Source organism: Mesorhizobium sp. WSM4806 (assembly GCF_055811635.1).
Window position 1 is genome coordinate 187,126 of the sequence record NZ_JBVVQZ010000003.1, and the last position, 57,671, is coordinate 244,796.

Genomic DNA, 57,671 nt, shown 5'->3' on the forward strand with positions numbered 1-57,671 from the left:
ACCTCTAAATCGGCCCCCTATATCCCCACCCCCCGGGCGGGGGGCCCCCCAACCCCCCCCCACTAAAAAAAAAAAAATATCTTTGGGCGCCCCCAAAAAAAACGGGCCCGGGGTTTGGCGCGGGCCCCCCTTTCGTGACCGACCGTATCCCCACACGGCCCGTCCCCCGTATTCTGATGATCCCGAGACTTCTTGACAGACTCGGCAACAAAATCAACCGCAGATTACATCACCACAACCGTCGTGCCAACATCGACCCGCTCATAGAGATCGACGACGTCCTCGTTGCGCATGCGAATGCAGCCCGACGACACGGCGCCGCCGATCGTCCATGGCTGGTTGGTGCCGTGGATGCGGTAGAGAGTCGAACCGAGATAAAGCGCGCGCGCGCCGAGCGGGTTCTCGACGCCGCCGGCGACATAGGTCGGCAGATAACGGCCATTGGCGGCCTCGCGCGAGATCATCTGCGCCGGCGGTCGCCATTCGGGCCAGACCTTCTTCTGCGAGATCTTGTGCTTGCCGGCCCATTCGAAGCCCGGCTTGCCGGTGCCGACGCCATAGCGCCGCGCCTTGCCGTTGTTCTCGACCAGATAGAGAAAATTCTCCCGCGTATCGATGACGATCGTGCCCGGCTTCTCCGGGCCGTCATAGGCGACTTCCTGCGGCAGATAGATCGGGTTGATCTGCGGGCGCGCGATAATGCGCTTCTTTGACGGCGCCTGCACCGCCGCCGTGTGCAGCTGAGCCGGTTGCGCCTGCCGCTGAGAACGGCGCTGCGGCTTTTGCACCTCTTGCCGGTTCTGGCGGACGATGCCTGGCGCGCGGCCAAGCTGCAGCACCCAGGGCGCCGAAAGGTCGGGGCTCACCATCACCGGTGGCCTGTCGGCATAGCGGTCGTTGGCGCTGGAGGATGTAGCGGCAGTGGCCAGCACAGCTGCGGCGCCGAGCAGCGGGAACAAAAATGTCTTCATCGGAACGCACCCTGATCGTCGAACATGCCGGGGCGCACAAGCGTCCCCGATGTCGCGAACATTGGGCGCGGAGCAGCAACCGAAACGTGAATCGGAATGCGTAAAATGCTGCATTGTCAGTAAAGCTTTCGGTGTGGTTACCGGCCGGTTCAGTAATCTGGTAAAGCCGCGGTAAAGGCAGCGCTGAGGCGCATTAAGCAATGGAATTCCGCCATGGATGAGAAGACAGGCCTGCTCGCTGGACCCGATGGTATCGCGCGCTGCTTCTGGCACGGCAATCTGCCGGACTATTTGCACTACCACGATCACGAATGGGGCCGGCCGGTCGACGACGACCGCAGGCTGTTCGAAAAGATCTGCCTCGAAGGCTTTCAGTCGGGCCTGTCCTGGCTGACCATATTGCGCAAGCGCGAGAATTTTCGCGAGGCGTTCGCCGGCTTCGATATCGACAGGATCGCCGCCTTCACCGAACAGGATGTCGAGCGCCTGCTCGGAAATGCCGGCATCATTCGTCACCGCGGCAAGATCGTCTCGACCATCAACAACGCCAGGCGCGCGCGTGAATTGGCCGACGAGGCCGGCTCGCTGGCGGCCTGGTTCTGGAAATTCGAACCCGGCCCGGACGAACGGCCCGAAATCGTCGATCTCGCCCATCTGCGCGCCAACCCGACCACGGTAGTCTCGGTGCGGATTTCGAAGGAGCTGAAGAAGCGCGGCTGGAGCTTTGTCGGCCCGACCACCGTCTACGCCTTCATGCAGGCCATGGGGCTGGTCAACGACCATCTCGAAGGCTGTGTCTGCCGCGAGCAGGTCGAGGTGGAGCGCAAGGCGTTCAAAAGGCCGAAGTAGCTCCCTTCTTTTCCTTCTCCCACAAGGGGAGAAGGCAACGGGCGCTCAACAACTCAAGCGCCGGCGCCCGCCAGAAAGAGCCCGGCAACGATAGCCGCTATCGTGGCAAACGCCGGATAGATCACGAGCAGGCTGGTCAGCAGCGCATCGCGCATGGTCGGCCCCGTACGCTTGTCTGCGGCAACCTCGAACGGTCCCGCCATTTGGGCTGCAGGTCCCGGTGCATGATGATCGGCCGGCCTCAGCTGGGCGGGCAGCTCGCGGGTGCGGCTGTCGATGATGTCGAATTTCTGCGCCAAGGTCATGGCCCGAACCCCTTGTTTCGGCGAGCTTTATCGGCTGCGATTGTGTCGGCACGATGCCGCGCTTATGGCGGAATTGTTTCAGCTTCTTGCCTTCTCCCGCACGGGGAGAAGGCAGGGAGCAAACCCTTGCCGCGCCAAGCCCCATCGGTTAGGACACGCCCACTCGAAACAAGTCAGCTTTACCTAGCGAAAAGACCCATGCCATGGCCGACAAATCGGAAAAGATGAAAGCGCGGCTGCCGCGCGGGCTTGTCGATCGCGGCGCCGAGGATATCCGTGCCGTCGAGAAGATGATGGCGACGATCCGCTCGGTCTATGAGCTGTACGGCTTCGAGCCGGTCGACCAGCCGCTGATCGAATACACCGATGCGCTGGGCAAATTCCTGCCCGATCAGGATCGGCCGAACGAGGGTGTGTTCTCCTTCCAGGACGACGACGACCAGTGGCTGTCGCTGCGCTACGATTTGACCGCGCCGATGGCCCGTTTTGTCGCTGAAAACTTTGAGCGTCTGCCGAAACCCTATCGCAGCTACCGCTCCGGCTGGGTGTTCCGCAACGAAAAGCCCGGCCCTGGCCGCTTCCGCCAGTTCATGCAGTTCGACGCCGACACGGTCGGCACGCCAGGTGTCGCGGCCGACGCCGAAATGGCGATGATGATGGCCGACGTGATGGAAGCGCTCGGCATCAAGCGCGGCGACTACATCATTAGGGTCAACAATCGCAAGGTGCTCGACGGCGTGCTCGAGGCGATCGGCCTTGGCGGCGACGAGAATGCTGGGCGCCGGTTGCAGGTGCTGCGCGCGATCGACAAGCTGGACAAGTTTGGACCGGAAGGCGTCAAGCTTTTGCTGGGCAAAGGTCGCTGGGACGGCGGTAAAGAGGGCGAGGGGGATTTTACAAAGGGGGCTGGGCTAGACGAAGTTCAAGCAGCGTTCATTGTCGCCGTCGTTCTTCACAACCAACACGTCGAGGCTGGGCTCAAAAACGATGTAGGAAAATGGAACAGAGTACTTGAGGCCAACCCCACGGCCGAAGCGGGATTTGCTGAACTCAAAGAGATTGAAGCGCTTGTCCTGGCTGCCGGCTATGGTCCGGACCGCATTCGCATAGACCCCTCCGTCGTCCGCGGCCTCGAATATTACACCGGCCCGGTCTACGAAGCCGAACTGCTGGCCGAAATTCCCAACGAGGAGGGAAAAATCGTCCGCTTCGGCTCGGTCGGCGGTGGCGGGCGCTATGATGGCCTCGTCTCGCGCTTTCGCGGCGAGCCGGTGCCGGCGACCGGCTTTTCCATCGGCGTCTCCAGGCTGATGACGGCGCTGAAGAACCTCGGCAAGCTCGATACATCGGACGTGATCGCGCCGGTCGTCGTGCTCACCATGGACAAGGACACGGACAGTCTCGGCCGCTACCAGAAAATGGTGGCCGAGCTGCGCGCCGCCGGCATCCGTTCCGAAATGTATCTCGGCGGTGCCGGCATGAAGGCGCAGCTCAAATATGCCGACCGCCGCGGCAGCCCGGTCGCCATCATCCAGGGCGGCGACGAGCGGGCGAAAGGCGAGGTGCAGATCAAGGACCTGATCGAGGGCGCCCGGATGTCGGCGGAGATTGTGGACAACGCCGAATGGCGCTCCGCGCGTCCGGCGCAGGTGACGGTGGCGGAAAGCGATCTGGTTGGCGAGGTAAGAAAGATACTGGCGGCACAGGCGGCCGACCGTGCGAAGGGCGGCGCGTGAACACCCCCCTCTGGCCTGCCGGCCATCTCCCCCTCAAGGGGGGAGATTGGCAGCCGTACCGCCGGCACTTACCTTTCAACCTTGAAAATAGGGCGAAGGCTGCGACGAGACTAATCTCCCCCCTTGAGGGGGAGATGGCCGGCAGGCCAGAGGGGGGTGCCTCGCACCCAACCGATCAATGACCTCCCGCTACCCCGCCATCGCATCAGACATCACAAAACTCTTCGCCGCACGCAACACGCATGCGGTCGAGGTGGCGGTGCTGCAGCCGGCCGACCCGTTCCTCGATATGGCCGGCGAGGATTTGCGCCGGCGTATTTTCCTCACCGAAAGCGAGACCGGACAGACGCTTTGCCTGCGGCCGGAGTTCACCATCCCGGTCTGCCTCGACCACATTGCCAGTCAAGCCGGCACGCCGCGCCGCTATTCCTATCTCGGCGAGGTGTTTCGCCAGCGCCGCGAGGGCGGAAACGAGTTTTTCCAGGCCGGCATCGAGGATCTCGGCGACGGCGACATCGCACAGGCCGATGCCCGATCGCTGGCCGATGCGCATGCGCTGCTTTCGCTGGTGCTACCGGGCCAGGAACCAACGATCACGCTCGGCGACCAGACTGTTTTCGAGGCGGTGCTCGCCGCACTCGGCCTGCCGCGCGGCTGGCGCATGCGGCTGGCCCGCGCCTTCGGTTCGGCGGCGATGCTGGAGGCAGCGCTGGCCGACCTCGCCAATCCGCCGCGCAACGGCCAGCTTGCCGGCGCGGTCGCAGCCCTTGTCCTCGACGGCAATCTGGAAGCGCTTTCCTCGCACATCGCCGGCGGCATGGAACAGGCGGGTCTGTCGGCGTCGGCCGGACGGTCGCCGACCGAGATTGCGCGGCGCTTGATCGAAAAGGCCGAGCTGCGCAGCGTCAGGCTGTCGAACGAGGCATTTTCGGCGCTTAAGGATTTTCTGGCGATCGATGTGACGCTCGACGGCGCGGCAAAAGCGCTCGAAACCTTCGCAGCCGGCGCCGGCGTTTCGCTGGGCGCGGCGCTGGAGAATTTTTCAGCTCGCGCCAAGGCGATCGAAGCGCTTGGCCTGTCCACGGCAAAAATCCGCTACGACGCCGCCTTTGGCCGTCCGCTCGATTACTACACGGGCCTGGTCTTCGAGATCGCGGCGGAAAACGGTGACCGGCCGCTGGCCGGCGGCGGCCGCTATGACCGGCTGCTGACGTTGCTCGGCGCGAAAACGCCGATCCCCGGCGTCGGCTTTTCCGTCTGGCTCGACCGCATCGAAGCGTTGCGGGAGAAAGCGCAATGATCACGCTGGCGATTCCATCGAAGGGCCGGCTCAAGCAGCAGGCGCTGGAGGTGCTGGCCAAGGCCGGGCTTGCCGTCAGCCTGCCCGGCGACGAGCGCAAGTATCGCGCCCGCATCGAAGGCGTGGAAGCGGTCGAGGTGGCGTTCCTGTCGGCCTCGGAAATCGCAGGCGAAATCGGCCAGGGCTCGGTCGACCTCGGCATCACCGGCGAGGATCTGTTGCGCGAAAGCCTCGCCGATTGGGCGGCGCGCGCTGAGATCGTCGCCCGCCTCGGTTTCGGCAATGCCGATGTCGTGGTGGCGGTGCCCGACATCTGGCTCGACGTTGATACGATGGCCGACCTCGACGATGTCGCCGCCGATTTCCGCCAGCGCCACGGCAGGCGGCTCAGGATAGCCACAAAATACTGGCGGCTGACGCAGCAGTTTTTTTCGCAAAAGCACGGCATCCAGGTCTATCGCATCGTCGAGAGCCTCGGCGCCACCGAAGGCGCGCCGGCGGCGGGTTTGGCCGATGTCGTCGTCGACATCACCACGTCAGGCTCGACGCTGCGCGCCAATCACCTGAAGATTTTGGCGGACGGCGTCATCCTGCGCTCGCAGGCCTGCCTGGTTGCATCGCGGAAGCCGCGTGCGGCGGCCGACGAGGCTGTCATGCGCGGCATCGCGGCGAAGATGGGTGCCTTCCCTCCCCCTTGAGGGGAGGGTGGACAGCCGCCGAAGGCGGATGGACGGGTGGGGTCGTTGCGGCAGTGCTCGACGCGAGACGACCCCACCCGCCTCGCTTCGCGAGGCACTCTGCCCTCAAGGGGGAGGCATTGCGCTCCAGTACCATCAACGGGATTTCCACCACCCCGGCAGGCTGATAGACTCGGGTCGCCTGCGGAGGAGACGGCGATGCCGATCAATCTCGACGAGTTGAAGAATGCCACCAGCCTGCGCGGCCGTCGCCCGCGCAATGGCGCCACGTTTGTCGCGCCGGTCGACGGCCGGGCGCATGTGTCGGGCGAGCGCACTGTGCCGCTGCTGCAGCAAACGATCCCGGCGCTGCTTTCGGACACCGTCAGCAAATACGGCACGCTCGATGCCGCCGTCTTCGTCGACCAGGACAAGCGCTTCACCTGGAGCGAACTTTTAGACACGGTGGACGCGCTGGCCGCAGGCTTCCTGGCGCTTGGCCTGGCAAAAGGCGACCGCGTCGGCATCTGGTCGCCCAACCGCTGGGAATGGCTGGTGACGCAGTTCGCCACCGCGCGCATCGGCCTGATCCTGGTCAACATCAACCCGGCCTACCGGCTGACCGAGCTGGATTATGCGCTGAACAAGGTCGATTGCCGAGCGCTGGTCACGGCCGTCAGATTCAAGAGCTCCGACTATCTCGGCATGATCGAGACGCTGGCGCCGGAGATCGCGACGGCGACACCGGGCGAGCTCAACGCGAAGAAATTGCCGGCGCTAAAAATCGTCATCCGCATGGGCGAGGAGAACTCGCCCGGCATGTTCAATTTCGCCGACGTGCTGGCGATGGGCGGGCGCGACGAGCATGATAGCCTCGACCGGATCTCCGAGGGGCTGAAACCCGGCGATGCCATCAACATCCAGTTCACCTCAGGCACGACAGGCGCGCCCAAGGGCGCGACGCTGACCCACAACAACATCGTCAACAACGGCAATTTCGTCACCTTGGCGATCAGGCTCACCGTCGAGGACCGGCTGTGCATCCCGGTGCCGCTCTATCACTGCTTCGGCATGTCGATGGGCACGATCGGCTGCGTCACCAAAGGCGCGACAATGGTTTTCCCGGGCGAGGGGTTTGATGCCGGCGCCACGCTGAGAGCGGTGGCGGGCGAGCGCTGCACCGGCCTTTACGGCGTGCCGACCATGTTCGTCGGCCTGCTCGACCATCCGGATTTCGACACCTTCGATCTCACCAGCCTGCGCACCGGCATCATGGCCGGCTCGCCGTGCCCGATCGAGGTGATGAAGAAGGTGGTGTCGCTGATGCACATGGCGGAGGTGACAATCGCCTATGGCATGACCGAGACCAGCCCGGTGTCGTTCCAGAGCAGCGTCGACGACCCGTTGGAAAAGCGCGTCTCGACCGTCGGCCGCGTCCATCCCCATGTCGAGGTCAAGGCAATCGATGCCGACGGCGCGACTGTTGCGGTCGGCGCGCCGGGCGAACTGTGCACACGCGGCTATTCGGTGATGAAGGGCTATTGGGACGACGAGGAAAAAACCCGCGAGGCGATCGATCCCGACGGGTGGATGCACACCGGCGACCTCGCCACCATCGACGCCGAGGGTTATTGCAACATCGTCGGCCGGGTCAAGGATATGGTCATCCGCGGCGGCGAGAACGTTTATCCGCGCGAGGTCGAGGAGTTCCTCTATCGCCATCCCAAGGTCAAGGAAGTGCAGGTGTTCGGCGTTCCCGACCCGAAATATGGCGAGGAGCTTTGCGCCTGGATTGTGCTCAAGCCGGGCCAGATCGCCACCGAGCAGGAGATCAAGGCCTTCTGCGCCGGGCAGATCGCCCATTACAAGATCCCGCGCCACATCCGCTTTCGCACCGAATTGCCAATGACGGTGACCGGCAAGCCGCAGAAGTTTTTGATGCGCGAGGCGATGGTTGACGAACTGGGGCTGGTGACGCCGAAGACCGCCTGAGCGGGCAACGGGCTCCCGTTCGTACTTACGCGTTTGAAGAACAGAGGCGTTGTCTCAATGTCGGGCGACAATGACCCGGTCGAACGCGGCCTCCCCGCTGAGATCTGCGACGACGGACCCGAGCCAGCACCAGTGACAGACCGCGATAAGATCGTACTGCTACCCGGGAAGTGTAGGTGTGTACTCACGCCTCGTCTTTCGCGCGGCGCGCCATTCCTCGAACCGTTGCAGGATGACGAAGAAGGACGGTACGAAGAGAACGGCGAGACAGGTCGAGGCGATCATGCCGGAAAAGACCGTGATGCCGATCGACTTGCGCGCGCTGGCCCCGGCGCCTGTCGCCAACACCAGCGGCGCGACACCAAGGATAAACGCGAAGGACGTCATCAGGATGGGCCGGAAGCGCGCTCGTGCCGCCTCGATCGCCGCTTCGACTATCGGTCTGCCGGCGGCGCGCAATTCGCGCGCGACCTCGACGATCAGGATGGCGTTCTTGGCGGATAGCGCGATCAGCAGGATCAGGCCAATCTGCACGTAGAGATTGTTGTCGATGCCGAGGCCGTTGAGAACCAGGACCGGACCCACCAGCGACAGCGGCGCGGCGAGCAAGATCGAGATCGGGGCCAGCCAGCTCTCATATTGGCCTGCCAGCACCAGATAGACCAAGAGCAGCGCCATGCCGAACACCAAATAGATCTGGCTGCCGACAAGCTTTTCCTGGAAGGACAGCGCCGTCCAGTCGAAGCCGGTGCCGGGCGGCAATGTGTCGGCCGCAACCCCTTCCATCAGTTTGATCGCGTCGCCCGACGAGAAGCCATGTGCCTGCACACCGATGATCGATGCCGAGGGATAGAGGTTATAGAGGCTGATCAGTGATGGGCCGACGCTTGGCGTGACTGTCAGCAATGTCCCGAGCGGGATCATGTCGCCGCTCTGGTTGCGCACGCTCAGGCGGGCGATATTCTCGGGCGTCAGGCGAAATTGCGCATCGCCCTGCACATAGATCTGGAACACCCGCCCGAACTTGTTGAACTGACTGACATAAGTCGAGCCCAGATAACCGGCGAGCGTCTGGAAGACCTGGTCCGTGGTCAGCCCCAGGGTTTGCACCTTCTCGCGGTCGATTTCGACCGTGTATTGCGGGACGTTGGCCCGGAACGGCGCCGATACGCGCTGGATACCTGACTGCGTCTGAGCGGTCCTGGTTATTGCCTCGACTGCTCCTTGCAGCTTGGCGAGGTCGAAACTGCCGTCACGCAGCTCGACCTGCATGGTGAAGCCGGCGGCGTTGCCGATGCCCTGGATCGGCGGTGGAGGCAGCACCAGTACAGTTCCGTCACCCATGTCGGACAGATTCTTGTTGAGCGTTGCGTAGAGCGAGGCAAGATCCTCGCCCTTGCCGCGCAAGCTCCAGTCCTTGAGGATGATGTAGGCAACGCCGGCGTTTGCCAGCGTCGAGTTATTGTCGAGTGCCGAGATGCCCGCGATGGTCACGACCTGATCGACGCCCGGCGTGGCCTTGGCGAGCTTCGAAACCTGTTGTAGCGTCTCCTGTGTACGGCCAAGTGCGGCGCCGTCGGGCAGTTGAACCGAAGCAAGCAGGTAGCCCTGGTCCTCGATCGGGATGAAGCCGGTGGCCACGCGCGATATGCCATAGCCTGCCGCCCCGATGATCAGCAGCGCGATGATGCCCATCACCGTGCTGTGACGCACCATGGCACCGATCAGGCCGGCATAACGGTTCTCCAGGCGCTGGTAGACCGCGTTGAAGCCGCGAAAGAAGACATTGCGCTGGTCCGGCGGCACCGGCCGCCTTAGCCATGTCGCACACTGCGTCGGTTTGAGCGTTGCCGCGTTGATGGCGCTGATTATGGCAGTTGCCGCAATCACCAGTGCGAATTGCGCATACATTTGCCCCGTGAGGCCGGGCAGGAACGCAGCCGGGAGGAACACCGCCATCAGCACCAAGGTGATGCCGATGATCGGCCCGAAGAGGGCGTTCATGGCGGCAATGGCCGCGTCGTGGCCCGACATGCCGCGCTCCATATTGTGAGTGGCGCCCTCGACCACGACGATGGCGTCGTCGACGACGATGCCGATGGCAAGCACGATGGCGAACAGGGTCGACAGGTTGACCGAAAAGCCGAGCGCGGCCATCGCCGCGAACGCCCCGATGATCGTCACCGGAACGGTCGTTGCCGGCACCAGCATCGCCCGCCAGTCCTGCAGGAAAAGCAGGATGACGATGAGCACCAGGACGGCGGCTTCGATCAGCGTCTTGTAGACCTCGTGGATCGCCTGGCTGACGAAAATCGTGGTGTTGAAGGGGATCGAGTATGCCAGGCCTTGCGGAAACTCGCGTGACAGGTCCTTCATCCTGGCCTCGACCTTGCCGGCCACATCGAGCGCATTGGCGCCCGGCGACAGGAAAACGGCCATGCCCGCAGCCGGCTGGCCGTCGAGATTGAAGAACTGCCCATAGGTCTGGGCGCCGAGCTCGACTCGGCCGACGTCGCGCACGCGCGTCATGTCGCCATTGGCGCCGGTCTTGACGATCACGGTGCCGAACTGGCCGGGATCGTCAAGGCGGCTGGACACTTCGATCGTGTACTGGAAGGACTGGCCGTCGGGCGCCGGCGGCGCGCCGACCTGGCCTGCGGTGACCTGCTCGCTCTGCTGCCCCAGCGCCTGGACGACGTCCTGCGTGGTAAGGCCGCGCGCCTGCATCTTCTCGGGATCAAGCCAGACACGCATGGAATACTGGCCGGCGCCGAACACATTGACATTGCCGACCCCCGGTATTCGGGAGAGCTCATCCTTGAGCCGGATGGTCGCGTAGTTGGCGAGATAAAGGCTGTCATATTCCCCGTTCGGTGAAGTCAGCGTGACGATCTCGAGGATCGAGGTCGACTTCTGCTGAACGGTGACGCCTTGCACCTGCACCGCTTGCGGCAGCGTCGCCAGGGCTGAGGACACACGGTTCTGCACACGCACTTGCGCCTGGTCGAGATCGGTGCCGATCGCGAACGTGACGGTGAGATTGTAGGTGCCATCCGATGCAGCATAGGACTGCATGTAGATCATGCCCTCGACGCCGTTAACCTGCTGCTCGATCGGCAACGCCACCGTGTCGATCACCGCACGCGCGCTCGCTCCCGGATAGCGCGTCGTCACCGAAACGGTAGGCGGCACCACGTCGGGATACTGCGCCACCGGCAGGGCAAAGAGCGAGATGACGCCTATGACGACCATGAGGATGGCGATTACGTTCGCCAGGACCGGCCGCTCGATGAAGAATTTGGAGATCATTGCGCTGCGCCGTCCGTGGCGACTGCTTCCAGTTTCTTTTCTTGCGGTTCGATCTTCTGGCCAGGGACTGCCGTCAACAGGCCGGAGACCAGGACGCGGTCGTCCGCCCCGATACCCTTGGTGATCACACGCAACGCGCCGACCAGTTGGCCGATCTCAACCGGACGCTGTTCGACCACGTCGTCCTTTCCGGCGACGAGCACGTAGCGACCCTTCTGGTCGCTACCGATCGCCCGGTCGGGAACGAGCAGCATGTCCGGCTCTACGCCCAACGGCACGCGCACACGCACGAAATAGCCAGGCAGCAGTTCCCGGCCTTCATTGGGGAGCACTGCGCGGACCGCTAGCGTGCCGGTGGCAGCGGTAACCTCTGGCGCGGCGTAGTCCAGCGTTCCCGCATGGGGATAACCCGTCTCGCTCTGCAAGCCGACCTCGACCGGTATTTTCTTGAGATCCTGCGCGGTCATTCCACGCTTCGCCATGGCGGTGCGAATGCGCAGCACATCCTGCTCCGAGATATTGAAATTGACGTAGATGGGTGCGGTCTGAACGATGGTCGCCAGGGTGGTGGCGCTGCCGGCGCCGACAAGCTGCCCCATCGATACCTGGCGGGAGGTGACGGTGCCCGCGAACGGCGCCTTGACCTCGGTGTAGCTCAGATTGAGTTGAGCCTGCTTGACGTCGACCGCGCTCTGCTTCTGCTTGGCGATGTCGACGTCTGCTGCCGCGGCGGCCTGGTCGGCGGTCGATTGCGAGATGATTTTCTGGGACAGCAGCTCCTGCTGCCGCTTTAGGTCAGCACCGGACTGCTTGGCGGCGGCATCGGATGAACCCTGCCCGGCCTCGGATTGCTCGAGCGCCAGCTGGTAGGAATCGGGCTCGATCAGGAACAGCCGGGCGCCGGCCTTGACCTCGTCGCCGTCCTTGTAATCGATTTCCTGGATGAAGCCCGAGACGCGCGCAACCAGGGGCGTCGTGTTCACCGCCGCGGCACTGCCGGTAGCCTCGAGATATGGGGTCACGCTCTGCTTCAATGGAAGCGCCACGTCGACCTTGGGCGGAGGGGGCGGTACGTATGTGTTTTCCTCGCTACAAGCGGACAATACTAGTGTCGCGGCGAACAAGCCTGCCGCCTGCGCAATTCTACCCGATAGTAAAAGCATTTCCCCCCTCTATATACTTCCCGGTGTATATCGCATTATATAAAAGTGAGCTAATCTACATGTTTGAGGGGAGTTTGTCATGCGGATTGCGTTGAGCGTGCTTTTCTTGGCAACTCAGATGGCAACCACCGTGGCGCTGGCGCAGACGGCGGCCGAGCGTGAGGCCTGCCAGGCAGATTACCAGAAGATCTGCGAGGGCGTGTTGCCGGGCGGCGGCCACATCATCAAATGCCTGGCCGATCACATGAGTGAGCTGACGCCCGAATGCCAAAAGGTCGTCAAGGCGAACACGCCTGGATAGCACCACTGTGCCTTTCCGAGCCGCAGGTGAACATGACGTGTCGGACTGGAGCGCCGGTGGGCGAGGTCTGCGGGTGCCGGATCGTGGCCCAGTCGTCTGGTCGGAAAGTTGGTCTGCTTTGTGGATTTTCCAGACATTCGCGACGCATTTCAGGGGCGGGCCTTCGCTTATCGTCCGGAACCCGTGCCAAAGCGACAGCGACATTAGGGTAAGCTGCTCTTTGCGTTCGCGCGGGCGAGACGGACACTTCCGGGGTGGAGAAAAGCGGTTGGCTACCTATTTCGGAAGAGAGCGGATGGGGAAACAAGGCCGAAATCTTGGCCTAAAGCGAAAGGAACCCGCAAATGGCAAAGAATACGATTTGCCTCTGGTACGATAAGGACGCCGAGGCTGCCGCCCGCTTCTACTCCGAGATCTTTCCCGACAGCGTGGTGAGTGCCGTGCACCGTGCACCCAGTGACTACCCGGCCGGCAAAGAGGGCGACGTGTTGACGGTCGAATTCACAGTCGCGGGCCTTCCTTGTATCGGCCTCAACGGAGGTCCCGAGTTCAAGCACAACGAAGCCTTCTCGTTCCAGATCGCCACCGACGATCAGGAGGAGACCGACCGCTATTGGAATGCCATCGTCGGCAATGGCGGCCAGGAGAGCGTGTGCGGCTGGTGCAAAGACAAATGGGGGATTTCCTGGCAAATCACGCCGCGCGTGCTGACTGACGCGATGGCGGCTGGCGGCGACGAGGCAAAGCGCGCGTTTGATGCCATGATGACTATGAAGAAAATCGACGTCGCCGCGATCGAGGCGGCGCGACGCGGTTGATGCTCAATCGCGTCTTGCTGCCAAATTGCTGCCAGAGTGTGTCAGCTCGCCACCCAGTGCGGCCGTCCAGCCGCCAGCTTTGCGTTGCGGCGACCATCAGTCACTTACCACTAAAAACGGTCTGATTTCCCGGTTCGAGTCTCAAGCGGGACCACTATCCTGCTACAGTGCGTCGCGTATGCTGCATCTTCGGTATCCCTTCGATGATTTGGCGAGCGCGAACCGTGCCACTCAAAACCCGACTGACCGAACGTTTTGCGATCAGGCATCCCATCCTCCTCGCTCCTATGGGCGTGATGGCAGGCGGACGGCTTGCAGCAGCGGTGTCGCATGCCGGCGGGCTCGGTTTGATCGGCGGCGGCTACGGCGACGAAGCCTGGCTGGACAAGGAGTTTGCCGCCGCAGTCAACGCCCGTGTCGGATGTGGGTTTATTACATGGTCGCTGGCAACCAGGCCGTATCTGCTCGACCGCGTGCTGGAGCGGCAACCCGCGGCGCTGATGCTTTCATTCGGCTCGCCAGCACCCTTCGCCGCGCATATCAGAGAAGCGCGAGTGCCTTTCATCTGCCAAGCCCAGTCGATGTTGCACGCCCGCGAGGCGCTCGACGTCGGCGCAGATGCAATTGTGGCGCAGGGCAATGAAGCCGGCGGCCCACAGCGGTCCCCGCTCGACCTTCACACTCGTTCCCGAGATTGCCGATCTTCTCGCGAAACAGGCGCCTCAGACGCTTCTCGTGGCGGCGGGTGGCGTTGGCGACGGTCGAGCGCTTGCCGCGGCATTGATGCTCGGCGCCGACGGCGTCCTGGTCGGCACGCGGTTCATGGCGACTGCAGAGTCCGCTGCGCCGCGCGGATTCCAGGAGGCTATCATCGCCGCCGATGGCGATGCGCCGATCAAGACCACAACTGTCGACATCGCCCGCAACTATCGTTGGCCGACAGACGAATTCGTCGCGCGCGTGCTGAGGACTCGATTTGTCGCCGCCTGGCATGGCCGCGAAGGTCAGCTGACTGAAGCGCCGACGCTGGCCATCCAGAGCAGCGACTATTGGGACGCCTTTTACGCTGGCGATGCCGAGAACACCGGCGTTTTGATGGGGGAAGTGGCCGGAGTGATCCGAAGCGTGGAGTCGGCTGGACGCGTGATCGACGACATGATCGGACAAGCCGAGCGTCTGCTCACGGACGGCCCGCGACGTATCGTCGATTGACTGCTCAGTTTCTCTTCTACTCTACCTGATTAATTGCACACCACCTCAGCCATTGCGCGGATGATCTTGCCACTTCGACGCATTCGTCGTGCCGCATCTTCTTGCGCCGCCAGACGAGGCAGATGGCGCTGCGGCATCGGTTCCTGGAGTGGGCACGATCTCCAGATCGCGCAATGGCGCTGGCTGGTCCTGCCGCTATTTCCGGGATGAGCGTGACGCCCGAGCCCATGCGCCACCATCTGCAGCAGCGTCGGGTCGCGGGCGATCAAAGCGACCTTCGCACACTCGTGCGAAGCGCACGCCCGATGCCAAGAAGCGCCGGTGATCACCGCTGTCTTTCCGCTTCAATCCGACTGTGCCAGGTCGGTGCTGGCAAGGCTAAACCGCCGGTCCTTCGAGCCCGCTTCTCTGGTGCGACTTCCACAGGTACCAGCCGAGGACGGTACCGAAGAAGAATGTGTGGGCAATGAACTGCACGACCGGGCTTGCTTGCAGGAACCAGGGGAATGCGATCGGCGCGATCACATAGAAATTGACGAGCCACAAGGCGAGTCCAAAGATGCTGCCGAGACCGATGAAGGCTGCTCGCCCTCGCAGCATTGCGGCAATCTCCCCGAACACGATCCCATAGGCGATGGCCAGGATCAAATGCACGACCACGCCGGCGATGCTGGCCGTCAAGAGCGGGTAGCCGGGATCGAGGGCTTCCGGTCCAAGCGCGATGGCGCCGATCATGCGCAGGGGCATGAAGAACGCTTCCGCCCCCATCATGAACGCACTCGCCGCCATTTCGAACGCCGCAAAGACGATGCCTGCGACAATACCCGCGACGGCCCCCTGCTGGAGTCCCCATCGGATGTCACGTGGCGTCACCGGCGTATGGATATAATCACGGTAAGCCATAACACTGCTCCCTGTTCTGGACGCAGATTCCTCCGCAAAATCAATGCCGGGAACGCGTCTGCGGTTCCGGGCGTCCGGTACAATTCACGAGGATTTGATTGAATTGATGTTTCTCAGGCCGAGCGGACGGTTCGGCTCATTGCCCGCATCGAAGCTGCAGCCTTGCAGCTTTCCCGCGACCGCCCAAAGCCCGGCTGTTACCTCGCGCGAGACCTCAACTGGCTCCATAGATCGTAGCCCGCAAGGAGGACGCCAATGCCGACCGCAACGCCTAGATCGGGATGCGGGACGAACCGGATTACGACGCCAAAAAACGCCAGAAAGACAACAAACGCCAAGACGGCCAGGAAGCGGCTCAAATTCATCTATTGTCCTCCACTCGCCGCGGCATCGCGCCTCAGCCCCCGTAGATCAGGTTGGGCAGCCCGTACACGATCTGCGGGAAGACGTAGATGATGACCATGCACAGGATAACGATCAGCATATAGGGCATCATTCCGCGGAAAATATCCGAAAGCTGAACATGCGGCGGCGAAATGCCCTTGAGGTAGTAGGCCGACATCGCCATGGGCGGCGACAAAAAGGCCGTCTGAAGGTTGACTGCGACGAGCACGCCGAAAAACAGCGGATCGATCTCGAAATGCGCCAATAGCGGCAGGAAGATCGGAACGAAGATCACGATAATCTCCGTCCATTCCAGCGGCCAGCCCAGGATGAAGATGATGATCTGGGCGACGATCAAAAACATCAGCGGCGACATGTCGAGGCCGGTGACGAAATCGCTGATCAGTTGCTGGCCTCCCAGATAGGCAAAGACCGAGGCGAAGGTCGCGGAGCCGACGAACAGCCAGCACACCATCGCGGTCGTTCGCGCCGTCAAATAGACGGACTCCTTCAGGCGTTGCCACGTCAGCGCCCGGTAGGCGGCGGCCAGCACGACGCCGCCGAGCGCGCCGATGGCGGCAGCCTCCGAAGGCGTGGCAAGGCCGAACAGGATAGCGCCGAGCACCGCAAGGATCAGGACCGCCAGAGGGACGAAGGAGGTCAGCAGCATCCAGCTGATTTGCAGGACCGAATAGTGGCCTACCTCGTCTCGGGTCGGCTTCGGCGCCAGCTGCGGCTGCAGCACCGCCTTCGCCACCACATAGATCAGATAAAGGCCGGCAAGCAGCAGTCCCGGAAGCAGGGCTGCCGCATACATGCGGACCACCGACACACCCGCCGTCGCGCCATAGACGATGAGCAGAATCGACGGCGGAATGAGGATGCCGAGGGTTCCGCCGGCGCAGATCACTCCCGAGGCATAGCTGACGTCGTAACGCGCCTTCAGCATGGCGGGAAACGCCAGCAGACCCATCAGTGTCACGACCGCGCCGACAATGCCTGTGGCCGTTGCGAAAAGGGTGCAGGTGATGAGGGCGGCGACCGCCATGGAGCCGGGAACGCGCCGGGTGGCGATATAGAGGGTGCCGAAAAGACGCTCGATGATATTGGACCGCTCGACGATGTAGCCCATGAACAGGAAAAGCGGGATGGCGGTCAGCACGTCGTTCGAGATCACAGAATAGGTCTGATTCACGAACAGATCGAAAATGCGGTTGTTGAAGAAGCCGCCGATCCAATGCTCCGTAAGCGTCCAGCCGTCGGCGCCATCCTCAACCGCCCGTTCGTAGGCGCGCCACATCCGTCCCGGATTTAAATAAGCGTAGTAGCCAAAGGCGACCCCGAGCGCCATCAAAGTGAACGCAACCGGGAAGCCAAGGAAGATCGCCAGAAGCAGAATGAGCAGCATCGCGACGGCGACCTGAGGATCGCTCATCTGTCTTCTCCGTCGCGGTCGGGTTGATTGTCGGGATGGAGGAACGGGAGGTCGACTGCCTCCGAACCGTGATGCAGAACATCGAGCGTCTTGGCTTCCATCAGCACCTTCTCGGTCTCTTCCACGTCTTCAGCCGCGCGCGGCCATGTTCCGGTTCGCAGACAGACGACGCAGCGGAACACCTGAGCAATCCCCTGCACGAAGAGCAGGATGCCTGCCGCCACGATGACGGCCTTGAACTGAAAGATCGGAATCCCGGCCGGGCTGTTCGAGCTTACTTCGAGATAGCGAAAGCTGCGTGCGGCATACTTCCAGCCGGCCAGAATCAGCGCCGTGACGCCTGGGAAGAAGAAAATGAAGTAGAGGACAAGTTCGACCGCCGCTTGCACGCGCGGCCGCCACAGCCGGTAGATGAAATCGCCGCGCACATGCCCGTCTCGCGACAAGGTGTAAGCGCCGGCCATCATGAACATGGTGCCGTAGAGCATGTAGCTGAGGTCGAATGCCCACGCAGTCGGCGCGCTGAACAGGTATCGCACGACGACCTCATAGCTCACGCCGAGCGTCATAACGACGACGCTCCAGGCGAACACCTTTCCAAACCATGCCGAAAGTTCATCGGCGAACGCAATGTAACGGAGCATTTACTGGGTTCCGTCAGATACAATCCGGCGGTCCGCAAAACCGCCGGATTTGCCGAAGCGGAGACGCGAATTAGAGCTTCAGCTTGCCGGGGAAGTAATGTTCGTATGCCAGTGTCAGGTCGGCTGAATTCATAAGCTCGTAGTAGACGACGCGTTCGACCCATTGGCGCTGGCTATCGAGCACCCGCTTCATGAACGCATCCGCCTCCAGCGTCGGGATGATCTTGTCCCAGGCCTGGAGTTGTGCGTCGAGAATCTCCTTGGAGGTGCGGTGCACGGTGACACCGTGCTCGGTCTGCAGTTTCTGCAGGTCGGCCGAATAGTTGTCGAGGGCGACTGCAGTGGTCGCGGTGCTGGCCGCCTCGACGCCATATTCGAGAATGGCCTTCAAATCGTCGTCGAGGTCGTCGAATACGTCCTTGTTGAACAGGAATTCGAATGACTCGCTAGCCTGATGATAGGACGACAAGATATAGTTCTTGGCGACGTCCTGCGAACCGAAGCGAAGGTCGGATGACGGATTGTTGAATTCGAAGGCGTCGATAACCCCGCGCTCCATGGCCGGCACGATTTCACCGCCGGGCAACTGCGCCACGCTGAGGCCGAGGTTCTGCATGAGATCTGCGGCAAGACCCACCGTCCGATACTTGAATCCCTGCAGTTCGGCGGGGGTCGTGACAGGATTCTTGAACCAGCCGAACGGCTGCGCCGGCATCGGGAAGCCATAGAAGCCGACCACGTTGAGGCCCATGATGTCCTGCGTCAGCTCGCGGTAGAGATCCTTGCCGCCGCCCTGGTGGAACCAGGCAAGCATGGTGGTGGCGCTGCCGCCGAACACAGGGCCAGTTCCGAAAAGCGACGCGGCCTTGTGCTTGCCGTACCAATAGACGGGGACGGTGTGCGCAGCGTCGATGACGCCGTCATTGACGCCATCCAGCACCTGGAACGCGCCGACGACCGCACCCGCGGGCAGGAGCTCGAACTTCAGCCGGCCGCCCGACATCTTTTCGACGCGCTCTATGTATAGCCGCGCGAAATCCATCCAGATGTCGGAAGCAGGCCAGGAGGTCTGCATCTTGATGGTCACCGGCGCCTGCGCCAGTACGGCCGGGGCCGAGAGCGTCGTCGCTGCAGCCGCACCGGCGGTGATGGCGGTGGACTTTTCCAGGAACCCGCGACGCGAGATTTTATTGTCGGACATTTACTCCTCCCATTGTTGTAAACGCTTCTGCCACAACCAGAATATGCGAACTCGCCCCTTGCGCAACCAGTTTCGCTGCCGGTGACATCGGGGCATCGGGCGCTCGGTCGGGCACAAGCGCCAATATGTTTCCGCATTCGACGATTTTTTAGTCGGCGCTTATCCTTGTTCTGGCCTCCATAACGAATGTAGGACTGCTGCGCGGCATGCCAAGGCGGTCGGACCCTCTGGCCAACGTCCCCACCCTCACGCAGCCAGCACCTCCTCGTCCAGCCCGCGGATGATCTTGGCCAGTTCGACGCATTCGTCATGCCGGACCTTGTTGCGCCGCCAGGCGAGGCAGATCGTGCGCTGCGGCATCGGCTCCTGGAACGGCACGATCTTCAAATCGCGCATGGCGCTGGCCGGCCCTGCCGCCATTTCCGGGATAAGCGTGACGCCGAGCCCGTGCGCCACCATCTGCAGCAGCGTCGTCAGGCTCGTCGCGCCATAGCTCGCCATTGCCACCGGCCGCACGCTGCCGCAGACGGCAAGCGCCTGTTCGCGCAGGCAGTGGCCTTCCTCCAGCAGCATCAGCCTTTCCAACGCCGGGCTTTCCGGCGGCACTGGCGGCGAGGCGAATGCGGGATCGCCGGCCGGCACGGCAAGGAAGAACCGGTCGGAGAAAAGCGGCTCGGTGATCAGTCCGGGCTGATCGAGGGGAAGGGCCGCAATGAAGGCGTCGAGCTTTCCCAGGGCGGTGTCCTCGACCAGCGAGGCGGTCACCGCTTCACGCAATTCGAGCTGCAAGGCCGGGAAATGCCGTTTTAGTTCCGGCAGCACATGCGGCAGCAGATAGGGCGCCACCGTCGGGATGATGCCGAGCCGGAAGCGCCCTTCCATGGCGGGGCGGCCACGCCGGGCCGTGGTCTCGATTTCGCGGATGTCGGCAAGAATGCGCTCGATACGTGGCAGCATGGCCAGTGCCTCGTCGGTCATCCGAACCGATTTGCCGCCGCGCTCGAACAGCCGGCAATTCAGCCGCAGCTCCATCTCCGCGATCTGCGACGACAGCGCCGGCTGGCTGACGCCGGCCAGTTTCGCGGCGCGGCCGAAATGCAGCGTCTGTGCCAGTGCTTCGAAATATTGCATCTGCCGGACGGTGAGACCAATCATAAGGAAAATCTATCGCAACAAACTGGAAAGGCAATTTGTTTTTATCGGCAATGCGGCCTAGTCTGGAACCGTTCCAGAGTGGCGTGGCTCAGGGCCCGTCCGGAAAATCATCAAATCCCCGGAAGATCGACAATCCCGGAAAACGACAAATCCCGGAAAATTCAGAAATTGGAGAGAACGATGGACGCAAAGACCGATGACACCAGCGCCGGAAAATGCCCGGTCGTGCACACAACTATCGCCAGGGCCAACCGTGACTGGTGGCCGAACCAGCTGAATGTGCAGGTACTTCACCAGCAGTCCGCACTGTCCGATCCGATGGGCGAGGCATTCGATTACGCCAAGGAGTTCAAAAGTCTCGACCTGAACGCCGTGATCAAGGACTTGCATGCCTTGATGACGGACTCGCAGGAGTGGTGGCCGGCCGACTTTGGCCATTACGGGCCGCTGTTCATCCGCATGGCCTGGCACAGCGCCGGCACCTACCGCATCGGCGACGGCCGTGGCGGCGCCGGAGCCGGCCAGCAGCGCTTCGCGCCGCTCAACAGCTGGCCGGACAACGTCAATCTCGACAAGGCTCGCCGGCTGCTGTGGCCGATCAAGCAGAAATACGGCCGCAAGATCTCCTGGGCCGACCTGATGATTCTCACCGGCAACGTCGCCCTGGAATCGATGGGCTTCAAGACCTTCGGTTTTGCCGGCGGGCGCGCCGATGTCTGGGAGCCCGAACAGGACATCTACTGGGGCCCTGAAGGCAAGTGGCTGGCCGACGAGCGCTACAGCGGCGAACGCGATCTCCAGAACCCTCTTGCCGCCGTGCAGATGGGTCTGATCTACGTCAACCCGGAAGGGCCGAACGGCAATCCGGACCCGTTGGCCGCGGCGCGCGATATCCGCGAGACCTTTGCGCGCATGGCCATGAACGATGAGGAGACCGTCGCGCTCATCGCCGGCGGCCACACCTTCGGCAAGACCCACGGCGCCGGCGATGCGACGCTGGTTGGCCCCGAGCCGGAAGCAGCCGGCATCGAAGAGCAGGGCCTCGGCTGGGCGAGCACGTTTGGCACCGGCAAAGGCGGTGACGCGATCGGCAGCGGCCTGGAAGTGACGTGGACGACGACGCCGACGAAATGGGGCAACAACTTCTTCGACAATTTGTTCGGCTTCGAATGGGAGTTGATCAAGAGCCCGGCCGGCGCGCACCAGTGGACGCCGAAGGGCGGCGCCGGCGCCGGCACTGTGCCCGATGCCCACAACCCGGCAAAGCGTCACGCGCCTTCGATGCTGACCACCGACCTCGCTCTGCGGTTCGATCCTGCCTACGAAAAGATCTCGCGGCGCTTCCATCAGAATCCGGACCAGTTCGCCGATGCCTTCGCCCGCGCATGGTACAAGCTGACCCACCGCGACATGGGCCCGCTCGTGCGCTATCTCGGCCCGCTCGTGCCCAAGGAAGAGCTGCCGTGGCAGGATCCTATCCCTGCCGTCGATCATGTGCTGGTCGATGAGCTGGACGTGGCCGCCCTGAAGTCAAAAATCCTCGCCTCCGGCCTTTCGGTGCCGCAGCTGGTCTCGACGGCCTGGGCGTCCGCCTCGACCTTCCGTGGTTCCGACAAGCGCGGTGGCGCCAACGGCGCGCGCATTCGCCTGGCGCCGCAGAAGGACTGGGACGTCAACCAGCCGGCTCAGCTGGCGAAGGTGCTGGAGAAGCTCGAAGCGATCCGCAAGGAGTTCAATGCTTCGCAGTCCGGCGACAAGAAAGTCTCGCTTGCCGACCTGATCGTCATTGGCGGCGGCGCCGCAATCGAAAAGGCCGCGAAGGACGCCGGCAACGAGGTGAAGGTTCCGTTCACGCCGGCTCGCATGGATGCCTCCCAGGAGCAGACCGACGTCGACTCCTTCGCCCCGCTCGAACCGACCGCCGACGGTTTCCGCAACTATCTCAGCGGCCCGCAGCGTTTGTCGCCCGAGGAGGCGCTGGTCGACCGGGCGCAATTGCTGACGCTGACGGCGCCGGAGATGGCAGTCCTCGTCGGCGGCCTGCGCGTGCTCGGCGCAAATGCCGAGCAGTCAACGCACGGCGTCTTCACCAAGCGGCCTGAGACGCTGACCAACGACTTCTTCGTCAACCTGCTCGACATGGGAACGGTGTGGAAGTCGACATCGGAGGCCAAGGAATTGTTCGAAGGACGCGATCGGACGACAGGCGAGCTCAAGTGGAGCGGCACCCGCGTTGACCTCATCTTCGGTTCGCATGCCCAGCTGCGCGCGTTGGCGGAAGTCTATGCGACCGCGGACGCGGAGGAGAAATTTGCCAACGACTTCGTGGCGGCGTGGAACAAGGTGATGAACGCCGATCGCTTCGAACTTGCCTGATCGGCCAAGGCCCGGAGCGGGTAGCGTCCCGCCTGGATAAGTTTTTCGAACCTCAAACAAAAAGGCGCGGGCCGGGTCCCGCGCCTTTTTGTCAGACCAAAGCCTGTCAGTCCTTCTCGAAGATACGGGTCTTGGCGACCACGCCGGCGATGGCGCCGCCGATCAGCGGTGCGACGATGAACAGCCAGAGCTGGCCGATCGCCGCACCTCCCGAAAACAGCGCCGGGCCGATCGAGCGGGCCGGATTGAGCGATGTGCCGGTCACCGGAATGATGGCGAAGTGCAGTCCTGCCAGCGTCAGGCCGATGACGAGGCCGGCAAAGGCCGTCGCGTGGCTGCCGCTGGTGACGCCGAGGATGACCGTGACAAAGGTGAAGGTTCCGATCAGTTCCCACAGGAACGCCGAGCTGAGACCCCACTTCGTCGCATCCCAGCCATTGGCGCCGAAGCCGCCGGTATGGCCGCCGACCTGCCCGGAGACGATGATCCACAGCGCCAGCGACGCAATGATGGCGCCGATGACCTGCGCGATCCAGTAGGGGATGACGTTCTTGGCCTCCATTCGGCCGGCGAGGAACACGCCGAGCGTCACCGCCGGGTTGAGATGTGCACCCGAGATCGGGCCGATCGCATAAGCCGCCGCGATCAGGCCGATGCCGAATGCCAGACCGATGCCTTCCTGGCCGAGCGGCAGCGCGCCGCCGAAGCCGCCCGTCACCACCGAAGCCGTGCCGATGAACACCAGTAGAAATGTGCCTAGAACTTCCGCCAGGTAAGTCTTCATTGCCCTCTCCACGTAATTTCCCGCCGATCCGCTTGGAGTTCTTGGCGAATCACGCAGCGGAAGACTATCGCAACTTCAAAAGTTTAAAAGCATAGCAATGCGAGGGTCGCTGATATCAAGAGAGCTGGGTTTGATCTGGTGTTCTCACGGGGAGAGGGTAAGGGTGAGGGGCAGCGCAAACTTGAAGCGACTGCCCTCTGCCTCCAGGACTCTCCCCCGCTTGTGCGCGCCGGTCGCGCGCTTTAGAGCAGGACCCCGGAATTGATTTGCTGAGTAACGGAATCACAAGATGCGACTGGGCGGACGGCTGGCAGCAGCCATCGAAGTGCTGGAGGATATCGGCCGGCGGCACCGGCCGGTCGCCGATGCACTGAAGGATTGGGGGCTGTCGCACCGCTTCGCCGGCGGCGGCGATCGCGCCGCGATCGGCAACATCGTCTACGACGCGCTGCGGCGAAAGCGCTCGGCCGGCTGGCTGTTGGGCGAAGATACGCCGCGCGCCATCGGTTTTGGCGCGCTGCTGCTCGAATGGAACCAGACGGCGCAGTCGTTGAACGAAGCGCTCGACGGTGACAAGTTTGCGCCGCCGCTGTTGAACGACGATGAACTGAAGGCCATCGCTGACCGCCGGCTCGACGATGCGCCGCCGGCGGTGCGCGCCGATATTCCGGATTGGTGCGAACCGCTTTTCGAGCAGGCCTTCGGCGCCTGCTGGGTCGATGAAGGTGCGGCGCTGGCGACCCGCCCGCCGCTCGACCTCAGGGTCAACACGCTGAAGGCCGATCGCAACAAGGTGCTCGCCGAACTGGCCGAGACCAGCGCCAAGGCTGCACGAATTGCGCCGCACGGCATCCGCATTCCGCCGATCGCGAGCGACGGCAGGCACCCGAACGTGCAGGCCGAACCGGCCTTCCAGAAAGGCTGGTTCGAGGTCCAGGACGAAGGCTCGCAGATTGCCGCCACGCTGGCTGGCGCCGAGGCCGGGATGCAGGTTCTCGACTTCTGTGCCGGAGCCGGCGGCAAGACGCTGGCCCTGTCGGCGGCGATGGACAATCGCGGCCAGGTTTTTGCCCATGATTCCGAAAAAGCGCGGCTGGCGCCGATTTTCGACCGTATCCGCCGCTCGGAAAACCGCAACGTGCAAATCGTCACCAAGCCGACGGAACTAAGCCCCCTCGCGGGCCACATGGACATCGTCGTGGTCGACGCGCCCTGCACCGGGAGCGGCACCTGGCGGCGCCGGCCCGATGCCAAATGGCGGCTGACGCAGAAGCAGCTCGATGCGCGCAAGGGCGAGCAATCGGCGATCCTCGATGTCGCCAAAACCTTCGTCAAACCGGGCGGGCTGCTGGTCTACATCACCTGCTCGGTGTTCGACGAGGAGAATGGCGAGCAGGTCGCTGCCTTCAGGGATCGTAACAGCGGCTTTGTCCCGGTCGATCACCGCCAGCTCTGGGACAGCCGTTTTCCGGGCCACGAGGCGGCAGCGCGTATCGGAGCAGGCGGCATTTCGCTGTCGCCGGCGTTGAGCGGTACCGATGGGTTTTATGTCTGCGCACTGCGCAAGGATGGCTGAACCTTGCCGGCGGGCTGATTGCTGCAGTGCAGCAATAGCGATTGCCTGCCGCTCATACCTCTGCAATAAGCTTTTCTGACAGGAGCGTGACAAGCTATGGCAGCAGAGATCGTGCCCGCCCCCAATTATGAGGATCGTGTCAGGACGTCCTTCGCGCGCCAGAACGCCATGATGACGATCGGCGCCGAGCTGACGTTGGTGACGCCGGGCATCATCGAGATCGAGATGCCCTATTCGGCGGCGCTGACTCAGCAGCATGGCTTCCTCCATGCCGGCGTCATTTCGACGGCCCTGGACTCGGCCTGCGGCTATGCCGCGTTCTCGCTGATGCCGGAAAGCTCCAGTGTGCTGACCATCGAGTTCAAGGTCAATCTGCTGGCGCCGGGCCGGGGCGAGCGTTTTCTGTTCCGCGGCTCGGTGACCAAGCCCGGCCGCACCATCATCGTTGCCGACGGCCAGGCCTATGCCTTCGCCGTCGACGGCGAGGCCAAGCTGATCGCCACCATGACTGGAACGATGATGACGGTGGTCGGTCGCGATGGCATCGAAGGCTGATCCGATGCGCAAGGCCGTCAGAATTGCCGGCAGGGGCGTCCTCTTCGTGATGGCGGCGCAGGCCGAATACGGGCCGCATCTGCAGCGGCTGTTCACGCCTGTCATGACAGGGGTGGGGCCGGTCGAAGCGGGTGTCAGGCTGGGCGCGGAACTGTCATGGCTCAAATCTGAAAAGGCGCTGCCGGATCTCGTCGTGTCGCTCGGCTCGGCCGGCAGCCGGACACTGGAACAGACGGAGATCTACCAGGCCGTTTCGGTCGCCTACCGCGACATCGACGCCTCGCCTTTGGGCTTCGAGAAGGGCGCGACGCCGTTTCTCGACCTGCCGGTGTCGGTGCCGCTGCCGTTCAGGATTCCAGGCATAAGTGAGGCGACGCTGTCGACCGGCGCGGCGATCATTTCCGGCAGCGCCTATGATGCGATTGGCGAGGACATGGTCGATATGGAGACCTTCGCCTGCCTGCGAGCCTGCCAACTGTTCGGCGTGCCGCTCGTCGGCCTGCGCGGCATTTCCGACGGGGCTGCCGATCTCAGGCATGTCGGCGACTGGAAGGAGTATCTCCATGTCATCGACGAGAAGCTGGCGGACGCGGTGACGCGGCTGGAACAGGCGATCGGCTCCGATGCGCTGCAGTTTGGACCATCGCATGACGCGGAAACGGAGTGAGGGAGACGCCTTCGCAACCCATTGCGCCGACTCGTTTCTTTCTCTAAACGCTCGCCATGAAGATAGCCAATCGTCCCGACACCGTCCTGCCCGACACCGTCCTGCCCGACACCGTCCTGATTGTCGATTTCGGCAGCCAGTTCACGCAGCTCATCGCCAGGCGCATCCGAGAGGCCGGCGTCTTTTCCGAGATCGTGCCGTTCCAGTCGGCCGAAGCGGCGTTCAGGCGCATCAATCCGAAGGCGGTGATCCTCTCCGGCGGCCCGGCCTCGACCGGCGACATCGGCAGCCCGCGCGCGCCGCAGATTGTCTTCGACGCGGGCGTGCCGGTGCTCGGCATCTGCTATGGCCAGATGGCCATGTGCGTGCAGATGGGCGGCGTCGCCGAAAGCTCCGACCATCGCGAATTCGGCCGTGCCTTCGTCGAGATCCAGAAGGACAGCCCGCTGTTCGAGGGCCTGTGGGCGCCCGGCCAGCGCCACCAGGTGTGGATGAGCCATGGCGACCGCGTCATCTCGCTGCCCAAGGGATTCGAGGTGTTCGGCAAATCGGAAGGCTCGCCCTTCGCCATCTTCGGCAATGTCGAGCGCAAGATGTACGGCATCATGTTCCACCCCGAAGTGGTGCACACGCCGGACGGCGCCCGGCTGCTGCAAAACTTCGTCCACAAGATCGCCGGCATCGAAGGCGACTGGACGATGCGCGCCTACCGCGAGCACGCGGTCGAGACGATCCGCAAGCAAGTCGGCAAGGGCAAGGTCATCTGCGCGCTTTCGGGCGGCGTCGATTCCTCGGTCGCAGCACTGCTGATCCACGAGGCGGTCGGCGACCAGCTCACCTGCATCCTTGTCGACCACGGGCTGATGCGCAAGGACGAGGCATCAGGCGTGGTCGAGATGTTTCGCCAGCACTACAATCTGCCGCTCATCCTGGTCGACGCCTCGGACCGCTTTATCGGCGCGCTCGAGGGCGAGTCGGATCCGGAAAAGAAGCGCAAGACCATTGGCCGGCTGTTCATCGAGGTGTTCGAGGAAGAGGCCGAGAAACTCGGCGGCGCCGATTTCCTGGCGCAGGGCACGCTCTATCCCGACGTCATCGAAAGCGTCTCCTTCACCGGCGGCCCGTCGGTGACGATCAAGTCGCACCACAATGTCGGCGGCCTGCCCGAGCGCATGAACATGCAACTGGTCGAGCCGCTGCGCGAACTGTTCAAGGACGAGGTTAGGGTGCTCGGCAAGGAGCTCGGCCTGCCCGACAGCTTCGTCGGCCGGCACCCGTTTCCCGGACCCGGTCTTGCCATCCGCTGCCCGGGCGGCATCACCCGCGAAAAGCTGGAGATCCTGCGCGAGGCCGATGCCATCTATCTCGACGAAATCCGCAAGGCCGGCCTCTATGACGCCATCTGGCAGGCCTTCGCCGTGCTGCTGCCGGTGCAGACCGTCGGCGTCATGGGCGACGGCCGCACCTATGAATTCGTCTGCGCGCTGCGCGCCGTCACCTCGGTCGACGGCATGACGGCGGATTTCTACCACTACGATATGGCGTTCCTCGGCGCCGCCGCCACCCGCATCATCAACGAGGTGCGCGGCATCAACCGCGTCGTCTACGACGTGACGAGCAAGCCGCCGGGCACAATCGAGTGGGAATAAAGCTCGGTCGTTCGCCAGCATTCGGTGGCTATCGGCGGCATACAGTTGACTCATTGAATTTAAATAGCTTTCCTCTCTTTGCCTATCGCTGACTATCGCCCACAAGCGGAATCATTTGGCGGTAAGCCTGACGGCATCCCTTCTCCCATCATCCTCCCTTGAAGCTAGTACCGTCACGACCTCGCTTCCTAGTACGTTAGCTAATCTCTAGGTAAGCCATTGAATTTTTGACGATATGGTTGGGACTTGACGGTAAAATCGATGACGGTAAAATCTGGCGCTGGATATGTGGAAACGCGCTTAGATTGTCCTCGCCATGCTCACTGACATTGCACTTAAGAAGCTGAAACCAAAAGACAAAATATACAAGGTCGCTGATCGTGACGGTATGTACGCCACGGTGTCCCCCGCAGGGCAGATCTCGTTCCGATACGACTACCGAATGAATGGTCGGCGAGAGACAGTCACGCTGGGCCGCTATGGTGAGGGTGGCATCTCGCTAGCAGAGGCGCGCGACCGCTGCATTGCCGCTCGAAAAATGGTGGCAGCCGGACAATCGCCGGCGCATGAAAAGCAGCGTGAAAAGCGGCGCCTGTCTGCAATGGCCACCTTCGGCGATGCCGGCGGGGGCTGGTTTAAGGAGGCCAAGATGGCGGATAGCACGCGCTCAATGCGCAAAGCCATCTTCGATCGAGACATCTTGCCGATTTGGGACAAAAGACTCCTCACGGAAATAACAGCTGACGACTTGCGGGCGCTCTGCGCTAAGGTGCGCGACCGCGGCGCGCCGGCAACAGCCATTCATGTCCGGGATATTGTTAAGCAGATCTATGGTCATGCCATTCTGCACGGCGCGAAGATTCCCAATCCAGCGGACGAGGTAGGACCGGCCTCGATTGCCACGTTTGAGGCAAAAGACCGAGCATTGTCCCCCGCAGAAATCCGAATCATGCTGAACGAGTTGGAAAATGTGCCAACGTTGCCGACGATACGGCTCGGCCTAAAGCTGATCCTGCTCACGATGGTTCGGAAGGGTGAACTGCTGGACGCGACGTGGGACGAGGTCGATTTTGAGAATGCTGTTTGGAGCATTCCCAAAGAGCGAATGAAACGGAAAAAGCCGCATAACGTCTACCTGTCCCGCCAATCCCTCGATATCCTGATTGCGCTCAAGACATGCGCAGCGAACTCGCGATACGTGCTGCCATCTCGCTATGACGCCGACGAACCCATGTCGCGCGCCACCTTCAATCGGGTCACCATGGCCATTGTCGACCGCGCAAATAAACAAGAATTGCCGCTTGCGCCCTTTACAGTGCACGACCTACGGCGGACCGGCTCGACACTCCTGAACGAGATCGGATTCAATCGCGACTGGATCGAAAAATGCCTTGCCCACGAAGACAGCCGTACCTCTCGCGGTGTTTATAACAAGGCTGAATATGAGCCGCATCGTCGTCATATGCTGCAGGAATGGGCGGACATGGTTGAGGCATGGGCGGTGGGCAAGAAGCACACGCCCGTACTCCAGCCGGCTGCCGGGGCGGCGATCATCCTCGATCCGATTTGACAGGTCTCGTCTTCCGCGACCGCACGTCTGGACCTGGGGCAATTTCAATCGCGCCGGCAGACGATGCGTTTCGCCTTGCCTGAACCCAGGCTTCGACCTCCGCCAGATCCCAAACAACACAGCGGGGGGTCAGATTGAAGCGTCGTGGGAACTCACCACGCTGTTCCATCTCATAAATGGTCGTGTCCGATAAGGGGACGATTTCTCGCAATTGTGACCGGCGGACAGTTCGCACGACTTGTCGCGCCTGAATGTGCGGCAAGACGGGGAGGGACCGGTCTTCCGGTATGCTTCGGCAGCTTTCGGGTTGAAAAGGCTTCTGCCATTTGACCATGTGTATGACCGGGAAGACTCCTTGGGAGCGAATGATCGCGTGTCTGCCCCAATTCCGATATAGCTCTCAATTACGACCACATCGTCGTCTTTGACCAGCAGGCGGACCTCATGGGGTTGTTCGGATGCGAAACATCCGCCAAGGACCGCGTCCGACCAAAAAAGAGTCGCGGGAACGGATGGCCGTATTGCGCCCAATTTTTCGCCGTGCGCAGGTCCGTCTGCATCTCCCAGAAACTGTCGGTCCGCTCTTCAGCCCGCTACATCCAGACTGCGGTGGAAAGCGGTCGTCCCGGTGACCATTGGCTAGCGGCAGCTAGGCGCCCCCTTGGTTCCATTACCTCACTGTCCGGAAGCAGGCGTTTAACAGCTGTCCCTTGACGGCCATTTCTGCCCCCGCGTGACCGCAGGCTATGAGCGCGGCGGCCCCCCGTCGACTGAGCCTATCACTACCGCCGCGTAAGTGATCGACGCCGCGCGCTGACAGGTCCCCTTCGGCCCGGCCAACCTAGTTCGTGAATGTCTTGGTGTCAGTCAGCGCGGAGCGCTGATCATTCGTATGCGCGGACTGGGCAGATGGTGGGAACCGTCGGATATAGGCCAATCTGAAAGCCAGAAGCGAAAGTCACTCAAGCGGATAATGCACATCGACTTGCTAGGCACATTCGTCGCCAAGTTGTACCGTGGCAAAACGCGGGGTAGCTTGGGGACATCGTTATCTATGGCCGGACTAGCATTTGAGATTCTAGTTGACGACACGCTTGCCGAGGTCACCTCGGTCTCCCAACTCACCGGCCTGGTTAATAAACGTGTGCTGAGTTTGATAAACGACTTTGAAGATGCGGAATGGCGCTACCCCAAGTTTCAAAGTTATTTGTGGGATAACATCGCCCAGACCGCTCTGTCGGAGAAAGAGCGATCAGCTCTTGTCGACCAAAGTCATAGCAGCCTCATCGCCGCCGCCCAGAATCTCAGACTCACGGACGATGATGAGATCGGACTGGGCAGCGAGATCGCCGAGGTTTTCCTATACGGTTTGATGCGGCATCGCTTCGGCGCGCTGCCGGTCGTCCCGAAGATCTTCTACAAGCAGAATGTTCAAGACAACGCCAAGGGCGCGGACAGCGTTCATATAGTCGTCGACGGCGACGATTTTACGCTGTGGTTCGGAGAGGCAAAATTCTACAATTCGATTGCCGACGCCCGTCTCGATTCAGTCGTGACGTCAGTTATGAATTCACTATCAACAGACAAACTGAAAAAAGAAAACGCCATTATAACCAGTGTATCTGACCTCGACGGCCTCCCCATCGCGGCGGATCTTCGCACGAGGATCAAGGCCGCCTTGGACAATAGGGAATCTATCGATAACCTGAAATCCAAGATCCATATCCCAATTCTTCTACTGCATGAGTGCACGACCACGTCAGGCGCGAAAGACCTGACCGACACCTATAAGGCCGAGATTGTCGCCTTTCACAAGCATCGCGCAGATGCCTATTTCCTCAGGCAAATCGTAAAATCTGGATCAGTTCACAAGTATGAAGATCTAAACTTCCACATCATCCTCTTCCCGGTCCCCAACAAAAAGAAGATCGTCGACGCTTTTGTCCAAGCCGTTGCCTTTTACAAGGGGCAGAAGTGATGGACGTTTTTGAGATTTGCCACGAGATCAACAGACTTCTGACGCTGAAGAACGAGGTCGCCGCCAGAAATCTCCTGATACGCCTACTGGCGGAACTCGACCGCTCCAAGACGCCTTACCCGCAAGTCGTGAACCACATGATCCGCGCGACCGGACTGTTCCCCTACCTGCAACTCGCGAACGCTTCATGGGACCAGAAATACGTGCACCACGCGTTCGAGGTCGATGTCGGCCGCCGGGTGGCGACCCTGCACCGTGAGCAGTCGAGCGTTCTCGCCAAACTCCTGGACGGCAAAAACATCGCAGTCAGCGCCCCGACCAGCTTCGGGAAGAGCTTTATCATCGACGCCTTCATCGCGGCCAAGCAGCCGGATAACGTAGTGATCATCGTTCCAACCATCGCCCTAATGGATGAAACGCGCCGTCGTTTGTTCAAGAAGTTCTCTGAACGCTACACAATCATAACGGCGCCAGATACGCGACTTGGACCCAAGAATATCCTCATATTCCCGCAGGAACGGGCCTTTGGCTATCTATCCGCGCTAGAGAGCATCGATCTGCTGGTCGTCGATGAATTTTACAAGGCGAGCCAGAAGCACGACCCCGACCGCGCGCCCTCGCTCATCAAGGCGATCCTGAAGCTATCTAAGAAGGCGAAGCAGAGGTATTACCTCGCACCCAATATCAAGAAACTCAGCGATAATGCCTTCACGCGCGATATGGAGTTCATGGAGCTCCTAGACTTCAACACGGTCTACCTCGACATCAAGGAGCCCTACAAAGAATTTGGGGACGATGCGACCAAGAAGGGGGAAAAATTAATCGAACTGATTTCCCCAGGCGCTCAGAAGTCCCTAATCTACGCAGGCACCTACTCCGAAATCAAAAAAATCGCTGATCTCGTCATCGCGCGAATTCAGCCCGTGGATCGGATCTACACCAGCCATTTTTCCAAATGGCTGCGGCAAAATTACCAGTCCGACTGGCTGCTGGCTGATTTGGTCGATCGGGCGATTGGCGTTCACAATGGCAGCATGCACAGATGTCTTAGCCAGCTACAGATACGACTTTTCGAGTATGAAGACGGCTTCGACAGTATCGTCTCCACATCTTCAATAATCGAAGGCGTAAACACGTCCGCGCAGAACGTGATCGTGTGGCGAAGCAAGTTAGGGAATACTAATCTCAAGGACTTCACTTACAAAAACATCATCGGCCGAGGAGGTCGTATGTTTAAGTATTTCATTGGCAATATATACCTGTTGGACGCTCCGCCGAAGTCCGAGGACACCCAGCTGGAGATTGAATTCCCGGAAGAAATACTTGGTACGTTGGATGAAGATCACGATGCAGATCAACTCACTGAGCGACAAGTTGAGCGCATCATCGAATATCGAATGCAGATGTCGTCGATTCTCGGAGACGAGAATTTTGCGCGCATAAAGCGAGAGAACCTTCTGCAGGACAGTGACGCAGAATTCTTGCTTCGACTGGCAACAGACATGAAGAATAATCCTGACGAGTGGCGCGGTTTTGGGTACCTAAATTCTAGCAATCCGGACCATTGGGATACCATGCTCTACAGGATTCTCAGACTTAAACCTGGCAACTGGGACGCCCAATTTAGCAAACTCGTGACCGCCACCAAGGCAATCGCGTACAATTGGGATCGCGATTTATCCCAGCTGATCTCATCCCTCAAAAATGATGGAATCGATATCGATGACTTTTTCAAACTCGAACGGACCATCACATTTAAGTTGTCGGCCCTCCTCAGCGACACGAACGAACTTCACAAGTTAATCATCAACCCTTCAGTCGATATTTCGGCCTTTATCGGAAGAATGAGCCGAGCTTTCTTGCCCAGCGCGGTTTACCATCTCGAAGAATATGGACTACCGCGCATGATCTCGAAAAAGATTCATGCGTCGGGTTTAATTGATTTCCGAAATCCGAACATGGACCTTTTGCTAGCGCTTGAACGCTTCAAGTACCTTGGAAGGGATGCTGTGTTGGCGATTAAATCGCTCGGCCCTTTTGATCGCTATGTGGTCCGGTTTTTCTTCGACGGAATCACGCTTGACGAGGTCGTAGAGGCGAAAAGTGCGGACTAACCACTACCCTTACCCACACCAGAACCCATGGATCTCGTCGCGGGTGGTCTCCCGTGTGAAGACGGCCCTGCTCGTCTATACGAAGCTTGGGAGTGGGCGGGCGCGCCGGGCGCGTCCAACCATCGGCCGCGGCGACTACGGGCATGTTCGACAGCTTTCGGGCGAACCAGGAAAGACGTATCGTCTCCTAAAGGCGGCGGACGATGATCTCAGAGTTGCGGGTGGCCAAGGCGGCCACTTTTCATCAGGCGAATCGACCCCCCAGTAATGCAGCCGTCGTCGGGCTGTTTCGGAGTATCCGCAGCGGCCATCCATCTGCGGCCACTTTTCTCTTGCAATCGTCATCGCCCTGACAACACATTTTGCTATGGTCGGTGGGTGTCGATGAGGCGCCTGTTCACGCAAACTAGCGTTCAGCAGGGTCGGGAGGATCGAATGAACCGTGAGGCTTTCAGCAGCCCACTTTTCGTGCGACGTGCAGCGTACATCGTGCAAGAGATTACCAGTCTCGCGGACGCTATCGATTTCCTCAACGAATGGCCAGAAGATCGCAGAGACCTGATCCACGAAGCCGCCCTCAGGGCGTGCTTGGATGCGTTCGATGGGCGAAAACCTGTAAGTGCAGCGCGCAACGCTTTTTCCGGCTTTGCGAAACGGGCCGCCATATTGGAAGATGGAACCTCCGCCATGCAGTGGCTCGCTGCCTGCAAGTCGGGCAGTGGAAAAATGCGAGCCTAGGCGTCGGCGAGGCTGGCGCTGGGCCCGTCAAGAGGGCATTGTGTCGAACATTTCACAGTTCGCGGCGGAAGTGGCTCGGCTCGGCAAAGGAGACGAACTGGGCCTATTGACGCATGATCGCCTTGGGGGCGGAGAGATGACCGGCTTGAGGAGATTCGAGAGGCCGGTCGTTGTTCGGGTTGGCCGCCACAGCTCAGAGCGTATCGTGTTCGATGTCAACGAGGCAGCCGCTATCCTGCTGCGGGATCTTCATCGTCAAACCGAGAAACGGAAGGTAGCGATGGACGCCTGTCTGCAGGTGTTACGGGGTGAGGCTCATCCACCAGCTGCTCGACGAGCTTTCGTGGCAGCCGCGCTCGAAGCAAGGATCCTGCGCGGCGATTAAATGCTGTTAGCACGTCATAGGCTTTGATGCTTGGGGTATGCCTGACAACTTACGTGGCATATCGCAATGAAGAAGGTCATCGCCGCAGGGCGGCCGCCAGACAACGAACTCGAGACGTCCCGGCCTGTGATCTGGACGAGCGATGAGCTCCGGTCCAAGCCATTGTCGTGGAACCTTTCAACACATGGGGCGGCGAACTGTGCCAACTCCATGAAGATAAGCCAGGCCTTGAACGAACAGCTGTGCTGGGACGAAATCCGGTTGATGAGTTCACGCCAATGCTGATCTTCAGAATCCTCGTCAGCGCATCTCGCCGAATTATTGCGCATCGAACCGATACTCACGCGAATTCTTTCACGATAACGTTTGCAGTAAGCGAGAACGTTTCGCCATGCCGCGAGGAAAAATCGATCCTGTCCATTCCAGTAGAAGTATCTCCGCGCAAAGGCTGTGAAGCGACTTGAAAAGAACAGCCGCGGGCGGCGGATCGCCCAGTCGCTGCGCGCAATAATATTCTCCCTGGCCGCAAACATTCGGATTTGTTTGACTTTCAAATCCGTGGCTTCGGCGGCATTGCTGACAGCGCAGACTTCCACTCGTTCCAAGGCTTAGCATGGGGTTTCGCCTTTTTGTCCCAATCCTCGCCGGCGCGACGCTGCGCGAGCGGCTGCTCGCCTGCATCGGCGCCACGATCGGCATTGCGCTGACCGGCGTGATCAGCGGGCTCGCAATGGGCGGCGGGCCACATGTGGCGCTGCTGGTGGCGCCGACGGGTGCCTCCGCCGTGCTGCTCTTTGCCGTGCCGTCGAGCCCGCTGGCCCAGCCCTGGTCGATTATCGGCGGCAATTCGATCTCTGCACTGGTCGGCGTGACGGTCGCGCTTTTCGTGCACGACCCGGTGATCGCGTCGGGCCTCGCTGTGGCGCTGGCGATCGCCGCCATGTCATTCACGCGTAGCCTGCATCCGCCGGGCGGTGCCGCGGCGCTGACGGCCGTGCTTGGCGGACCGGCCGTGCTCAGCTTCGGCTTCCTGTTCCCGTTGGTGCCGGTGGCGCTGAACTCGACAATTTTGGTGGCGCTGGGCTTGCTCTTCCACCGGCTGTCACGGCGCAACTATCCGCATGTCCATGCACCCGCCGCCAACAGCCACGGCACCGCCGATGCGCCGCCCACGAGACGCGTCGGCTTCCGGCCCGAGGATGTCGATGCGGCACTCGCCGCTTTGGACGAAACCTTCGACATTGGCCGCGACGACCTCGAAAGGCTGCTCTGCCAGGTCGAGCTGCAGGCGATGGTGCGCTCGCACCGCACGCTGCTGTGCCGGGACATCATGTCCCGCGACGTGATCTCGGTGCCGGAAAACGCTACCTTCGACGAAGCGCGAAAGCAGCTTCTCGACCACAACATCCGCACCTTGCCAGTGGTCGATTCGGACGGCCGGCTGGCCGGCGCCGTGGGCTTGCGTGAGCTGACTAAGGAGGCCGATGCGGTGAAGGGCGTTATGTCGAAGACTGCTACCGCCTCTCCCGACACGCCGGCGATGCGTTTGCTTCCCGTGCTCACCGACGGCCGCAGCCATGCCGTAGTCATCGTCGATGCCGAGCGGCACATCCTTGGCCTGATCACTCAGACCGACCTGTTGGCGGCGGCAGCGCGCATGCAGACCGCAGGCACAGAGCTGTCAGCGGCATAGAGAAGTAATCCGGATTTGCTCAGTCAGGGAGCCTTTGCAGACAGACACATCCACCGTCTGCTCGGAGTCGCGATGAGAAGCTGGCCATGCAAGTCGTCGCAGTTTTCGCGGCCGATGCGGTTGCTGCCGAAATGGCGCTCGTACACCGGGCTCGGGCCCGCGACGCTGGTGCCGGGCCTTGTGCCAAACGCTTTGGGGGCGACGCCTCAACCGGGCGCAGGGAAGGCACGGCGCTCTGCACTGCCACGTCGCCCGCAGTAACCCGGTCTGCCAGGACGTTTTGACCGGCGATGAGGTACTCGTCGTGGTCCGCGCGGCCGACGCCTATATCTCGCCGAAATGTATCCGAGCAAGCAAGCGAAATGTGGACGACCAAGGCGACCGGCGCATAGGGAGGCAATGCTTTCGGCCGCCGCCTGGAAGTCCGAACAGGGCTGAGGGTGCCCATCGCATCGTAACGAATGCCAGTGAACCTTGCCCCTTTGCCGTACGGCTCGCCTTGAGCAGATACCTCGCGAGAGGGCCTTAGCCGGAAGTAGCGGGCGGAACCCGCAAGATAGGGTTGGGCGCTCATAGGGCGACGGGCATTAAGAACCACAAGCCGAGCGCGACACGAACCGCCGTATACGGAACCGTACGCACGGTGATGTGGGGGGAGGGACGCCGCAAGGCTCCCTCCTACCCGATCGGCATTAGTTGGAGCCGGTTTGTACTGGGTCAGTCTGGATTCGCGTGGTCACTAGTTGACGCGTCTTGACCCAGGAATTTGCGCGAAGAACAACCTGAGGTCATTCCTCTTCTTGGTCATCAGGTTCGCCAGACCAGACGAGATCATACGAGGGAAATGGTTTGGCGAACCGACCGCTAACATATTGATTCTCTGTATACAACACTGACCCTCCGGGCCCACCATTGATCAACCCACACAACGATGTGCAGGCCCGTTTCCGCTCCCGCGATGGTGATCGACGAACCAAGATTGCCGGCCAGGGCCTGAAGCAACACTGCCCTGCGCTCGGCGTTCTTCCTGCGGATGCTGCGTACATGGCGCTCATATGCGCCGCTGGCAAGAAGCTCGGCCAAGGCTTCCTATTCCGGCAACGGAGTATGTCGGTCAGTTAGGCGCTTCGCCTCGCTGAAGGCTCGACACAGGCTGGCCCGGACAACCAGATAGCCCAGCCTCAGGGTTGGCGACAGCGTCTTGGTACCGACATAGATGACGGATTCAGAATCGAGCGTCAGCAGCGGCGGAATGGGGGCGACGTCGTGAGGTCGGGACGGTCGTCATAGGACGATGGTTCCCATCGCTTTAGTGCACCGTGCGTCCTGAAAGTGGCGTTGTTTCGGCGATACACTAGTGCATCAAGCCTGCCGATCGCAGGGCCTCCTCTATGACTTTTCGTATCCCCGCGGCGGAGTCGGGCTTCTGAGAAGGCGGGAAGTTTGCACGTTTCTCAGAGTGAGGGATATTGGGGACCCCAACCTTGGGCAACGAGAAACCGCGTGCGAAGCCGGGCGCGAGCGCCTCGTTATTGGCTTTTGCCGGCTTGATCTTCGCATGTCGATTTACGCACTGCTTCGCTATTCCCCAGAACCGCGCAATATGCCGGGTAGAGGAGATACCGGCGTCCAGCATGAACGGTCCCCCCACGCCAAGCGCGGCGTCGCCGGCCGTGTCAAGGGGCGTACCGTGGCCCATTCCGGCGATGCGATATTCCTCGATCAGCTCCTGCCCTTGGGCATTGCACCAGACGCGCCGTGAATGACCATCCACAATTTCTGATCGGGTAGAACGTGCATCGAGTCCGTGAATGGCCCGCCATTGCTCGACGATCGCATCAGAGTTGGAAGATGCTACGGTTTGATCGGCCGAGCCGTGCCAGACGGATATAGAAGGCCAAGGACCTTGGTGCGGCGAGGCATCGCGTAGGGCTTTCTGCAATTGCCGTTCCGAGGGCGCGCCATGACCGCGCATGCGGTCGAAGGCCTCCGGGACTGTCTTTGCGCTCCCATAAGGCAGGCCCGCGATGATCGCGCCGCCTGCAAAAACCTCCGGGTAGCAAGCCAGCATCACCGATGTCATGGCGCCTCCGGCGGAGAGGCCGGTGATGAAGATACGCTTACGGTCGAGGCCATATTCGACGACAACCGCCTCAATCATCTGGCGGATGGAAAGGGCCTCTCCGCCGTTCCGCTTTGTATCGCTGGGCACGAACCAGTTGAAGCACAGGTTGGGATTGTTGGCGCGTTGCTGCTCGGGAAACAGCAGGGCGAAACCTTCCTGATCGGCCAGTTGCGACCAGCCGGAACCATCGTCGTAGCCGGCTGCGGTCTGCGTGCAGCCATGCAGCACCACGACAAGAGGCGCCGTGTCAGGCAAATCGTCCGGAACATAGGCCCTCGCCCGCAAGGCGCCAGGATTGGAGCCGAAATCGCCCAGATCCGATAGCCGATCGCGGCCTTGTCCATTGCTTTGAAAACCCTGCCCGGCGCGGAATGCCGCAAGACGGGTGATCGTGTCGGAGATTTTTCGCAAATCAGTATCCCTTGTTTCAGCCGCCAAAATCGCGGCAGCGCTGCGCACAACGCACGTGCAGCAATATCGTTGCCGCACTGCACAATAACAAGTTTTCATTTGAACTGTTGCGGAGCGCCCGCAGGTCACCTCCCGCTCCAAACAGAGCTGGCGTAGGGTTAGCGGCATTGCGACCGACGTCCGGAGCCCTTCAATTTCGGAACCTGTCCCTGTTCAAACCTGGTCCAACTTCTCATTGTTCAAAAATAGTTCTCAAAAGAAGGCGGCGGCGCCGGCAATTTGCGCCTTGCTTGGGAGGAACAAGTGGGACCCGCCGTTTCGACGCCTAAACGCCACGGGTTTCGGGTCGCGCCTCGTCGAAGCAAGCTCTCGCACGGGAGTTCTACGAAAAGGTGCAGACCGTCTACGACCCCCTCGGCCTTCGGTGCGAGCTACCACCTCCATGAATAAACGTCCGCATAGACGCCGTAGGTCCGGTCGAGCCAGTTGCTCCATCGGAAATAGCGGGCTCTCTCGTGGGCAAGTTTGGCGTTTGAGGGCGGACCGAATACCGATTGAGAATACCGGCGCGGCGACCTACGATGGTCCCGGAGACGTCAGGGTCACGACGAAGCACTTGCTGGTCGAGTTGGAGGCCCAAGATCCGAACGTCGACCATTTTTCTCCAAAACCATATCGGATATCTTACCGGGGCCAACTTGATCAGTTCGTTGGCGAGGGCACATGACACGTCATAAACTAGCTTTCGCTGACTATCGGTGGATTGGCACAACGGTTTGAGACGGCTGCGACAATCGAACGGTGGCGTACACTTCGGTCTCCAAGGACATAGGTCCAAATTTGGCCGAGGAGGCCCCGCAGCTCCGTTCGCCCCCGCCATTGGCGATTTTCTCGCTTTTATTCGTCCTGAAAGGAGACCGTCCGCTGTCGGCCCCCTCGTTATCCTTCTGGCCAATTCTGACAGTATGCGCCTAATCCTGGTCATTGAGCAAAGCTTGGTCGCACGTGTGAGCACAGATCCAGAGCTGCAGCCCCGGCCAAAGTGGCGCATCCTTTGACGGTCGACGATGCGGCAGACTTGCGGCTATTCTCTTGGTAGTGGTAGTCACGCTTCATCCTGTTGAAGATGCTGCGCGAACCTGAAGCAAGGGCGTCAACCTAGATCGGTGACGCCCCTGCTAAAAAGTCGGCGCGCCACCTACCGGCCTTTTCTTCAATCAACAGATGGAATTTGGCACGCGGAGCTGGTGCCTTGAGGACGACACCGAGGGGATCCAAATACCTTTTTTTATCCGCTCATTCGAGAGGCTCAAAAATGATGCATTTTCAAACGACGGGCCTCGCACAAGGTTGGCAGATCCGCTGAAGACCTCGGACGTCTCTCCGAGGCCGATATAGACTTTTGCGTGAAAGTCCTGCTTTTTTGCGTCAGCGGCGACGATCCTGTTTTCGAGCCCGAAATTGGCGAGTATCTTATGGTCAAGGCCCGTCTCTAAGAGTGCGGCCTTGTAATCATTGTAACTTGTTGCGCGGGTGATGAAGGTTGTGCGGCTCGGGTCCAAAATACCAAGCAACCACTCCCAAATCTCGAGCTTCTGCGGCTTGGCCATATACTGGTGGGCGATAAACGGGCTAGCGATTACGACCTGATCAAACTTGAGCCGCCAGCGGGCGACTAACTTCTCGAGTGCGTCCATCAGGAAGGACTTAGAAAAAATCCCGGTTAAATTCTCCTCGAGGGAGGTCCCTTCCACATCGGCGAGAAGCATTTCCTCTGCCTGTGGCAAAAAGTCGAGCCGGAAGGGGCAGTAAAAGACCGCATGGTGCGTGGCCCCGCACGCGCACGGCACCCCTAGCCGAACTGCCACATGTGTGACATCGGGTGTTCTGCTAGCCAATGCAAAGTTCTGAGCTTTGGCAAGTTCGGCATGCACGTGAGGCAGCATACTCCGCAGCTGCGCCAAGGCGGCACTTTCCATGTCGTCGCCATTATCAGAACAATGATAGATAGCGCTCTGTCCGTAATTGAATTTCAGGATGTCAGGGTTCATGTTGAGTGAGTACTTGGCAATCACCTCCGCCGGGGGAGCCGTGCCCAAGTATTCACCGTCATCGTTGTCCCAGCGATCCGCGACTAAAAATCCTTCAGCGATCGATTCTGCTGGATTCCTGAGAGTGACGGTAAAATGCTTCTTGCACCTCTTACACTCAATCACCCATCCGCCGCGGTCGTTGATCATCGGGAAGGTGATCTCAACGTACTGGTGCGGTTCTCCGCAGTGTGGATGAGGACATTTGGCTACGAAGGACCGCTCGCGTTGTCCAAACATGTGCAAGAATTCTCCGCTCTACTCGTCTGTCTCTCGCAACTAGAGGTTCCCGCTGCGGCGTGCATTGAAACTGTACCAACCCGTGGGTTGCTCTGTCTGGCAAAAGGCTAACAGACCGACGACGACTGGGTTCCGGATCAGCTCGCCGGCCGTACGACGACCGTGATCGGGTCCCGAACTTTAACTTTCCCCAAGACTACCCGGAAAGCTGCCAGTCTGCTTGCGGTCTAATTTACTGGAGGCACCTATCTCCCAAGTGATATCAGACTGCGGCTTCCAGCTAGTTGACATTCTGCTTAACACTCGCCGGAGGATCGCGGCTAGGACGTTCGGTGCCTCGCGAAGCAACTGGCCATGAACGATGGCGGGGTTTCGTGGTGAGCAGCAGAGTCGTATCGGCTGGCGCGATCGCGCAAGAGCTCCGAATTGCGCGAGTTGACGAGTGATCGAGCCGATGATCATCTGTCGCCATGGCGAAAGCAAAGACGAGCCTCCAGTATCCTGTCAGGGCCAAGCAACACATTTCGGAAACGAGTTCAGCCGAACTGCTGCGTCGGCATTTGCCAGACGGCTGGGTCATCCGCGATCTAACCGAGCGCGACTATGGCATCGATGTCCTGATCGAGATCGTCGACGAGAATGATAGGATGACCGGCAATGTTATCGTCGCACAGGTGAGGTCGTTGAGGCACTTCTCGGTCAAGAAGACTGAGAATGCCTATCGCGGCCTAAAATGGTCTACGTACAACTATCTGCTCGGCAATCCCGCACCCGCCTATCTCTTCCTCTGTTCGCTGGAAGACGAAGTCGTTTACTGGCGGTCCATGCGAGAAGTAAACCGAGCGCGCTCCGACAAGGCTTCCGAGAAGCCAGTCATTCCCATCCTTAAGGGCTATGACCTCTCAGACATTGGTTGCCTTGTACTAAAGCTGTCGGTCATGTTGGAGCGTCGTTGGCCTGACGTCGAGCGCGCAGCCATCTCGAGCCTCATGTTTTTTCAAGCGCTCGGGCCTTTGTATCTCGCATGCCGGCGCGAGCCAAAATCGCGTCCGCTCCCATCGAGCGTTCAACTCCTCATAAATGAGCACTATGAATACAACCAGCTTCTTCACCGGTACCTGCTGAGAAGTGAAAAGCGCTTCCCATACCTGCCTGAAATTTACACCAAGGCCCTAGGCAAGGGGGATGTCAGCGACAAGATGACCTTCAGTGCAGGATTCGCAACCGAGTTTATTAGTTCGTTCATTGGGGACTATCTTGAGGCGATCGAAGCGTGCGACCGGATAATTCGACGCGACCAGCGAACCTACTGGTTTGCTAAATACCCATATGTGGTTTCGCAGATCGATGCCTTCCCACCCTATTTCGTCGACGAGGACTGGTATAGTCGTTACCATGCAGACGAGTATGAGAATGAAACGCGCCACATCAAGCTCGACCTGTTCTTCGATATCGACGTAGGCACCCGCCATGACTTTCGCCATTTCATGACACAAGCCGATGATGCCAGTCGGACAAAGCGCATAAAGAAGTCGGTGCGCGTGCTGTAAGGCGAAGTCGATTGTCCGCGATTGTGGCAATCACTGTGCGGCCGACGTGGATACCCCGCTGACGGTCATGTCACTGCGATGCATATGAATCAAGTGTCCGCCTCGAGGATCCAATGACCGAAGCTACCGGTCCGCTAACGGCCCACTGCCGCCGTTTTGCAAGCGTCCGTTCCCGATCTAGGCTCGCTGTTTGGACCACTCTCTTGGAGATCTGGCTAACCCGCCTTCCAAGATGAGGAGTAGGCCGCAGCGTAGAGCATTCAAACAATCGGCATCCTGTGCACGAGATCAATCAGCGCAATCTTTGACATGCCAAGTTGGGCAATGGGGCAGCGTCAAAGTCGTTTGCCTCTGGGATCACCAACCGCATACAGGCGGGCGCCATCTGAAGCGAGCGCGTGCTCTAGAGCGGCCCGGTGCACCTTCCAATCCGCATGCTGCTTTTGACTGGTGTCGAAGCCGAAGACCAGGAGGTTGACCTGCGGTACATCCCCCAGTGTGACTTTCCGCGCGCCGGTAGCGACCTCGCCGACCAACGGATGAATATCCTGACCGGCCGCGGCACGGATCCTGCGCAGGTTGCTGCACAACTTTGTATAACTTTTCTCTAGGTCGTGCCGATAAGCCTCGAGGATGGCCCGATAGGCCGCGATCTGCGCCAGAACCGGCGCCGGAAGTCTGGAACGGATGCTACCAATTTCCGGATTCTTGAAGTCTTTGGCCTCCCAGAATACAAGCCGTGCCTCGGCCGTACCCTGCGGCTCCAATGCGAGCAGGTCGATACGAGGTGAATTGATCTCGTCACCCGGTTCGTTCCGCTCGACCGTTCCAGGCAACGCGATCTCTACGTCAATAACCTGAGGATTTGCGACAGCGATCGAATGGCAGCCGCTTTTTTCCCTGCCAGCATAAATGCCCGCGGCACGCTTCATAAGGGCAATCGATGCCGGCCCTTCGTAGCTTTTGAGAAAGGCCTTGCTCCCGAGCGCGGCGACATCAAACTTTTCGCCATTGAAGGCGATCTGACCGCTGAGCTTCGGGTCAAGCAGGAATTTCTCGTGAGTGCTTGCCCTGAGTGCGAGCGGCCCTGCCTCGACCTTGAAGATTGACTGACCTTTCCAGTAGACATTCAGGGATTTGCCGCGAAGCGCGATCACAAGATCGCGGTCTTCTAGGACATCACGCCACCAACCCTTCTCTGCTGCTTCTTCCAGCTGCACTACGAAGTGGTTGCGCAATGACCTGTCGAAATTCTTGATCGTGATTTCGGGCATGTCCCCTCGCTGGAAAATCGCCAGTACTTCTCAAAGGTCTAACTGCTCTGCAACACCTCTACCTATCTCATCAACGACCGATCGCACCAGGCAAGTCTTTGCACGTCGGGCTAACCTGGTGGGCCCTTCGTCCTTGCGCCTCTGGAAATTCGACATTTTCTGCTCGTTCCCGATCGCCCAGCAGACGAGACGAAAAGTGCCGGCAACCAGAATATTGTGGGGCCAAGTTCTGACGGTCCTCCTGATCGTGCTCGTCACCACCTGGTGTGGAACGCAATGGACGGCGTGGCGTCTGGACTTCCAGGCGGAGCTGGGTTCGCCCTGGTTCGAACTCGCCGGCCATCCGGTCTATCAGCCACCAGCCCTGTTCTGGTGGTGGTTCTTTTACGATGCCTATGCACCAGAGGTCTTTCTCGAGGGTTCGCTGATTGCGGCACGCGGCAGCTTCGTGGCGATTGCAGTTGCAATCGGCATGTCGGTATGGCGGGCACGTGAGGCGAAGAACGAGGCCACCTATGGTTCGGCACGCTGGGCAACGCGTGACGAAATTGCGGCCGGAGGCCTGATCGGCCCTGATGGCGTGGTGCTCGGCAGGCTCGAACCGGAATACCTGCGCCATGATGGTCCGGAACATGTGCTGTGTTTCGCACCCACCCGGAGCGGCAAGGGCGTTGGCCTTGTCATTCCGTCGCTGCTTACCTGGCCAGGTTCGGCGATTGTCCACGACATCAAGGGTGAAAACTGGGAACTGACGGCCGGATGGCGGGCGCGCTTTGGCCGCATCCTGCTCTTCGATCCAACCAATGCGTCATCTGCCGCCTACAATCCTTTGTTGGAAGTAAGACGTGGCGAATGGGAGGTCCGCGACGTGCAGAACGTCGCCGACGTGCTGGTTGATCCCGAGGGCTCACTGGAACGCAGGAACCATTGGGAGAAGACCAGCCATCCGCTTCTGGTCGGCGCCATCCTTCATGTCCTCTATTCTGAACCGGACAAGACGCTTGCCGGAGTTGCGAACTTCCTTTCCGATCGGCAAAGGCCGATCGAGACGACGCTGCGCACCATGATGCTGACGCGGCATCTGGGCGACGGCGGACCGCATCCGGTCGTGGCGTCGGCAGCAAGGGAACTGCTCAACAAGTCGGAGAACGAGCGGTCAGGTGTGCTTTCGACGGCAATGAGTTTTCTGGGCCTCTACCGTGATCCGGTGGTGGCGAAAGTGACGTCCCGCTGCGACTGGCGGATCGCCGATCTGGTCGAGGACGAGCGGCCAGCGACACTCTATCTGGATCTGGTCGTGCCGCCGTCCGACATCAGCCGTACCAAGCCGCTGATCCGGCTTGTCCTCAACCAGATCGGCCGCAGGCTGACGGAAGACCTTCATGCGAAGGATCGACGATATCGTCTGCTTATGATGCTCGACGAGTTTCCGGCTCTCGGCCGGCTCGATTTCTTCGAGTCTGCGCTCGCTTTCATGGCGGGCTACGGCATCAAGTCTTTCCTGATGGCCCAGTCGCTCAACCAGATCGAAAAGGCCTACGGGCCGAACAACTCCATCCTCGACAACTGCCATGTACGGGTGAGCTTTGCCACCAACGACGAGCGCACAGCCAGGCGCGTCTCCGACTCGCTGGGAACGGGAACCGAGATGCGGGCCATGAAAAACTACGCCGGCCACAGACTGTCGCCCTGGCTCGGGCATCTGATGGTCTCGCGGCAGGAAACCGCGCGTGCGCTGATGACACCCGGCGAGATCATGCAGCTACCGCCGACCGATGCCATCGTCATGGTCTCGGGCCTGTTTCCGATCCGGGCCAAGAAGGTACGCTATTTTGCCGATCCACGCCTTGCCGGGCGTGTCCTGTCGCCACCGGACCCTGAAACGATCTCAGGGACATCGCGCCCCGATGACTGGACCGGCGCAACAGTCCCTGCGGTGCCGGAAGGCAATTCTCTGCAATCCAGGCTATCTGAGGATGCGCAGAACGAGGATCCGGCAAATGGCGGCATCCGCCGCCAGCCCGAACTCCCGGAACACGAGGATGTCGCGCCGGAACGGGTGGTACAGCGCAACGACGAGTTCGATCTGGACCGGGACGAATCCGATGATGATGGGGTGCGTCGGCGCGCGGTCGATCAGGTCATGCGGCGCGCTGCACGGCAGGCCACCCTAGATCCCGATGACGGCATCGAGCTTTGACCCATGAAGAACGCAAAAAAGAGGCGGCTTTCGGCCTATCTCGATCCTGACGTCATGAACGCGCTTGCCGATTATTCGGCACGGCGCGATGTCTCGCTGTCGCTGATAGCCGAGGCCGCGATTGCTTCGTTCCTGTCGCCGGACGCCGAGGAGCGGAAGGAGGCGGCGATTACAAGGCGCCTCGACCAGATCGACCGGCGCGTGCAGCGCGTCGAGCGTGATGTCGGTATCGCCATCGAAACACTGGCACTGTTCGTCCGCTTCTGGCTCAACTCGACCCCGGCATTGCCGGAATCCGCGCAGGCCGAAGCCCGCGCAAAAGGTCTGCAGCGGTATGACGCGTTCGTTGACGCGCTCGGCCGCAGGCTGAGCAAAGGACCAAAGCTCAGACAGGAAATCGCTGATGACGTCCCGCCGGCATCGCCGGCCGACGCGAATGATTCCCCGGCGCGATAGATGGCAGCGGCAAACCGGCGAGATCGCCGCACCGCATTCGGCAAGTCTCTGCACGCCGCGTCGCGATCGCCCATTTTTGCCTGTTGCAAGGCCGGTATTCATGCCTCTCCTAATCATCCCCGACCGCGGCACGAACGGGCTCGCCGCAGTGAACGGGGATCATCGTGGCAGGCAGTCATCATTCTGGCAGGGAAGCGGTGTCGCGCGGCGCGCGCATGCTGCGCACGGCGCTTGGGCCGGCCATAGCCCGCTTCCTCGAAGATCCGGCTGTTGTCGAGGTGATGCTGAACCCGGACGGACGCCTCTGGGTCGACCGGCTTAGGGAAGGGCTCTGCGCCACCGATGAACTGCTGGCCCCGGCCGACGGCGAGCGCATCATCCGCCTGGTCGCCCACCACGTCGGTGTGGAAGTGCATGCGGACGCGCCGCGCGTGTCGGCCGAACTGCCCGGGACAGCCGAACGGTTCGAGGGCCTTTTGCCGCCTGTCGTCGTGGCACCAGCCTTCGCCATCAGGAAGCCGGCAGCCGCAGTATTTACCCTCGAGGATTACGTCACCGCCGGCATCATCACCGCGAGCCAGGCTGACGTACTGCGGCTTGCCGTCGAAAGAAGGAAGAACGTTCTGGTCGCCGCCGGTACGTCGACCGGCAAGACGACGCTGGTCAATGCGCTTCTGGCCGAGGTCGCCAGAACCGCAGACCGCGTCGTGCTGATCGAGGACACGCGCGAGCTGCAATGCCCGGCACCTAACCTCGTGGCGCTGCGCACCAGGGACGGCGTCGCCTCGCTGTCCGATCTGGTGAAGTCTTCGCTGCGGCTTCGCCCCGACCGCATCCCGATCGGCGAGGTGCGCGGCGCGGCTGCGCATCTCCCTGACGCTCAACGTCGACGAAGCCGACACTTCCGCCATGGTCGAGGCGCTCGTCGAGGTGTTGGCGACGGCATGAGCAGGCGCATCGTCATCACCGGAACAGACACCGGAATTGGCAAGACCGTGTTCTCGGCGGGCCTCGCCGGCCTGCTCGATGGCTTCTACTGGAAGCCGGTGCAATCGGGCCTCGACGGCGAAACCGACAGTGAGGTGGTCGCACGGCTTGCCGGCCTGCCGTCTGGGCGCGTGCTGCCAGAAGGCTACCGTTTGAGGAGCCCGCTTTCGCCGCACCGTTCGGCCGAAATCGACGGCGTCTCGATCGAGGCGGGTTTCTTGTCGGTTCCCGCCCTGCCGGGGCCGCTCATCATCGAGGGCGCAGGCGGGCTGATTGTGCCGCTCAATCGACAGACAAGGTTCATCGACATATTCGTGCAGTGGCGGCTGCCGGTCATTCTGTGCGCCCGCACCGCGCTCGGCACGATCAACCACACCCTGCTGTCGATCGAGGCCCTGCGGGCCCGCTCAATCCCGATCATCGGCCTCGCTTTTATCGGTGACGAGGTGGCCGATACGCAAAGGACAATCGTGGAATTCAGCGGCGTGCCACAGCTCGGCAGGCTGCCGCACCTTGATCTGCTGACGGGCAAGACCCTGAGAGACGCGATGATTACCGGCTTCGACCTCGCTTTTAATTGCCGGAGGCGAATGATGGCGCAGTCCCGTGTGTGGCATCCCTTCACCCAGCACGCGCTTGAGCCCGCGATCCCTGAAATCGCCCTCACGGAGGGCGCCTATCTCTACAAGGCCGACGGGACGCGCATCCTGGACGCGATTTCCTCCTGGTGGGTCGTCACCCATGGCCACCGCCATCCCCGCATCATGATGGCCATCGAGACGACCGCATCGCGCCTCGACCAGATCATCTTCGCCGGCTTTGACCTGCCACGGGTAATTTCCTCCAGTCTGGATTAGAGTCCGGCCTCGTTTGAAGGACGGACGGATGAAGCGAAAGCGATTTACGGAAGAACAAATCATCGCGGTTTTGCGCGAGCAGGAAGCCGGTGCGAAGGTGGCGGATGTCTGCCGCAAGCACGGCATTTCCGATGCGACCTTTTACAATTGGAAAGCCAAATATGGCAGCATGGACGTCTCCGATGCCAAACGGCTGAAGGCGCTGGAGGAGGAGAACGCTAAGCTGAAGAAGCTGCTGGCCGAGCAGATGCTGGATGCGGCGGCACTGCGCGAGCTTCTGTCAAAAAAATGGTAGGGCCCGCTGCAAAACGCGACGCCGTCGCGCATCTGAGGTCCGCCATGGACCTGTCGGAGCGGCGGGCCTGCACGATCATCGGCGCCGATCGAAAGATGATCCGCTACCGTTCCTGCCGGCCGCCGGAGACGGAGCTGCGCGGCAGATTGCGCGAGCTCGCCAACGAGCGCCGACGCTTCGGCTATCGGCGGCTGTTCATCCTGCTCCGGCGCGAGGGCGAGTCGTCAGGGATCAACCGCATCTATCGGCTCTACCGCGAGGAAGGGCTGGCGGTGCGCAAGCGCCGGTCGCGCCGGCGCGCCGTCGGCACGCGGGCCCCAATCCTGGTCGAGGCGCGACCGAACGCGCGCTGGTCGCTGGATTTCGTGCATGACCAGTTCGCCTGCGGCCGTCGTTTCCGCGTGCTCAACATCGTCGATGACGTGACACGCGAATGTCTGGCAGCGATCCCAGACACCTCGATCTCCGGCCGACGTGTCGCGCGCGAATTGACCGATCTGATCGGCCGCCGCGGCAAGCCGGGTATGATCGTCTCCGACCATGGCACCGAGTTCACCTCGAACGCGATCCTCGCCTGGTCGAAGGACCACAAGGTGGAATGGCACTACATCGCGCCAGGCAAGCCGATGCAGAACGGCTATGTCGAGAGCTTCAACGGGCGAATGCGCGACGAGTTGTTGAACGAAAGCCTGTTCTTCGGCCTCGCTCACGCGCGCAACGCCATCTCGGAATGGAGGGAAGACTTCAACACAGCGAGGCCGCACTCCTCGCTCAGCTATCGGACCCCGGCAGCCTACGCCGAGATCCTCGCCGCAACCGGCTCCAGCGCTGTGTAAGTTGAAGGCTCCGCGCCTCCGCCGGTTGCTCAACCCGCGCCTCACGGCGTAACAGAAACGGTCGGAACTCTAATCGCGGCTGGATGAAAGTTCAGGGGCAGGTCAGCTTTACCCACGAGCCGGCCGAAGGCCTGGCCGAGGCGCTTGTCGGCCTCGCTCCCTCCGGCCTCGACCGGGTGTTCTATTCCGACAGCGGCTCGACCTGCGTCGAGGTCGCACTGAAGATGGCGCTCGGCTATTTTTGCAACATCGGCGCGCCGCGTTCGCGCATCGTCGTCATGGAGCACAGCTACCATGGCGACACCATCGGCACGATGAGCGTTGGCGCCCGTGGCGTGTTCAACGCCGCCTACGAGCCCTTGCTGTTCGAGGTCGACACCATCCCCTTCCCGGCCGCGGGGCGCGAGCAGGAAACGCTGGATCGTTTCGAAGCAGTCTCCCGCGACCGGCGCGCTGCCGCGCTGATCGTCGAACCGCTGGTGCTCGGCGCCGGTGGCATGCTGATGTATCCGGCCTGGGTACTGTCGGAGTTGAAAAAGATCGCCGAAACCTCCGGCACGCTGCTGATCGCCGACGAGGTGATGACCGGCTGGGGGCGCACCGGAACCATGTTCGCCTGCGAGCAGGCGTCCATCTCACCGGACATATTGTGCACCTCGAAAGGCCTGACCGGCGGCGTGATCCCGCTGGCGGCCACGCTTGCCACCGACGCCATCTTCCAGGCCCACTATTCCGAGGACCGGAAGAAGACCTTCTTTCATTCGAGCTCCTACACAGCCAATCCAATTGCCTGCGCGGCCGCACTCGCCAATGTCGAGATCTGGCGCAGCGAGCCGGTGGCTGAGCGCATTGCGACCTTGAGCGCGAGGCAGGCCGCCGGGCTTCAACGCTTTCGCGAAAATCCATATTTTAACGATAGCCGTGCGACGGGAACGATCGCAGCGCTCGATCTGCGAACGGATTCCGCAGGTTATCTCGCTGAGATTGGTCCGAAGCTGCGCGCGTTCTTCCTCGAGCGCGGCCTGCTTGTGCGCCCGCTCGGCAATGTTCTCTACCTTCTGCCGCCCTATTGCATCACCGGTGGCGAGTTGGACGGTCTCTATGACGCCATCGAGGAAGCTGGCGAACGCTTCGGTTCGAGGCCATGAGCAGATCGTCGCGTATTCTCGGGTTTGGCCACCATGCGCCCGGGCGAAAGGTCGAGAACCCGGAAATCGAAAACCGTCTCGGGCTCGAACCTGGCTGGATCGAGCGGCGCACCGGAATTCGCTCGCGATTCTGGGCAACGGACGAAGACACGCTGTCGGGCCTTGCAGCGCATGCCGGCGACATGGCGCTGGCAAATGCCGGCATCGACCGCGGCGACACCGGCCTGCTGTTGCTTGCCACCTCGACACCCGACCACCTTCTGCCGCCCAGTGCGCCGCTGGTCGCACATCGGCTGGGGCTCGGCCGCGCCGGCGCGGTCGATCTGACCGGCGCCTGCGCCGGCTTCATCTACGCGCTGATGTTCGCCGACGGGTTCACCCGTCTGCATGGCAGAGCGAGCCTTGTCATTGCCGCCAACATCCTCAGCCGCCGCATCAATCCCGCCGAGCGCGCCAGCGCCGTCCTGTTTGCCGATGCCGCCGGCGTACCATGGTTCGATAACGCTGGACCCTGACCACTGCGAGGCAGCAGGGATCCTGCCCATGGAATTCGTGGAGATATGGAACAAGAACTCCGGTGCGCGGATTTCGACCTATGTCATTCTCGGCGAGCGTGGCTCACGGTGCTGCATCCTCAATGGCGCTGCCGCCCGCACCTGCCAGCCCGGCGACCAGGTCATTGTCTGCAACTCCATCTAACTGGACGAGCGCAGATCACCTCGCTGAAGCCGCGGATCGTCACTTTCGACCAGGACAACCACATACGCGACCGCCTGAGCTACTCGGTCAGCCTTGACGGGCACGGGCGATACAGTTTCTCCATCCTTGACGAGGCGAATGCCGCTTTGGCCATTCCTGCCCTGGTCTCCGGCGCGTGATCCGACGTATGCGCGCGCTTTTCGCCATTTCGGTTGGCCGCCGATCACCGCCGCGGGCCGAATCCGCTTGAAAAAATGGCAATCGGCCGGGCAACTCGACGCATTTCCAAGAGGAACTTCCGACAGCGATTACAAATCACCTCCACTTCACGGGAAAATCCGAGCGGCCTGACCCGAAGTGCAATTGCACGAGCCGCAGGAGCCAAAGCGGGTTCATTTCGACAATGTGCCGAAACGCCTGTAGCCGTGCCCCATTCGACGGTTCCGGAGAGGAGTGCATTGGCGACCGGGCTCAGAATGCGCCCACCTTGTCCCAAGTCTCGCGGCCAACCGGGCGCTCTCCCTCGCAGAGTTCCGGCATCACGCGTAACAAAGATGCAGCCGCGTTGAAGGCAGCATTCGCTGATAGCCAATCACCTTGCCGCCTTCGATGTGCGGCATGTGACGGCATGCTCATCGTCGAATCGGTCTCGTTCTCGACTGCCTTCGCGCTGGAGGCCCAGCCAACCCCTCTCTTCGATGAAAATCCCGTGCCTCAGCCTGAAGACTTCATCCAGCTCTTGACGGCAAAAGTCGGCGTTTCGGTGGGTAACCAGATACAACATTGTGTGGATTGGAGGTCAAGGCAACGGCTCTTTGGAGCACTGGGTATTTCTGGTGGTGAAATCGCGTGAAGGGAGACCGACCGAATTGCACCAACGCGCAGCGCTGCGATTCCGCCTCGTCATTCCTTCATGAGAATCTCGCCAAGATCGGCGAGGCGCTCGATCACGTGGTCTGGCCTGAATGGAAACCGCTCCATGTCAGTCCGCGTGCTCACCCCGGTAAGTACAAGTGCTGTCTTCAGGCCCGATTCCAACGCCGCGACCACGTCCGTGTCCATCCTGTCCCCGACCATGATCGTATCGGCTGCACTAACTCCGAGGCGCTCCAGCGCGCTTCGCATCATGAATGGGTTTGGTTTGCCAACGAAATAGGGGTGACGGCCGGTGGCCCTTGCTATCAGTGCTGCGACCGCGCCACAGGCCGGGTGGAAGCCACGCTCGGTCGGGCCAGTGGCATCCGGGTTGGTGGCGAGAAACCAGGCGCCCTTCGCCACAAGCTCGGCGCCAGAGGCGATCTGCTCGTAGTGGTACGATTTTGTGTCGCCAAGAACCACGAAATCGGGAGCAAACTCCGTGATCCGGCAGCCTGCACACCGCAAAGCCTCGCGCAGGCCATGGTCGCCGATGGGATAGGCGGATGCTCCGGGCTTTTGCAACGCCATGAACCGGGCAGTCGCGAGCGCCGACGTATAGATGTGCTCGGGTTGTACGGGGAAGCCGACCGCCCTCAAACTCTCGGCATGATCTTCCGGCGTGAAGCGGGAGTTGTTGGTGAAAATCTGAAACGGCTTGCAGGTGGCCACCAGCGCGGCAACATAATCGACCGAGCCTGCAATCGGCTGGCCGCCACGGACCAGAACCCCATCCATGTCGAGCAGGTGTGCTACAGTCATCAGACTGCAACCCCTGATATCATTGGATCGGCGCATTGCATAAGAGCGTTCTGATTCACGTGCGTTGTTTCCTTTCAAGGTGATCGCGCGGGCCAATGTACGCACCGACAGCAATGTGGGAACGGCGTCCGGGCGCTGGTTCGGCAATTAGGACACTGCAACGTGCAAAAGGGTCAATTGAAGATCGCGCGAAAGATGACGCGGTAACCGGTGGCGGCCCGTAACACGGCGGATGGGATGCATCTGCAGGTGACATTGGTATGGTTGAACATGGTAGCTATAGCGGTACCACCTTCCCCACATTCATTGATGTTAACTGGAGCCTTGGGGTCGCAATGCATTGGTCGCCGAAGGCAGAGGAACGTCGCCAATAAGCGGTCGACTGTCGAGAACCTGAACCGGATGCGATTCGTGCGGCGGCTTCCATCCTGACGCAACATGCGGACCGCCGCGGACGGGGACAGTCGGTCCCGCGTCCCGTCCTGCGGCCGGCGCTATGCTGACGCTCCTACGGCGGTCCCGTTCACCGCCCGCGGCGGGGGCGAATTTCCTCCGTCCCACGCGCGACAATCGTTCGCTGTTGCAGACGCGCGCAGGACTACGGCTTATACGCCGTTTCCTTGAGCGTCGACGGCCGCGGGCGCCCTGAGATCGGATGGCCTGCGCATCCGGGTTGCCGGCAAGCCTTCACACCAGTGCCGTTCGGCGTGTGGTTGCGGCAAGCCTCGCAACGCCTCCAGCAAGCATCGTCGGGCAATATTTTGCTCGAGATACTCGTCGTTCAGCTGGAGCGGATGAGATGGTTCGGCTCATGAGGCTGGGTTGATGATGGCAGTGCCAGAGCTCTACCGCCTTTCCCCACATCAGAGGATCTGCGTTGTCTTCTCCGTTGCAGCGGGGGCGTGAGGCTAGCCGAGTATTGTCGGCGATCATCGCGGTACGAACGCTTTGTCTGGATCGGTTTCAACTTTTGCAGCGCGTTTATACCGCTCGAATAGCCTGACCACCCCATCAAACCGGTAGGTTCGGATGTATCGCCAAAGGGCGCGGCGGCGCTCGTCGTCAAAGTGAGTGAGCGTGTCTCCTTTCAGAGGAATTTCGCCCGTTAGCTGTAACCAATAATGGAAGAGCCTTTCGAAATCATCGGCATCAATCACTCCTTTCGCGATCAGATTATCGATCCTCTCCAACCAACCAAGATAACCGTCGATCAACTCCCTTATCTTGCGCTCATCTATGGTGAAAAGCTCTGATTTCTCCACATTCTGGTTGGAAGTCAGGCTCATCATGCTGTCGGCATGATTGCGGAGAGCGCTGGCAAATAGCACCGGATTCACGAAAGGCGGAGATGCGCCGGACGTCAGGGTGTCAGGCATCTCGCAATAATCAATCATGCTCATCGCTGATTGCACAGCGATATCGTGATTGAACATCTCCATCTCGTTGGCTGCGGCGACGGCGTTGGTTCGCGCGCGTTCGGCGCGTTGATCTAGGCTGTTCTGCCAATATTGAAGCAAGGCCCACCCAGCACCGGCGAGGGTTGCCACAAGCCCGACAGCGGCCCCAACTTCGTCGAGCGCGGTCGACCAGTCTATGTCAGCCAAGATGCCCAACCGCGCCGCCCTTTCCTCTCGAGCATGCCACCTTTGGATCGAGAAACCGTAATCAATCCCTGCTGACCAATCGGAACGGCTTTGTAGTGCTCGCCTGCGCGAGTCGTAGGCTTCCCTGAAGGGTACGTTCTTGCATCCACGATATTACACTACCGCATTCTTTCCTCAAAGGATATTGCTCAAGATAATATCCGCCGCTCCTACCAGGTCTTACGAGATGCAAAAGGATCTATACAGAAGGTTTATCGAATAAACACAGTTGCTATTACTGGTGCCATGCCGAGGATGTACGTTTGAATGGCGTTTCTGATTACTATCCAAGATGTAACAACCTCCGGGAAGGTCGTCGGAAAAGTGCGCTCCACTCTGGCATTCGGCAAAGTTGTTGACAACTTCCTGCTCGCGCGACCGCCTAAAGTCGAACTACACTCACAGGATCAGGTGATATGACGAATTCCGGGAATGAGCCCTCAGACCTCAAATATGAGTACAAAGTCGCTGGATCCCGAATGCGGTTTTGGGGGGCAACCCAGTAATTTATTTGGACGAGTCCTCGCTGGCAACGTAAAGTTCAATCCAAACCGAAGAAATTGTGCGCCGGATCCCGCCGCCGGCAAACATGTAGTTCTCTCTCCTCCTTCACAACACCGTCATCCCATTGATGAAGTTAGTTTCGTGGCGCCGAGGTTTTAATCACGAAGGCATAGACTCCATGGGACAAGACGCGTTAGAAATATCTTGTCGGAAAATTGATCGACACATCTAGTCGGCAAGTCGTTTTATTCGTCTTGAAATTGGAAAACACGTTGACGTGGGGGTCAAGATGGCGAAGAAATCGGGTTTATTGATCCTGCTGTTGCCGTTAACCGTTGCGCTATTCCAAGCGACAGATGCATTGGCGCAATGCCAATCCAGCGTAACGGTCGGCCCCCGGGGCGTCGATCGAAATTGGCAGAGCTGAGGGGAAGAAATTTATTCTCGACACGACTCTCGCCTACGGAACTTTGGAAGTTGTTACTTCCGGCACGACGGACATCCTGAAATACACAGCGAAACCCTTGCAGTCCAACGTCAGCGAAAAAGTGGACTGCGAGATAGAGGGCGAGGGTAAGAAAACGGTTGAGGTCGCAGTCAGGCCGATCCCGACCCCTGCTCCAGAGTCCGTGTATGGCTCGGCGGCCAAAACGCTGGTGTTGCTGTTCGCGCTGGCAGTCTTGCTCGAATCCGCACTGGCAGGTCTGTTTCGGTGGCGACCATTCGTTGAGCTTTTCAACCCTCGCGCCGTTCGTCCTGTGGTCGCTTTTCTTCTCGCCTGGTGGTTCGTCTACTATTTCGATCTGGACATGGTGACGGCTCTGGTTAACGCCAGCAGCCCGGAGGCTCAAAAGCCGCTCAACTGGGGTGGACAAATTCTAACGGCCCTCGTGCTGGCAGGTGGAAGTAGCGGCGTCAATTCGATTCTCGTTGCCCTTGGATTTCGACAGGTAAGCACGCCTGAGACACAGCCGAAACCTCGGCCAGATAAAGCCTGGATCGCTGTCAGGGCGGTGCGCAAAAAGCAGATGGAAGGCAGCATCGATGTTCTCATTGGCCCTATGGCCACGCTAAAGGACGCAAAAACAGAAGAGCCGCCCTTTGTTGGCACAATCAGAGGCAAGAGCGGGCTTGGCATCTTTGGTTTCTTTGCGCGAGATCGGGGACGCTATCCCAGCTATGGTGGTTTCGAGGTGGATCCCGGCCAAGAGGTTTGCGTTGTCCTGAGGAGCGGCCAAGCAGAGATCGCAAAATGGGGACCGCACAAGCCAGCGCCTGGTGCTGTTATTGACCTCGATCTCGAGGTTTGAGGGCAGCGTTCCAGGAGTACTAGGATCGCGAGCGATCAACAAAGGGGGACGCAAATGGCCAAGGTGCAGAAAGGGCGGACACTCCGTCAATCATCGGCAGCCTCTGAGAAAATCATAGAGCATGAAGTTAGGCCCGATGGGCTAGCAGTCGTCACACAAGCCTTGCAGGCATTGGAGGTTCTTTCCAGACTCGAGATTGCAGGCGGAGGCCCAGCGAACAGTGTTGCGCTGCGGCGAAGGCTTGAGGGCGTATGCAGCGCCTTTGTCGACGGACGCATAGGGGTCCTTGCCAAGACGCCAAGTGGCGCGAACTGGGTCAGCCAGTTCCCCGGAAGCACATCAACATCGGATCTGACTTCTTCGTTCCGGCCCGGAACCGAGAAGTTCTGGGACGGGACGGATACGATGACCGGCGAGACGGTTGAGATTGGCAAGGGTAATTTTGTTAGAACGGGCAGGGACATCGAGATATTTGACGGTGGTGCTGGCGAACTTCGAGACGTAACCGTTGAAAGCATTCGGCGGTACGGATCAACAGTTGAAGTCGAGGTCTACGACAACGAAAGCGGCGAGTACCGGACTCTTGAAATGGAAGACGACTGACTCGCTATTCAATTGCACTCGCGCAGTGGGCCGCGCTCGTGAAGCGACACCATCACACGGCCTACGCCATGGTAAAGGCCCGAGCAAGCCTGGACTCTGGCCCGCAATGGAAGCATTCTCTATTCCGGGAGAAGGGGCGTGGGCAAAGGCTACCGATATCAGGGTGCCGATCAGGGTAACCGGTGGCGAAGACGCGCCGGCCGTAGAATGCCGTCACGGCGGCTGCCGCGACCGCTCTTAGCGCTGATCTTCCTCGGCGTCGGCACGCTTGCCGCCGCAGTCACCCAATTCGCGATCCAGAGCACCGCCGGCCAACAGAGCACCGA

Annotated in this window: 46 protein-coding genes and 4 pseudogenes (1 of these 50 running past the window's edge); 33 read left to right on the forward strand and 17 right to left on the reverse strand. The window is 60.7% G+C overall.

The window, feature by feature from the left end; genetic code table 11:
• Positions 1 to 224: 224 nt before the first annotated feature.
• On the reverse strand, positions 225 to 971 hold the full coding sequence (locus AC0L2M_RS06360) for a L,D-transpeptidase (RefSeq protein WP_128166175.1): 747 nt from the start codon (positions 969 to 971) through the stop codon (positions 225 to 227).
• A gap of 213 nt (positions 972 to 1,184) precedes the next feature.
• On the opposite strand from AC0L2M_RS06360, the gene AC0L2M_RS06365 reads away from it, so the two are divergent.
• On the forward strand, positions 1,185 to 1,820 hold the full coding sequence (locus AC0L2M_RS06365) for a DNA-3-methyladenine glycosylase I (RefSeq protein WP_128175214.1): 636 nt from the start codon (positions 1,185 to 1,187) through the stop codon (positions 1,818 to 1,820).
• A 53-nt stretch (positions 1,821 to 1,873) separates the two neighbouring features.
• On the opposite strand, the gene AC0L2M_RS06370 is transcribed toward AC0L2M_RS06365, so the two are convergent.
• Entirely contained in the window at positions 1,874 to 2,125 is a 252-nt protein-coding gene (locus AC0L2M_RS06370) for a hypothetical protein (protein ID WP_128175212.1), read from the reverse strand.
• Between the two features lie 203 nt (positions 2,126 to 2,328).
• Between AC0L2M_RS06370 and hisS the strand changes: the two genes are divergently transcribed.
• The 4 genes from hisS to AC0L2M_RS06390 all read left to right on the forward strand — a co-directional run bounded on the left by hisS (position 2,329) and on the right by AC0L2M_RS06390 (position 7,830).
• Entirely contained in the window at positions 2,329 to 3,861 is a 1,533-nt protein-coding gene (gene hisS, locus AC0L2M_RS06375; RefSeq protein ID WP_473534353.1) for a histidine--tRNA ligase, read from the forward strand.
• A 178-nt stretch (positions 3,862 to 4,039) separates the two neighbouring features.
• Positions 4,040 to 5,161: an ATP phosphoribosyltransferase regulatory subunit gene (locus AC0L2M_RS06380; RefSeq protein WP_023800356.1), complete on the forward strand. Its 1,122-nt coding sequence runs from the start codon at positions 4,040 to 4,042 to the stop codon at positions 5,159 to 5,161.
• Positions 5,158 to 5,859 carry an ATP phosphoribosyltransferase gene (gene hisG, locus AC0L2M_RS06385; protein WP_023800357.1) on the forward strand — a complete coding sequence of 234 codons (702 nt, stop codon included), beginning with the start codon at positions 5,158 to 5,160 and terminating at the stop codon, positions 5,857 to 5,859. Before AC0L2M_RS06380 ends, hisG begins: the two co-directional genes overlap by 4 nt.
• 198 nt (positions 5,860 to 6,057) lie before the next feature.
• Positions 6,058 to 7,830 (forward strand): AMP-binding protein, encoded by a 1,773-nt coding sequence (locus AC0L2M_RS06390; RefSeq protein WP_473534354.1) that lies wholly within the window; start codon positions 6,058 to 6,060, stop codon positions 7,828 to 7,830.
• Positions 7,831 to 7,989: 159 nt separating this feature from the next.
• Here the strand turns inward: AC0L2M_RS06390 and AC0L2M_RS06395 are convergent, their stop codons facing one another.
• Both AC0L2M_RS06395 and AC0L2M_RS06400 read right to left on the reverse strand, forming a co-directional pair.
• On the reverse strand, positions 7,990 to 11,139 hold the full coding sequence (locus AC0L2M_RS06395; RefSeq protein WP_023800359.1) for an efflux RND transporter permease subunit: 3,150 nt from the start codon (positions 11,137 to 11,139) through the stop codon (positions 7,990 to 7,992).
• A complete protein-coding gene (locus tag AC0L2M_RS06400; protein WP_128166187.1) occupies positions 11,136 to 12,302 on the reverse strand; it encodes an efflux RND transporter periplasmic adaptor subunit in 1,167 nt (388 codons plus the stop codon). The genes AC0L2M_RS06395 and AC0L2M_RS06400 overlap by 4 nt, the downstream gene beginning before the upstream one ends.
• Positions 12,303 to 12,381: 79 nt before the next feature.
• Here AC0L2M_RS06400 and AC0L2M_RS06405 point away from each other — a divergent pair, with 79 nt between their 5' ends.
• The 3 genes from AC0L2M_RS06405 to AC0L2M_RS06415 all read left to right on the forward strand — a co-directional run bounded on the left by AC0L2M_RS06405 (position 12,382) and on the right by AC0L2M_RS06415 (position 14,633).
• Complete coding sequence (locus AC0L2M_RS06405) at positions 12,382 to 12,603, forward strand: hypothetical protein (protein ID WP_023800361.1); 222 nt, start codon at positions 12,382 to 12,384, stop codon at positions 12,601 to 12,603.
• A gap of 344 nt (positions 12,604 to 12,947) precedes the next feature.
• Positions 12,948 to 13,421 (forward strand): VOC family protein, encoded by a 474-nt coding sequence (locus AC0L2M_RS06410; RefSeq protein WP_023800362.1) that lies wholly within the window; start codon positions 12,948 to 12,950, stop codon positions 13,419 to 13,421.
• A 639-nt stretch (positions 13,422 to 14,060) separates the two neighbouring features.
• Entirely contained in the window at positions 14,061 to 14,633 is a 573-nt protein-coding gene (locus AC0L2M_RS06415) for an NAD(P)H-dependent flavin oxidoreductase (protein ID WP_287258597.1), read from the forward strand.
• A 378-nt stretch (positions 14,634 to 15,011) separates the two neighbouring features.
• Here AC0L2M_RS06415 and AC0L2M_RS06420 read toward each other — a convergent pair whose 3' ends face one another.
• The 5 genes from AC0L2M_RS06420 to AC0L2M_RS06440 form a co-directional block, all read right to left on the reverse strand.
• Positions 15,012 to 15,536: a hypothetical protein gene (locus AC0L2M_RS06420; protein ID WP_473534355.1), complete on the reverse strand. Its 525-nt coding sequence runs from the start codon at positions 15,534 to 15,536 to the stop codon at positions 15,012 to 15,014.
• A 397-nt stretch (positions 15,537 to 15,933) separates the two neighbouring features.
• On the reverse strand, positions 15,934 to 17,355 hold the full coding sequence (locus AC0L2M_RS06425; RefSeq protein ID WP_023800365.1) for a TRAP transporter large permease: 1,422 nt from the start codon (positions 17,353 to 17,355) through the stop codon (positions 15,934 to 15,936).
• Positions 17,352 to 17,999 (reverse strand): TRAP transporter small permease subunit, encoded by a 648-nt coding sequence (locus AC0L2M_RS06430; protein WP_023800366.1) that lies wholly within the window; start codon positions 17,997 to 17,999, stop codon positions 17,352 to 17,354. Before AC0L2M_RS06430 ends, AC0L2M_RS06425 begins: the two co-directional genes overlap by 4 nt.
• A gap of 70 nt (positions 18,000 to 18,069) precedes the next feature.
• Positions 18,070 to 19,200 carry a TRAP transporter substrate-binding protein gene (locus AC0L2M_RS06435; protein WP_023800367.1) on the reverse strand — a complete coding sequence of 377 codons (1,131 nt, stop codon included), beginning with the start codon at positions 19,198 to 19,200 and terminating at the stop codon, positions 18,070 to 18,072.
• 246 nt (positions 19,201 to 19,446) lie between these two features.
• Complete coding sequence (locus AC0L2M_RS06440) at positions 19,447 to 20,355, reverse strand: hydrogen peroxide-inducible genes activator (protein WP_473534356.1); 909 nt, start codon at positions 20,353 to 20,355, stop codon at positions 19,447 to 19,449.
• Between the two features lie 180 nt (positions 20,356 to 20,535).
• On the opposite strand from AC0L2M_RS06440, the gene katG reads away from it, so the two are divergent.
• Positions 20,536 to 22,731 carry a catalase/peroxidase HPI gene (gene katG / locus AC0L2M_RS06445; RefSeq protein WP_473534357.1) on the forward strand — a complete coding sequence of 732 codons (2,196 nt, stop codon included), beginning with the start codon at positions 20,536 to 20,538 and terminating at the stop codon, positions 22,729 to 22,731.
• 106 nt (positions 22,732 to 22,837) lie between these two features.
• Here the strand turns inward: katG and AC0L2M_RS06450 are convergent, their stop codons facing one another.
• Complete coding sequence (locus AC0L2M_RS06450; RefSeq protein WP_023800370.1) at positions 22,838 to 23,515, reverse strand: aquaporin; 678 nt, start codon at positions 23,513 to 23,515, stop codon at positions 22,838 to 22,840.
• Positions 23,516 to 23,804: 289 nt separating this feature from the next.
• Between AC0L2M_RS06450 and AC0L2M_RS06455 the strand changes: the two genes are divergently transcribed.
• The 5 genes from AC0L2M_RS06455 (at position 23,805) to AC0L2M_RS06475 (ending at position 29,532) form a co-directional block, all read left to right on the forward strand.
• Positions 23,805 to 25,091: an RsmB/NOP family class I SAM-dependent RNA methyltransferase gene (locus AC0L2M_RS06455; RefSeq protein WP_473534358.1), complete on the forward strand. Its 1,287-nt coding sequence runs from the start codon at positions 23,805 to 23,807 to the stop codon at positions 25,089 to 25,091.
• 96 nt (positions 25,092 to 25,187) lie between these two features.
• Positions 25,188 to 25,646, forward strand: coding sequence for a PaaI family thioesterase (locus AC0L2M_RS06460; RefSeq protein ID WP_023800372.1), 459 nt, complete (start codon positions 25,188 to 25,190; stop codon positions 25,644 to 25,646).
• A 4-nt stretch (positions 25,647 to 25,650) separates the two neighbouring features.
• Positions 25,651 to 26,313: a 5'-methylthioadenosine/S-adenosylhomocysteine nucleosidase gene (locus AC0L2M_RS06465; protein WP_473534359.1), complete on the forward strand. Its 663-nt coding sequence runs from the start codon at positions 25,651 to 25,653 to the stop codon at positions 26,311 to 26,313.
• Between the two features lie 56 nt (positions 26,314 to 26,369).
• Positions 26,370 to 27,962, forward strand: coding sequence for a glutamine-hydrolyzing GMP synthase (gene guaA / locus AC0L2M_RS06470; protein ID WP_023800374.1), 1,593 nt, complete (start codon positions 26,370 to 26,372; stop codon positions 27,960 to 27,962).
• Positions 27,963 to 28,278: 316 nt separating this feature from the next.
• On the forward strand, positions 28,279 to 29,532 hold the full coding sequence (locus tag AC0L2M_RS06475; protein ID WP_473534360.1) for a tyrosine-type recombinase/integrase: 1,254 nt from the start codon (positions 28,279 to 28,281) through the stop codon (positions 29,530 to 29,532).
• On the opposite strand, the gene AC0L2M_RS06480 is transcribed toward AC0L2M_RS06475, so the two are convergent.
• On the reverse strand, positions 29,513 to 29,866 hold the full coding sequence (locus AC0L2M_RS06480; RefSeq protein WP_473534361.1) for a helix-turn-helix transcriptional regulator: 354 nt from the start codon (positions 29,864 to 29,866) through the stop codon (positions 29,513 to 29,515). The genes AC0L2M_RS06475 and AC0L2M_RS06480 overlap by 20 nt on opposite strands.
• 720 nt (positions 29,867 to 30,586) lie before the next feature.
• On the opposite strand from AC0L2M_RS06480, the gene AC0L2M_RS06485 reads away from it, so the two are divergent.
• From AC0L2M_RS06485 to AC0L2M_RS06500, 4 genes are all read left to right on the forward strand, one after another.
• Positions 30,587 to 31,510 (forward strand): HamA C-terminal domain-containing protein, encoded by a 924-nt coding sequence (locus AC0L2M_RS06485; protein WP_473534362.1) that lies wholly within the window; start codon positions 30,587 to 30,589, stop codon positions 31,508 to 31,510.
• Positions 31,510 to 33,624, forward strand: a complete 2,115-nt coding sequence (locus tag AC0L2M_RS06490) for a DEAD/DEAH box helicase (RefSeq protein WP_473534363.1) — start codon at positions 31,510 to 31,512, stop codon at positions 33,622 to 33,624. Before AC0L2M_RS06485 ends, AC0L2M_RS06490 begins: the two co-directional genes overlap by 1 nt.
• 435 nt (positions 33,625 to 34,059) lie before the next feature.
• The gene (locus AC0L2M_RS06495) at positions 34,060 to 34,362 is read left to right on the forward strand and encodes a DUF982 domain-containing protein (RefSeq protein WP_473534364.1); all 303 of its coding nucleotides are present in this window, start codon (positions 34,060 to 34,062) and stop codon (positions 34,360 to 34,362) included.
• Between the two features lie 40 nt (positions 34,363 to 34,402).
• The gene (locus AC0L2M_RS06500) at positions 34,403 to 34,747 is read left to right on the forward strand and encodes a DUF982 domain-containing protein (protein ID WP_473534365.1); all 345 of its coding nucleotides are present in this window, start codon (positions 34,403 to 34,405) and stop codon (positions 34,745 to 34,747) included.
• A 14-nt stretch (positions 34,748 to 34,761) separates the two neighbouring features.
• Here the strand turns inward: AC0L2M_RS06500 and AC0L2M_RS06505 are convergent, their stop codons facing one another.
• Positions 34,762 to 35,352, reverse strand: coding sequence for a hypothetical protein (locus AC0L2M_RS06505; RefSeq protein WP_473534366.1), 591 nt, complete (start codon positions 35,350 to 35,352; stop codon positions 34,762 to 34,764).
• An 8-nt stretch (positions 35,353 to 35,360) separates the two neighbouring features.
• On the opposite strand from AC0L2M_RS06505, the gene AC0L2M_RS06510 reads away from it, so the two are divergent.
• Entirely contained in the window at positions 35,361 to 36,440 is a 1,080-nt protein-coding gene (locus AC0L2M_RS06510) for an HPP family protein (protein WP_473534367.1), read from the forward strand.
• 178 nt (positions 36,441 to 36,618) lie between these two features.
• Positions 36,619 to 36,969 carry an FMN-binding negative transcriptional regulator gene (locus AC0L2M_RS06515; RefSeq protein ID WP_473534368.1) on the forward strand — a complete coding sequence of 117 codons (351 nt, stop codon included), beginning with the start codon at positions 36,619 to 36,621 and terminating at the stop codon, positions 36,967 to 36,969.
• 825 nt (positions 36,970 to 37,794) lie between these two features.
• Here AC0L2M_RS06515 and AC0L2M_RS06520 read toward each other — a convergent pair.
• Together AC0L2M_RS06520 and AC0L2M_RS06525 are read right to left on the reverse strand one after the other, a co-directional pair.
• Complete coding sequence (locus AC0L2M_RS06520) at positions 37,795 to 38,976, reverse strand: extracellular catalytic domain type 1 short-chain-length polyhydroxyalkanoate depolymerase (protein WP_473534369.1); 1,182 nt, start codon at positions 38,974 to 38,976, stop codon at positions 37,795 to 37,797.
• Positions 38,977 to 40,193: 1,217 nt separating this feature from the next.
• The gene (locus tag AC0L2M_RS06525; protein ID WP_473534370.1) at positions 40,194 to 41,216 is read right to left on the reverse strand and encodes a phospholipase D-like domain-containing protein; all 1,023 of its coding nucleotides are present in this window, start codon (positions 41,214 to 41,216) and stop codon (positions 40,194 to 40,196) included.
• A 560-nt stretch (positions 41,217 to 41,776) separates the two neighbouring features.
• On the opposite strand from AC0L2M_RS06525, the gene AC0L2M_RS06530 reads away from it, so the two are divergent.
• A complete protein-coding gene (locus tag AC0L2M_RS06530; protein ID WP_473534371.1) occupies positions 41,777 to 42,856 on the forward strand; it encodes a DUF4365 domain-containing protein in 1,080 nt (359 codons plus the stop codon).
• Between the two features lie 335 nt (positions 42,857 to 43,191).
• Here the strand turns inward: AC0L2M_RS06530 and AC0L2M_RS06535 are convergent, their stop codons facing one another.
• Positions 43,192 to 44,130: a hypothetical protein gene (locus AC0L2M_RS06535; protein ID WP_473534372.1), complete on the reverse strand. Its 939-nt coding sequence runs from the start codon at positions 44,128 to 44,130 to the stop codon at positions 43,192 to 43,194.
• A gap of 196 nt (positions 44,131 to 44,326) precedes the next feature.
• Between AC0L2M_RS06535 and AC0L2M_RS06540 the strand changes: the two genes are divergently transcribed.
• From AC0L2M_RS06540 to AC0L2M_RS06580, 9 genes and pseudogenes are all read left to right on the forward strand, one after another.
• Positions 44,327 to 46,330 carry a conjugal transfer protein TraG gene (locus AC0L2M_RS06540; RefSeq protein WP_473534373.1) on the forward strand — a complete coding sequence of 668 codons (2,004 nt, stop codon included), beginning with the start codon at positions 44,327 to 44,329 and terminating at the stop codon, positions 46,328 to 46,330.
• 3 nt (positions 46,331 to 46,333) lie between these two features.
• The gene (locus tag AC0L2M_RS06545; RefSeq protein ID WP_473534374.1) at positions 46,334 to 46,786 is read left to right on the forward strand and encodes a CopG family transcriptional regulator; all 453 of its coding nucleotides are present in this window, start codon (positions 46,334 to 46,336) and stop codon (positions 46,784 to 46,786) included.
• A 215-nt stretch (positions 46,787 to 47,001) separates the two neighbouring features.
• A pseudogene (gene trbB / locus AC0L2M_RS06550) lies at positions 47,002 to 47,652 on the forward strand (P-type conjugative transfer ATPase TrbB); the annotation flags it as partial.
• A 78-nt stretch (positions 47,653 to 47,730) separates the two neighbouring features.
• Positions 47,731 to 48,630, forward strand: coding sequence for a dethiobiotin synthase (bioD, locus tag AC0L2M_RS06555; RefSeq protein WP_473534492.1), 900 nt, complete (start codon positions 47,731 to 47,733; stop codon positions 48,628 to 48,630).
• Between the two features lie 28 nt (positions 48,631 to 48,658).
• A pseudogene (locus tag AC0L2M_RS06560) lies at positions 48,659 to 49,848 on the forward strand (IS3 family transposase).
• Positions 49,845 to 50,909 carry an adenosylmethionine--8-amino-7-oxononanoate transaminase gene (gene bioA / locus AC0L2M_RS06565; RefSeq protein ID WP_473534375.1) on the forward strand — a complete coding sequence of 355 codons (1,065 nt, stop codon included), beginning with the start codon at positions 49,845 to 49,847 and terminating at the stop codon, positions 50,907 to 50,909. The pseudogene AC0L2M_RS06560 and the gene bioA overlap by 4 nt, the downstream one beginning before the upstream one ends.
• Positions 50,906 to 51,394 (forward strand): annotated as a pseudogene (locus AC0L2M_RS06570) (3-oxoacyl-ACP synthase); the annotation flags it as partial. The gene bioA and the pseudogene AC0L2M_RS06570, both read left to right, overlap by 4 nt.
• Positions 51,384 to 51,787: pseudogene (locus tag AC0L2M_RS06575) on the forward strand (aspartate 1-decarboxylase). The pseudogenes AC0L2M_RS06570 and AC0L2M_RS06575, both read left to right, overlap by 11 nt.
• Before the next feature lie 449 nt (positions 51,788 to 52,236).
• A complete protein-coding gene (locus AC0L2M_RS06580) occupies positions 52,237 to 52,461 on the forward strand; it encodes a hypothetical protein (protein ID WP_473534376.1) in 225 nt (74 codons plus the stop codon).
• A gap of 50 nt (positions 52,462 to 52,511) precedes the next feature.
• Here the strand turns inward: AC0L2M_RS06580 and AC0L2M_RS06585 are convergent, their stop codons facing one another.
• Together AC0L2M_RS06585 and AC0L2M_RS06590 are read right to left on the reverse strand one after the other, a co-directional pair.
• The gene (locus AC0L2M_RS06585) at positions 52,512 to 53,432 is read right to left on the reverse strand and encodes an HAD-IIA family hydrolase (RefSeq protein WP_473534377.1); all 921 of its coding nucleotides are present in this window, start codon (positions 53,430 to 53,432) and stop codon (positions 52,512 to 52,514) included.
• Positions 53,433 to 54,214: 782 nt separating this feature from the next.
• A complete protein-coding gene (locus AC0L2M_RS06590; protein WP_473534378.1) occupies positions 54,215 to 54,889 on the reverse strand; it encodes a hypothetical protein in 675 nt (224 codons plus the stop codon).
• 1,013 nt (positions 54,890 to 55,902) lie between these two features.
• Between AC0L2M_RS06590 and AC0L2M_RS06595 the strand changes: the two genes are divergently transcribed.
• The 3 genes from AC0L2M_RS06595 to AC0L2M_RS06605 all read left to right on the forward strand — a co-directional run.
• The gene (locus AC0L2M_RS06595; protein ID WP_473534379.1) at positions 55,903 to 56,742 is read left to right on the forward strand and encodes a hypothetical protein; all 840 of its coding nucleotides are present in this window, start codon (positions 55,903 to 55,905) and stop codon (positions 56,740 to 56,742) included.
• A gap of 54 nt (positions 56,743 to 56,796) precedes the next feature.
• A complete protein-coding gene (locus AC0L2M_RS06600; RefSeq protein ID WP_473534380.1) occupies positions 56,797 to 57,345 on the forward strand; it encodes a DUF5334 family protein in 549 nt (182 codons plus the stop codon).
• 138 nt (positions 57,346 to 57,483) lie between these two features.
• Positions 57,484 to 57,671: the 5' portion of a thermonuclease family protein gene (locus tag AC0L2M_RS06605; RefSeq protein ID WP_473534381.1), read on the forward strand. It continues 259 nt past the right edge of the window; 188 of the gene's 447 nt are visible here — the first part of the coding sequence; its start codon is at positions 57,484 to 57,486; its stop codon lies beyond the right edge, outside the window.

Excerpts from the sequence above, each read along its gene's own strand:
- AC0L2M_RS06440 (WP_473534356.1), bottom strand. The coding sequence starts at position 20,355 with ATGATTGGTCTCACCGTCCGGCAGATGCAATATTTCGAAGCACTGGCA.
- bioA (WP_473534375.1), top strand. The coding sequence starts at position 49,845 with ATGAAAGTTCAGGGGCAGGTCAGCTTTACCCACGAGCCGGCCGAAGGC.
- AC0L2M_RS06510 (WP_473534367.1), top strand. The coding sequence starts at position 35,361 with ATGGGGTTTCGCCTTTTTGTCCCAATCCTCGCCGGCGCGACGCTGCGC.
- AC0L2M_RS06455 (WP_473534358.1), top strand. The coding sequence starts at position 23,805 with ATGCGACTGGGCGGACGGCTGGCAGCAGCCATCGAAGTGCTGGAGGAT.
- AC0L2M_RS06370 (WP_128175212.1), bottom strand. The coding sequence starts at position 2,125 with ATGACCTTGGCGCAGAAATTCGACATCATCGACAGCCGCACCCGCGAG.
- AC0L2M_RS06410 (WP_023800362.1), top strand. The coding sequence starts at position 12,948 with ATGGCAAAGAATACGATTTGCCTCTGGTACGATAAGGACGCCGAGGCT.
- AC0L2M_RS06435 (WP_023800367.1), bottom strand. The coding sequence starts at position 19,200 with ATGTCCGACAATAAAATCTCGCGTCGCGGGTTCCTGGAAAAGTCCACC.
- AC0L2M_RS06535 (WP_473534372.1), bottom strand. The coding sequence starts at position 44,130 with ATGCCCGAAATCACGATCAAGAATTTCGACAGGTCATTGCGCAACCAC.
- AC0L2M_RS06380 (WP_023800356.1), top strand. The coding sequence starts at position 4,040 with ATGACCTCCCGCTACCCCGCCATCGCATCAGACATCACAAAACTCTTC.
- AC0L2M_RS06395 (WP_023800359.1), bottom strand. The coding sequence starts at position 11,139 with ATGATCTCCAAATTCTTCATCGAGCGGCCGGTCCTGGCGAACGTAATC.
- AC0L2M_RS06490 (WP_473534363.1), top strand. The coding sequence starts at position 31,510 with ATGGACGTTTTTGAGATTTGCCACGAGATCAACAGACTTCTGACGCTG.
- guaA (WP_023800374.1), top strand. The coding sequence starts at position 26,370 with ATGAAGATAGCCAATCGTCCCGACACCGTCCTGCCCGACACCGTCCTG.
- AC0L2M_RS06425 (WP_023800365.1), bottom strand. The coding sequence starts at position 17,355 with ATGAGCGATCCTCAGGTCGCCGTCGCGATGCTGCTCATTCTGCTTCTG.
- AC0L2M_RS06465 (WP_473534359.1), top strand. The coding sequence starts at position 25,651 with ATGCGCAAGGCCGTCAGAATTGCCGGCAGGGGCGTCCTCTTCGTGATG.
- AC0L2M_RS06415 (WP_287258597.1), top strand. The coding sequence starts at position 14,061 with ATGAAGCCGGCGGCCCACAGCGGTCCCCGCTCGACCTTCACACTCGTT.
- bioD (WP_473534492.1), top strand. The coding sequence starts at position 47,731 with ATGAGCAGGCGCATCGTCATCACCGGAACAGACACCGGAATTGGCAAG.
- AC0L2M_RS06460 (WP_023800372.1), top strand. The coding sequence starts at position 25,188 with ATGGCAGCAGAGATCGTGCCCGCCCCCAATTATGAGGATCGTGTCAGG.
- AC0L2M_RS06495 (WP_473534364.1), top strand. The coding sequence starts at position 34,060 with ATGAACCGTGAGGCTTTCAGCAGCCCACTTTTCGTGCGACGTGCAGCG.
- AC0L2M_RS06360 (WP_128166175.1), bottom strand. The coding sequence starts at position 971 with ATGAAGACATTTTTGTTCCCGCTGCTCGGCGCCGCAGCTGTGCTGGCC.
- AC0L2M_RS06450 (WP_023800370.1), bottom strand. The coding sequence starts at position 23,515 with ATGAAGACTTACCTGGCGGAAGTTCTAGGCACATTTCTACTGGTGTTC.
- AC0L2M_RS06545 (WP_473534374.1), top strand. The coding sequence starts at position 46,334 with ATGAAGAACGCAAAAAAGAGGCGGCTTTCGGCCTATCTCGATCCTGAC.
- AC0L2M_RS06600 (WP_473534380.1), top strand. The coding sequence starts at position 56,797 with ATGGCCAAGGTGCAGAAAGGGCGGACACTCCGTCAATCATCGGCAGCC.
- AC0L2M_RS06480 (WP_473534361.1), bottom strand. The coding sequence starts at position 29,866 with ATGGTCAAATGGCAGAAGCCTTTTCAACCCGAAAGCTGCCGAAGCATA.
- AC0L2M_RS06525 (WP_473534370.1), bottom strand. The coding sequence starts at position 41,216 with ATGATCAACGACCGCGGCGGATGGGTGATTGAGTGTAAGAGGTGCAAG.
- AC0L2M_RS06365 (WP_128175214.1), top strand. The coding sequence starts at position 1,185 with ATGGATGAGAAGACAGGCCTGCTCGCTGGACCCGATGGTATCGCGCGC.
- katG (WP_473534357.1), top strand. The coding sequence starts at position 20,536 with ATGGACGCAAAGACCGATGACACCAGCGCCGGAAAATGCCCGGTCGTG.
- AC0L2M_RS06580 (WP_473534376.1), top strand. The coding sequence starts at position 52,237 with ATGCTCATCGTCGAATCGGTCTCGTTCTCGACTGCCTTCGCGCTGGAG.
- AC0L2M_RS06485 (WP_473534362.1), top strand. The coding sequence starts at position 30,587 with ATGGCCGGACTAGCATTTGAGATTCTAGTTGACGACACGCTTGCCGAG.
- AC0L2M_RS06390 (WP_473534354.1), top strand. The coding sequence starts at position 6,058 with ATGCCGATCAATCTCGACGAGTTGAAGAATGCCACCAGCCTGCGCGGC.
- hisS (WP_473534353.1), top strand. The coding sequence starts at position 2,329 with ATGGCCGACAAATCGGAAAAGATGAAAGCGCGGCTGCCGCGCGGGCTT.
- hisG (WP_023800357.1), top strand. The coding sequence starts at position 5,158 with ATGATCACGCTGGCGATTCCATCGAAGGGCCGGCTCAAGCAGCAGGCG.
- AC0L2M_RS06530 (WP_473534371.1), top strand. The coding sequence starts at position 41,777 with ATGGCGAAAGCAAAGACGAGCCTCCAGTATCCTGTCAGGGCCAAGCAA.
- AC0L2M_RS06400 (WP_128166187.1), bottom strand. The coding sequence starts at position 12,302 with ATGCTTTTACTATCGGGTAGAATTGCGCAGGCGGCAGGCTTGTTCGCC.
- AC0L2M_RS06405 (WP_023800361.1), top strand. The coding sequence starts at position 12,382 with ATGCGGATTGCGTTGAGCGTGCTTTTCTTGGCAACTCAGATGGCAACC.
- AC0L2M_RS06475 (WP_473534360.1), top strand. The coding sequence starts at position 28,279 with ATGCTCACTGACATTGCACTTAAGAAGCTGAAACCAAAAGACAAAATA.
- AC0L2M_RS06420 (WP_473534355.1), bottom strand. The coding sequence starts at position 15,536 with ATGGCTTACCGTGATTATATCCATACGCCGGTGACGCCACGTGACATC.
- AC0L2M_RS06430 (WP_023800366.1), bottom strand. The coding sequence starts at position 17,999 with ATGCTCCGTTACATTGCGTTCGCCGATGAACTTTCGGCATGGTTTGGA.